General features: G+C 44.5%; 44 protein-coding genes and 1 riboswitch (1 of these 45 running past the window's edge). Of the genes, 11 read left to right on the top strand and 33 right to left on the bottom strand.

Going from position 1 to position 57,671, the window contains the following annotated elements; all coding sequences use genetic code 11:
- Window positions 1–283, bottom strand: partial view of an ATP-binding protein gene (locus RH88_RS02095; RefSeq protein WP_005593131.1) — the start only. 1,505 nt of this gene lie to the left of the window's left edge; only the first 283 of its 1,788 coding nucleotides appear in the window; the start codon lies at window positions 281–283; the stop codon falls past the left edge of the window.
- A gap of 168 nt (window positions 284–451) precedes the next feature.
- On the opposite strand from RH88_RS02095, the gene RH88_RS02090 reads away from it, so the two are divergent.
- The 5 genes from RH88_RS02090 to RH88_RS02070 are packed head-to-tail and all read left to right on the top strand — an operon-like array spanning window position 452 to window position 9,004.
- Window positions 452–2,155 carry a class I SAM-dependent DNA methyltransferase gene (locus RH88_RS02090; protein ID WP_005593130.1) on the top strand — a complete coding sequence of 568 codons (1,704 nt, stop codon included), beginning with the start codon at window positions 452–454 and terminating at the stop codon, window positions 2,153–2,155.
- Complete coding sequence (locus RH88_RS02085; RefSeq protein WP_005593129.1) at window positions 2,145–3,434, top strand: restriction endonuclease subunit S; 1,290 nt, start codon at window positions 2,145–2,147, stop codon at window positions 3,432–3,434. The genes RH88_RS02090 and RH88_RS02085 overlap by 11 nt, the downstream gene beginning before the upstream one ends.
- Entirely contained in the window at window positions 3,435–4,739 is a 1,305-nt protein-coding gene (locus tag RH88_RS02080) for an FRG domain-containing protein (protein WP_005593127.1), read from the top strand.
- A 57-nt stretch (window positions 4,740–4,796) separates the two neighbouring features.
- A complete protein-coding gene (locus tag RH88_RS02075) occupies window positions 4,797–5,732 on the top strand; it encodes a COG2958 family protein (RefSeq protein ID WP_005593126.1) in 936 nt (311 codons plus the stop codon).
- 17 nt (window positions 5,733–5,749) lie between these two features.
- Window positions 5,750–9,004, top strand: coding sequence for a type I restriction endonuclease subunit R (locus RH88_RS02070; protein WP_005593125.1), 3,255 nt, complete (start codon window positions 5,750–5,752; stop codon window positions 9,002–9,004).
- Between the two features lie 67 nt (window positions 9,005–9,071).
- Here RH88_RS02070 and RH88_RS02065 read toward each other — a convergent pair whose 3' ends face one another.
- From RH88_RS02065 to rraB, 5 genes are all read right to left on the bottom strand, one after another.
- A complete protein-coding gene (locus tag RH88_RS02065; RefSeq protein WP_005593124.1) occupies window positions 9,072–9,560 on the bottom strand; it encodes a hypothetical protein in 489 nt (162 codons plus the stop codon).
- A 15-nt stretch (window positions 9,561–9,575) separates the two neighbouring features.
- Window positions 9,576–11,585, bottom strand: coding sequence for a hypothetical protein (locus RH88_RS02060; protein ID WP_005593123.1), 2,010 nt, complete (start codon window positions 11,583–11,585; stop codon window positions 9,576–9,578).
- Entirely contained in the window at window positions 11,585–13,426 is a 1,842-nt protein-coding gene (locus RH88_RS02055) for a hypothetical protein (RefSeq protein ID WP_005593122.1), read from the bottom strand. Before RH88_RS02055 ends, RH88_RS02060 begins: the two co-directional genes overlap by 1 nt.
- Entirely contained in the window at window positions 13,423–15,063 is a 1,641-nt protein-coding gene (locus RH88_RS02050) for a site-specific integrase (RefSeq protein ID WP_005593121.1), read from the bottom strand. Before RH88_RS02050 ends, RH88_RS02055 begins: the two co-directional genes overlap by 4 nt.
- A gap of 137 nt (window positions 15,064–15,200) precedes the next feature.
- The gene (rraB, locus tag RH88_RS02045; protein ID WP_005593120.1) at window positions 15,201–15,623 is read right to left on the bottom strand and encodes a ribonuclease E inhibitor RraB; all 423 of its coding nucleotides are present in this window, start codon (window positions 15,621–15,623) and stop codon (window positions 15,201–15,203) included.
- A gap of 540 nt (window positions 15,624–16,163) precedes the next feature.
- Between rraB and arcA the strand changes: the two genes are divergently transcribed.
- Entirely contained in the window at window positions 16,164–17,384 is a 1,221-nt protein-coding gene (arcA, locus tag RH88_RS02040; protein WP_005593119.1) for an arginine deiminase, read from the top strand.
- Window positions 17,385–17,514: 130 nt separating this feature from the next.
- On the opposite strand, the gene tldD is transcribed toward arcA, so the two are convergent.
- The 26 genes from tldD to RH88_RS01910 form a co-directional block, all read right to left on the bottom strand.
- Complete coding sequence (tldD, locus tag RH88_RS02035) at window positions 17,515–18,960, bottom strand: metalloprotease TldD (protein ID WP_005593118.1); 1,446 nt, start codon at window positions 18,958–18,960, stop codon at window positions 17,515–17,517.
- A 9-nt stretch (window positions 18,961–18,969) separates the two neighbouring features.
- A complete protein-coding gene (locus RH88_RS02030) occupies window positions 18,970–19,788 on the bottom strand; it encodes a carbon-nitrogen hydrolase family protein (RefSeq protein WP_005593117.1) in 819 nt (272 codons plus the stop codon).
- Between the two features lie 28 nt (window positions 19,789–19,816).
- On the bottom strand, window positions 19,817–23,689 hold the full coding sequence (locus tag RH88_RS02025; RefSeq protein WP_081467353.1) for a YhdP family protein: 3,873 nt from the start codon (window positions 23,687–23,689) through the stop codon (window positions 19,817–19,819).
- A 10-nt stretch (window positions 23,690–23,699) separates the two neighbouring features.
- A complete protein-coding gene (gene rng / locus RH88_RS02020) occupies window positions 23,700–25,169 on the bottom strand; it encodes a ribonuclease G (RefSeq protein WP_005593115.1) in 1,470 nt (489 codons plus the stop codon).
- A gap of 19 nt (window positions 25,170–25,188) precedes the next feature.
- The gene (locus tag RH88_RS02015) at window positions 25,189–25,749 is read right to left on the bottom strand and encodes a Maf family protein (RefSeq protein ID WP_005593113.1); all 561 of its coding nucleotides are present in this window, start codon (window positions 25,747–25,749) and stop codon (window positions 25,189–25,191) included.
- Window positions 25,750–25,751: 2 nt separating this feature from the next.
- A complete protein-coding gene (gene mreD / locus RH88_RS02010; RefSeq protein WP_005593111.1) occupies window positions 25,752–26,240 on the bottom strand; it encodes a rod shape-determining protein MreD in 489 nt (162 codons plus the stop codon).
- Complete coding sequence (gene mreC, locus RH88_RS02005; protein WP_005593109.1) at window positions 26,230–27,117, bottom strand: rod shape-determining protein MreC; 888 nt, start codon at window positions 27,115–27,117, stop codon at window positions 26,230–26,232. Before mreC ends, mreD begins: the two co-directional genes overlap by 11 nt.
- A gap of 59 nt (window positions 27,118–27,176) precedes the next feature.
- Window positions 27,177–28,220: a rod shape-determining protein gene (locus RH88_RS02000; protein ID WP_005593107.1), complete on the bottom strand. Its 1,044-nt coding sequence runs from the start codon at window positions 28,218–28,220 to the stop codon at window positions 27,177–27,179.
- A gap of 152 nt (window positions 28,221–28,372) precedes the next feature.
- A complete protein-coding gene (locus RH88_RS01995) occupies window positions 28,373–31,828 on the bottom strand; it encodes a DUF6701 domain-containing protein (RefSeq protein ID WP_005593105.1) in 3,456 nt (1,151 codons plus the stop codon).
- Window positions 31,828–32,340, bottom strand: coding sequence for a hypothetical protein (locus RH88_RS01990; RefSeq protein ID WP_005593104.1), 513 nt, complete (start codon window positions 32,338–32,340; stop codon window positions 31,828–31,830). The genes RH88_RS01995 and RH88_RS01990 overlap by 1 nt, the downstream gene beginning before the upstream one ends.
- Window positions 32,330–33,082 (bottom strand): PilW family protein, encoded by a 753-nt coding sequence (locus RH88_RS01985; RefSeq protein WP_005593103.1) that lies wholly within the window; start codon window positions 33,080–33,082, stop codon window positions 32,330–32,332. The genes RH88_RS01990 and RH88_RS01985 overlap by 11 nt, the downstream gene beginning before the upstream one ends.
- On the bottom strand, window positions 33,082–33,642 hold the full coding sequence (locus RH88_RS01980) for a prepilin-type N-terminal cleavage/methylation domain-containing protein (RefSeq protein ID WP_005593102.1): 561 nt from the start codon (window positions 33,640–33,642) through the stop codon (window positions 33,082–33,084). The genes RH88_RS01985 and RH88_RS01980 overlap by 1 nt, the downstream gene beginning before the upstream one ends.
- Window positions 33,642–34,109, bottom strand: a complete 468-nt coding sequence (locus RH88_RS01975) for a prepilin-type N-terminal cleavage/methylation domain-containing protein (RefSeq protein WP_005593101.1) — start codon at window positions 34,107–34,109, stop codon at window positions 33,642–33,644. The genes RH88_RS01980 and RH88_RS01975 overlap by 1 nt, the downstream gene beginning before the upstream one ends.
- A gap of 121 nt (window positions 34,110–34,230) precedes the next feature.
- Window positions 34,231–34,719: a type II secretion system protein gene (locus tag RH88_RS01970; protein WP_005593100.1), complete on the bottom strand. Its 489-nt coding sequence runs from the start codon at window positions 34,717–34,719 to the stop codon at window positions 34,231–34,233.
- A 36-nt stretch (window positions 34,720–34,755) separates the two neighbouring features.
- A complete protein-coding gene (locus tag RH88_RS01965; protein WP_040757807.1) occupies window positions 34,756–35,331 on the bottom strand; it encodes a prepilin-type N-terminal cleavage/methylation domain-containing protein in 576 nt (191 codons plus the stop codon).
- An 80-nt stretch (window positions 35,332–35,411) separates the two neighbouring features.
- On the bottom strand, window positions 35,412–35,891 hold the full coding sequence (locus tag RH88_RS01960) for a hypothetical protein (protein WP_005593098.1): 480 nt from the start codon (window positions 35,889–35,891) through the stop codon (window positions 35,412–35,414).
- Window positions 35,875–37,095, bottom strand: a complete 1,221-nt coding sequence (locus tag RH88_RS01955) for a type II secretion system F family protein (RefSeq protein WP_005593096.1) — start codon at window positions 37,093–37,095, stop codon at window positions 35,875–35,877. Before RH88_RS01955 ends, RH88_RS01960 begins: the two co-directional genes overlap by 17 nt.
- Window positions 37,096–37,103: 8 nt before the next feature.
- The gene (locus RH88_RS01950) at window positions 37,104–38,828 is read right to left on the bottom strand and encodes an MSHA fimbrial ATPase MshE (RefSeq protein WP_005593095.1); all 1,725 of its coding nucleotides are present in this window, start codon (window positions 38,826–38,828) and stop codon (window positions 37,104–37,106) included.
- Window positions 38,818–40,077 carry a tetratricopeptide repeat protein gene (locus tag RH88_RS01945; RefSeq protein ID WP_005593094.1) on the bottom strand — a complete coding sequence of 420 codons (1,260 nt, stop codon included), beginning with the start codon at window positions 40,075–40,077 and terminating at the stop codon, window positions 38,818–38,820. The genes RH88_RS01950 and RH88_RS01945 overlap by 11 nt, the downstream gene beginning before the upstream one ends.
- 3 nt (window positions 40,078–40,080) lie before the next feature.
- Window positions 40,081–40,920: an ExeA family protein gene (locus tag RH88_RS01940; protein WP_005593093.1), complete on the bottom strand. Its 840-nt coding sequence runs from the start codon at window positions 40,918–40,920 to the stop codon at window positions 40,081–40,083.
- A 6-nt stretch (window positions 40,921–40,926) separates the two neighbouring features.
- Complete coding sequence (gene mshL, locus RH88_RS01935; RefSeq protein WP_005593092.1) at window positions 40,927–42,567, bottom strand: pilus (MSHA type) biogenesis protein MshL; 1,641 nt, start codon at window positions 42,565–42,567, stop codon at window positions 40,927–40,929.
- A gap of 15 nt (window positions 42,568–42,582) precedes the next feature.
- On the bottom strand, window positions 42,583–42,906 hold the full coding sequence (locus tag RH88_RS01930; RefSeq protein WP_040757806.1) for a hypothetical protein: 324 nt from the start codon (window positions 42,904–42,906) through the stop codon (window positions 42,583–42,585).
- A gap of 7 nt (window positions 42,907–42,913) precedes the next feature.
- A complete protein-coding gene (pilO, locus tag RH88_RS01925; RefSeq protein WP_005593090.1) occupies window positions 42,914–43,564 on the bottom strand; it encodes a type 4a pilus biogenesis protein PilO in 651 nt (216 codons plus the stop codon).
- Window positions 43,561–45,003: a hypothetical protein gene (locus RH88_RS01920; RefSeq protein WP_005593089.1), complete on the bottom strand. Its 1,443-nt coding sequence runs from the start codon at window positions 45,001–45,003 to the stop codon at window positions 43,561–43,563. The genes pilO and RH88_RS01920 overlap by 4 nt, the downstream gene beginning before the upstream one ends.
- 7 nt (window positions 45,004–45,010) lie before the next feature.
- Window positions 45,011–47,017: an RNase E specificity factor CsrD gene (gene csrD / locus RH88_RS01915; protein WP_005593088.1), complete on the bottom strand. Its 2,007-nt coding sequence runs from the start codon at window positions 47,015–47,017 to the stop codon at window positions 45,011–45,013.
- Between the two features lie 170 nt (window positions 47,018–47,187).
- Entirely contained in the window at window positions 47,188–47,727 is a 540-nt protein-coding gene (locus tag RH88_RS01910; protein WP_005593087.1) for a single-stranded DNA-binding protein, read from the bottom strand.
- Window positions 47,728–48,025: 298 nt separating this feature from the next.
- Between RH88_RS01910 and RH88_RS01905 the strand changes: the two genes are divergently transcribed.
- The 4 genes from RH88_RS01905 to RH88_RS01890 all read left to right on the top strand — a co-directional run bounded on the left by RH88_RS01905 (window position 48,026) and on the right by RH88_RS01890 (window position 54,619).
- Window positions 48,026–48,673: a LuxR C-terminal-related transcriptional regulator gene (locus RH88_RS01905; protein WP_005593085.1), complete on the top strand. Its 648-nt coding sequence runs from the start codon at window positions 48,026–48,028 to the stop codon at window positions 48,671–48,673.
- A gap of 118 nt (window positions 48,674–48,791) precedes the next feature.
- Complete coding sequence (gene galU, locus RH88_RS01900) at window positions 48,792–49,664, top strand: UTP--glucose-1-phosphate uridylyltransferase GalU (protein WP_005593083.1); 873 nt, start codon at window positions 48,792–48,794, stop codon at window positions 49,662–49,664.
- 183 nt (window positions 49,665–49,847) lie between these two features.
- A complete protein-coding gene (gene uvrA, locus RH88_RS01895; protein ID WP_005593082.1) occupies window positions 49,848–52,670 on the top strand; it encodes an excinuclease ABC subunit UvrA in 2,823 nt (940 codons plus the stop codon).
- A gap of 179 nt (window positions 52,671–52,849) precedes the next feature.
- On the top strand, window positions 52,850–54,619 hold the full coding sequence (locus RH88_RS01890) for a PglL family O-oligosaccharyltransferase (protein ID WP_005593080.1): 1,770 nt from the start codon (window positions 52,850–52,852) through the stop codon (window positions 54,617–54,619).
- 79 nt (window positions 54,620–54,698) lie between these two features.
- Here the strand turns inward: RH88_RS01890 and RH88_RS01885 are convergent, their stop codons facing one another.
- Window positions 54,699–55,820: a pyridoxal-phosphate-dependent aminotransferase family protein gene (locus RH88_RS01885; RefSeq protein WP_005593078.1), complete on the bottom strand. Its 1,122-nt coding sequence runs from the start codon at window positions 55,818–55,820 to the stop codon at window positions 54,699–54,701.
- A gap of 155 nt (window positions 55,821–55,975) precedes the next feature.
- A riboswitch (Lysine riboswitch) is annotated at window positions 55,976–56,155 on the top strand.
- 128 nt (window positions 56,156–56,283) lie between these two features.
- On the opposite strand from RH88_RS01885, the gene lysC reads away from it, so the two are divergent.
- Window positions 56,284–57,636: a lysine-sensitive aspartokinase 3 gene (lysC, locus tag RH88_RS01880; RefSeq protein ID WP_005593077.1), complete on the top strand. Its 1,353-nt coding sequence runs from the start codon at window positions 56,284–56,286 to the stop codon at window positions 57,634–57,636.
- Window positions 57,637–57,671 lie beyond the last annotated feature (35 nt).

The following is a 57,671-nucleotide window of genomic DNA, read 5'->3' as shown; positions in this document are numbered from 1 at the left end:
CATTCTGGAGAGTTGTATTAGCTCTTTCATCTAAAATTAACTGTTCAGGTAAGTTGCTAAACTCACAGCCGATTAGAACATCATCTTGCTCACCGGAGTAGACGCACTTATCCGTGGCATCAAACTTACAAAGCTTGTGATTGAAGAAAACTCCCAACGCATCAAGGAGGGTAGTTTTTCCTATATCATTTTTACCAATAAGAGCTGTCAGGTCGGAAACCTCAATAGTCGTTCTTTCTTGATATCCTCGATAATTTTCTAATGTAAGACTAATAAGTTTCATTCTTTATCCTTTGCGTTACGAACGAGTCTCTCGCTAAGCTAGCATTTAAAGGAGCGAAAATATGCTCCTTACTTCATAAAAATCACTATTAAGTAAGGCAGAAATCAGTGAAAACCCCATGGTTACTGGTAGAATGCACGCAACTTTTTCGAATCAAAGAAAACCGAAATGAACCAACAAGAACAACTATTCCTGAAAGAGCTTGAAAGCAAGCTTTGGACAGCGGCAGACAAGCTGCGCTCAACGTTAGATGCAGCACAATACAAACACGCTGTACTTGGCTTAATCTTCGTTAAATACGTATCTGATGCGTTTAAGCTGCGTCAGGAAGAGATCAAAGCAGACCTTGCTAACCCTGATCACGAATACTATCTAGACCCTGCTGACTTCTCTGAAGAGGAATTGGCAGCCGAGATCGCAGTTGAACTTGAGCAGCGCGACTTCTACACCGAGAAGAATGTATTCTGGCTACCAACCGAATCTCGTTGGCAGTTCCTACAAGGTAACGGCCCACGAATGATTGGTGGTGCTGATCTTGAGATTGACGGCAAGGTGAAGAAAATCACTTCTGTTGGTCACCTGATTGATAACGCACTTGAGGGCATCGAACGCGATAACCCGAAACTGAAAGGTGTGCTGAACAAGTCATATTCTGCTTTGAAAATTGATCAAGCGAAGCTGAATGAGCTAATCAACTTGATTGCCACAATTCCATTTGTTCACGCAGACCTAAACAGTAAAGATATCCTTGGTCACGTTTACGAATACATGCTTGGTCAGTTTGCACTGGCTGAGGGTAAAAAAGGCGGTCAATTCTATACGCCAGCGTCCATCGTATCGTTGATTGTTGAGATGATTGAACCGTTTGAAGGTCGCGTGTATGACCCTGCAATGGGTTCTGGCGGCTTCTTTGTGCAATCAGAGAAGTTCATTGAGCGCAGAGCAAACCAAAAAGAAATTGACCCGCTGACACAAAAGCAGAAGATTTCTATCTACGGTCAAGAATATAACCACACCACATGGCAGCTAGCGGCAATGAACATGGCTATCCGTGGTTTGGATTACGACTTCGGTAAAGAGCCTGCGAGTACCTACACCAACGTTCAGCACCCTGATTTACGTGCCGACTTCATCATGGCGAACCCACCATTCAACATGAAAGAGTGGAATACGGGCGTTGATGATAACGACCCTCGCTTTAAGTACGGTAAGCCGCCAGCAGGCAACGCCAACTTTGCTTGGATGCAACACATGCTTCATCACCTTGCTCCAGATGGCTCTCAAGCGCTGCTATTGGCAAACGGTTCGATGAGTTCAACCACCAACAACGAGGGTGAGATCCGTAAAGCGCTTATCGAGAACGATCTTATCGAGTGTATGGTGGCGCTACCGGGTCAACTATTTACCAACACCCAGATCCCAGCGTGTATTTGGTTCTTAACCAAAAACAAAACCGCTCGCACTGATAAAGCAGGTCGTAAACTGCGTGCTCGTAAAGGTGAAGTGCTGTTTATTGATGCGCGTAACCTTGGCTACATGAAAGACCGCGTACTGCGTGATTTCACCCGTGATGATATTCAGAAAGTCGCCGACCTTTACCATGCTTGGAAAACAGGCGCAGAAGTCAATGGCATCGCTTACCAAGACCAAGCTGGCTTCTGTAAATCAGCAACGCTTGAAGAAATCACCAAACACGATTTTGTACTGACTCCGGGACGCTACGTTGGTGCAACTGAAGAGCTAGATGACGGTATTCCATTTGGTGAGAAGATGGCGACGCTAACCGCTAAGTTGAGCGAGCAGTTTGCAGAATCCGCAACGCTAGAGGCTGAGATCAAGAATAACCTAGCGGGGTTGGGTTATGCGCTTTAAAACTGATGAGCTAACAAGTTATGTTTCGAGAGGTATTGCCCCTAAGTATACAGATATCATCGATGGGGCGGCTACTGTAGTTAATCAAAAGTGTATTCGAGATTATCAAGTTAATCTCGAACTCGCCCGTTTAAATGATCTATCTAAGAGAAAGGTGCCTACAGAAAAATTAGTGCAAAAATATGATGTACTTGTAAATTCGACAGGCGTTGGAACATTAGGGCGTGTTGGTCAATTTTTAGGTAATGAAGCTAATCTTACGGTAGATACTCATGTAACTATTGTAAGACCAGACAAGGACGTAATTGATCCATTATTTTTTGGTTATTTGATGAAGTCAAAGCAAAGTTTGATTGAAAGCTTTGCAACGGGAACAACTGGTCAAACGGAACTTTCTCGTGATTCAATCAAAGAAATGGAAGTCTCGTTTGTCGAGAACCGAGAACATCAACAAGCAATAGGTAATTTTTTACTCGCCATCGATCGTAAGTTGCAGCTAAATAAAGCTACCAACCAAACCCTAGAACAAATGGCACAAGCCATCTTCAAGTCATGGTTTGTCGATTTCGATCCAGTAAAAGCCAAGATGGCTGGTGAACAACCAGAGGGTATGGATGCGGCCACTGCCTCGCTATTCCCAGAAAAGCTAGTTGAGTCTGAATTGGGTTTGATTCCTGAGGGGTGGGAAGTAAGCACCTTATCAAGCTTGATTCAGCTTACTGGTGGCGGAACTCCAAAGCGTTCGGAAGAAACATATTGGAATGGTGATATCCCTTGGTTCTCAGTTAGAGACGTACCATCGGGAAGCAATGTATTTGTTGTTGATACCGATGAAAAGATTACCGAACTTGGTCTAAATAAATCCTCGACTAAGTTGCTTCCGAAAGGGACAACAATTATCACAGCTCGTGGTACGGTCGGTAAACTAGCCCTAGTCGGTACTGACATGTGTATGAACCAGTCTTGTTATGGCATTCGAGGTAAAGAGGTTGGTGATTTCTACAATTACTTTAATTTGAATGAGGCGGTAAGCACTCTTCAACGCAATACTCACGGGGCTGTCTTTGACACGATCACTACCAAGACATTTGATACCTACTCAATGGCATTTAGTGGAATTGAGCTTGCTAATAAATTTGACGCATTAGTTGCTCCTCTCCTCCAAAAGATTGAGGCAAATGTACGCCAAAATATAGAGCTTTCAACTCTACGTGACACACTGCTGCCTAAATTATTGTCAGGAGAATTAATCCCAAGCTCGATGGTGGAGGAAGTATAAGTGACCTCAGTTTCATCAATTGAAGAGCATTACGAAGAGCAAGAAGAAAAATATTATCTAAATCTCCCTGTTTGGCCTGAGTTTAAAGTACACAATAAAACCATTGATGGAATGATACCGTCATGCCGATTAGAGTCTTGGGAAGATTTTGATCAAGTGGTAAAACACTACTGTGATAACGATGCTGAAGGAAACTATGTATTTAGGGGGCAAAAACACTATACGTGGCAGTTGGAACCAACATTAGATCGATTAGTTAATGGGGCTGTAACTAAAGATATTGCAGAGAAGCAGCTACATAATTTTCGTCTTTCGACTAGAGGACGAATTAATGATAAAGCAATATTGAGCAGTGATAGTGAACTGTGGGCATTAGGTCAACATCATGGATTGGCGACCCCTCTGTTGGACTGGAGTCGTTCGCCTTATGTTGCTTTATTTTTTGCTTTTGAAGGTGCAGATGATCCTACATGGATAGAAAATAGCGGAGAGTCGTCAAACTACAGCAGAACGATATTTGTATTGAATAAGTCTTTTATACAAGCCCTTGCGGGTACTGGTAGGTCAGAAGATGGTTCTGTTCTCAAAATTGTTGAACCATCAATAGATGATCACGGGCGACTTGTTAATCAGGCGGGATTATTTACCTTTTCACCATATGGTGAAACATTAGAGTCTGAATTAGAGCGTCACTTAATAGAATTTGGCGTAGATACTAATAAGGATGAAGAACTTTCGGAATACATTTGCCGAATTCACATCCCTAATGATGCAAGCACTAGAAATAGTTGTTTAAAAAAATTACATAAGATGAATATTCATCACGCAAGTTTGTTCCCAGATTTGATAGGTGCCTCTGGTTATTGTAACGATCTGATCCGTGAAGCATTATTAGCGCGCCAGCCTAAGAAAGAAGAAAGTGAGAACAAGGTAATACCTCAACCTCCGTTAACATCAGTACCAACGTCGTCTTGGGAAAAACATAGGCTTGAACCCACTAATACAAAGGTAGCTTTGCTTGAGTCACTGGTCGTTGATGAGTCAATTCGTGGACAATTTTCAGCAGAGGACTTGGGGAAAGTTATTACTGACTTACTCTCATTCATAAACGAAAAAGCAGGCGTCGATTGGTATAAAAAAGATGCCACCTTAGCTCGTTTAAGAAACATGATTCGCAGAGATTTAAGAAAGCTGAATTTTCCTGACGATTTTATTTCACCAGCAGCAAATGCAGTGATCTCTTCTGCTGCTGAAATGAGTGAAGCAGCAGAAAAAGAAGGGGCAAGTAAAGATGGTACTTTCTAAATTGCTTTCGGGCGAAATCGAGTTAGGGTCAAGCGAAGAATTGGTTGAGGCTATCTAATGGCGACCCGAGTAGAAATGATTATAGAAACGCTTAAGGCGCATCCTGAGCAAAAATTTACTGCTCGGGATTTAGCTAAAGTGTTCATTGAACGCTATCCAGCCGAGATGGCAGAAAAGCAAACCAATCCAAGATATGACACCACTGAAAAGTTAATCGCACAACTTGCGGCAGAAATCGGTGGTGAACGCACAGTTGCGGCAAAAAAAGTTTGTCCGAATGTGGCAACACGGGATAAACCGAGACCTCGTATTTATTTTTGGAATGAGAATCCTGAGCAGGACACGGTCAGCTTATCAACAGATAGTGAAGATGCCGATGTTCCAGAAGTGAATACGCCTCTCGTTGTTCAAAGCTTCAGTGAACATGATTTATATCCATTGTTAATCGAATTTTTGAATAAAGACCTTGGGCTGTATTGCCAGCGTATTGATGAACGAAAGTCGAAAAACTCACATGGGAATGGCGGGAATCATTGGCTGCACCCTGATGTAGTGGCGCTTGAGCCTCTCGACCAAGGTTGGGATGAAATTGTGCGCAGTTGTGTACGTAGCGGCAATCATAGCTCGGTTCGTTTATGGTCATTTGAAGTTAAAAAGCACCTGACGAAAGGCAACGTGCGCAAATACTTCTTCCAAGCCGTTTCAAATTCTAGCTGGGCAAACTTTGGTTACTTGGTTGCAACAGGCTTAAACAGTGACGTTGAAGCAGAACTCCAAATGCTATCCAGCCTACATGGTATTGGCGTGCTTATTCTCGACACCGAGTCACTTTTTGATAGCCAAATACTCATACCAGCCCAAGAACGCAATAACGTAGATTGGCAGTCGGCTAATAGGATTGTCGCGGAGAATAGAGATTTTCATCACTACATCGAACAGGTTGGGATCTACAACCAAACTGGTCGTTTGATTCATAGTGCTTGGAATAAATAATAAGGAAGAGAGTGGTCATGATCACAGAAGACCAACTAGAACAGCTCTGCCTTGATTGGTTTACTGACCAAGGCTACCTATACAAAAATGGCTACGACATCGCCCCTGATGGCGATTCACCAGAGCGTGATGATTACCACCAAGTTGTGTTGAAACAGCGCTTACTGGATCGTTTAGAGGTGTTGAACCCTGAATTGCCACAAGAGAGCTTGGATGTGGTGGTGAATACGGTAAGTACGCCAGACACGCCAGTGCTGATTAAAAGCAACCGCGCTTTCCACAAGTACCTGATTGAAGGTGTGCCTGTTGAGTATACCGTGTATGAAGATGGGGAAACGAAAACCAAGCACACCCATGCACGCTTAATGGACTTTACCAATCCAGATAACAACGAATTTCTGGTGGTGAATCAGTTCACCATTACAGGTCAAAAAGGCAATCGTCGCCCAGATGTAGTGGTGTTCATTAATGGTTTGCCGATTGCGGTTATCGAGCTGAAAAACCCAGCCGACGAACACGCAGACATTTGGCATGCTTACAACCAGCTTCAAACCTATAAAGATGAAATCCCTGATCTGTTCGTTTTCAATGAATCTTTAGTTGTGAGTGATGGCTGGACGGCGCGTGTTGGCTCTCTCACTGCAAACAAAGAACGCTTTTTACCTTGGAAAACTGTGTCTGGTGAAGACGATAAACCGCTTTGGGATTACCAACTTGAAACCATGGTTAAGGGTTTCTTCAAGCCTGATTTGCTGCTTGATTACATTCGTTACTTTGTTTTGTTCGAAACTGACAACGACACCGTTATCAAGAAAATTGCTGGTTACCACCAATTCCACGCCGTGCGAGCGGCAGTCGAGGCCACAGTACGTGCAAAACAAGCCGATGGCGAACTTCCTTTAGTTGCTGAAAGCATGGGGCAGTACCAAGTTCAAGCGACAAAAGGCTTAGATAAAATCAAGCCCGGCAGTGGTAAAGCGGGTGTGGTTTGGCATACGCAAGGCAGTGGTAAAAGTATCTCTATGGTTTGCTACGCAAGCAAACTATTGCAACAGCCTGCGATGAACAACCCAACGATTGTGGTAGTGACAGACCGTAATGATCTTGATGGTCAGCTTTTTAATACCTTTGGTATGGCGCATGAAACGCTTAAGCAAGTGCCATCACAAGCAGACGGTCGCGATAAACTGCGTGAATTGCTGCTCTCTCGTCAATCTGGCGGCATCATCTTTACCACTATCCAGAAGTTTGCCCTACTTGCAGAAGAAACAGAGCACCCAGTGCTATCAACGCGTGCCAACATCGTAGTGGTATCGGATGAAGCGCACCGCAGTCAGTACGGCAACAAATCAAAGTTGGTGGACGTGAAAGACGCTAACGGCAATGTCATCTCTCAAAAGTTTGTTTACGGTTACTCCAAGTACATGCGTGATGCGCTGCCAAATGCATCGTTCATTGGCTTTACGGGAACACCCATTGCTATGGATGACAAAGACACCCGTGGCGTATTTGGTGAGTACGTTTCTATCTATGATATTCAAGATGCGGTCGATGATGGTGCTACGGTGCCAATCTACTATGAGTCTCGCTTAGCCAAGCTTGATATTAACCAAGCTGAAATCGAGCAGCTTAATGACCAAATCGAAGATGAGATCGGTGAGGATGAAGAGACTGCGAGCCGTGAGAAAATCAAATCTCAATGGGCAACGCTTGAAAAGCTCGTCGGTGCTGAGCCACGTATCCAACAAGTAGCTCAGGACTTAGTGAATCACTTTACCACGCGAACCGAAACGTTTCCCGGCAAAGCCATGATTGTGGCGATGAGTCGTGAAATCTGTGTCGACCTCTATAATGCGATTGTTGCCATCAAACCAGAGTGGCACAACGATGACCCTGCTAAAGGGGCTATCAAGATTGTCATGACGGGAAGCGCATCTGATAAACCTAAGATGCAGCCGCACATTCATGATAAGAAAACTAAGAAGCTCTTTGAGGCGCGATACAAAGATACTCAAGATGAGCTTCAATTGGTGATTGTACGTGATATGTGGCTAACAGGCTTTGATGCGCCGTGTTGCCATACCATGTATGTCGATAAGCCAATGAAAGGTCACAACCTGATGCAAGCTATCGCACGCGTAAACCGCGTTTTTAAAGATAAACCGGGCGGTCTGGTCGTTGACTATATCGGCATCGCCAATGAGCTGAAAAACGCACTCAAAACCTACACCAATAGCCAAGGTAAAGGGCAACCAACAGTCGATACTGCTGAAGCCTTTTCCGTGCTGATGGAAAAGGTTGATATCGTTCGCGGCATGTTTGCGACTCCAGTTGATGGTAAGGTATTTAACTACCGTCCTGACTTCGAAACCGAGGCATTACGCTTGCTGCCTGGTGCAGTAAACCACCTATCAGGTTTGTCACACACAGATAGCAAAGGCAAAGAAGTACGCGATGGCAAACGCCGTTTTCTTGATGTGATGGCTGCGTTAGGTAAAGCGTATTCGTTGTGTAATACCATGGATGAAACGCGTGGTTACAAGAACGAAATTGCCTTCTACTCTGCGATTAAAGCCGCGTTTATGAAGCACTCTACCGTTGATAAAAAGCGTACGGATGAAGAGCGAAATACGGCTTTGAAGCAAATCCTCGACAATGCTGTGATCGCTGATGGTGTCGATGACATTTTCTCAATGGTCGGTCTTGATAAGCCTAACATCGGTTTGCTTTCTGAAGAGTTCTTAGAGGACGTGAAGAACATGAAGGAGAAAAACCTTGCTGTTGAGCTGCTTGAGAAGCTTCTGCGTGATGAAGTTAAAGCACGGATGAAGAACGATGTGGTGCAAGAGAAAAAATACTCAGACCGCATTTTGACGACATTAAACAAGTACCACAACCGTAGCATCGAAACAGCTCAGGTCATTGAAGAGCTAATTCAATGGGCAAAAGAGATGCAAGAAGATGCAGAGATGGTCGATAAGCTTAACCTTTCTGTGGATGAGATGGCGTTCTACCGTGCTTTGGTTGAAAACGAGTCCTCAGTTCGGGAGCTGGGCGACGATGATTTACGTAACTTAGCGATTGAACTTACTCTGCAACTTCGCAAATCTGCAACGGTTGACTGGCAGAAGCGTGAAAGCGTTCGCGCTCGCATGCGTAACCTAGTACGCCGACTACTGCGCCGCTGGAAGTACCCGCCGGATGCCGCAGAGGAAGCAATCAAGCTTGTTCTTGAGCAAGCAGAAGTGCTAGCTGACGGTTGGTACATATAAGTAGATGATAAAGGCAAGGTAGATACCTTGCCTTTTTAATAACTATACCATGCTTCAAGCTTGGTATTCACTTCTGAGTATGGTGCTCATACTCCACCACATCATTCGCAAGTTCTTGCTGAAGCTCAAACACTCGAAACATAAGAGACTTGTTTAGCTTTTCTAACTCATCATTGGTGGCGATAAGCTCATCTTTTTCCCTTCGATAATCCTCTTTGAGAGCCACCTGTCGCACTAACTCTTCTCTGAGGCTGTCAATTTCACTCATACCTTCAGTTAAAGGAGCCTCCAAGTCCGTAGGTTGAGGGCTGTCTAGTGCTTTGTTATATGCTTCGATAGCGGGGTTGGCAACTTTATCGACAAACTCTTTAAATTTATGGATATAACTTCGCCCTAACCCAGCTTCATTGTTGATCTTGTTCAGCGTTAAGCGCCCCTTTACCTTGGTGCGCAACGGCTTGCCATTCAGAAGTCGCTCTAAAGCCTTTTGGAGCTTCTCTTCACCTGATAACGACTTTTCTTCTTGTGTTAATACCTTTAAGGCATCTTTATTCATCACAAACTCCTTAGTCTAGTTAGACTGATCTAGAATGGCATCATCAAACGGCGTGTAAGGGATTTGATGCTTTTTCAGAGTCAACTCTTCCACTTGTATTTTCTGCTTCAACGCAACCAGTATTGAGCTTTTGATAGGATCTCCAGTGTTAAGATTTGTAAATTTTGAAATCAAACGCTCTCGCTGCTTCGCGATATACTTGGCACCTTTATCTGTGACTACCTTATGCTCACACTCTTTTATTTCGGCTCTGAACGGTTGGGTGCCGCAGACTCGATCACAAGAGCCATTGGTGCAGTAAGCGCCGCTTGGCAATTGAATGATATGAAAGTTGCCACGACGAATATTCTCTTCGATTTCTCCACGGGTCATGATGATACTTTCACCCGCCTGAAGTTTATTCATACGCTCAGCCATGATCTCTTCACCTTTAGCACCACTTAAGGTAGAGCTTTGGTTGTAAATTTCATCAAAGATATCAATTCCTAAATCAATGCCTGCCTCTTTTAAGTCCTCTAATACGTCATCATCCATAAGGAGGTCATTCATCTGCGCAAGCACTGCATTGTTGGCATAATAGCCAGACATATTTATATTCTGGTGTTTAAACTGAAACTTGACACCAGAAGCGGTGCCGAAGCCATAACGCACAAAAAATACAGCAAAAGAACGTCGAAAATCATGTGAACTCAATCCTGTATAAGTGCCACCAACTTTCAACTCACCTTCACGAGTTGGGTTGAGGATGTTGAACTCTTCAACATCCTCAATCGTCGCTTTATAATTCAAGTTTTTAATGAATTTCTTCAAAGCTCCAAATGGAGCAAAAATATAATTATGACTTTTCTGTCTCGAAGCTTTGGGAACCAAGAATGCTGAAGTCAGTTGCTTTCTCATATGAGAGATCATCTCTGGCGCTTCACCTTGCATCTCTTTTTCCTCGACAGATTCAAGGTAAAATTGACGTGTAGATTCCAGCATGTCATGAGCTAACTCTAATGCTGTTTCCGCTACAAAATGTGACTGCCACGTAACAACTTCCGGTATTGCATTATTCCCTTTGGTTGTCTCTCCTGTTAGTAGAGTAACCATGTTCCCATTAACAATTGTCTGATCAACACTATGCTTACTGAAGCTACAAGCTTCCCCAATTCTGACTCCTGAGAAACCCTGAACGACTACCAAGCAACTAGTCAGAATGTCAGCCAAACTTGCCGCATGCAGATTTACCTTAAAATCAGGGACGCTGTGGGCAATTTTCCTTATATGCTTTCCAAACCTCTGTTCGATGGCTTTCGGTTCCATCGAAAGTGTTCGACCTGAACCTTTGCCTCTGGTTACAAACTTTTCTCCCGCCTTAGCTCGTCTCATAAGGTCATATGCCTCTCCCATCGCATTAGAGATCTCATGGCGGTACGGATGATACTTTTCCACAACACTTAAAGCATGATTCATTATGTGTTGGTGCAATCGATGAGGTATCGCAACATGCTGTTGAGCCTGTTTACTTGATGCACAACGCCGAAGAGCTTTAGCGTCAACATACGAAGAAATTAGACCTATAGCAGCCAGTTTATTTAAAGCATTAAGAATCTGACCAACATAAGCCTTACTAACATTCTTTGCTTTGAGTTTACGAAGAAATGTTTTCCATGCTCTATTTTGTTCCAATTGATGCCACTTCGTACTATCCAAAAGGTTTGCGATACATGACAATGCTTGTTTCAGAATATTCATCTGACTGACTGATAACGGTAAAGTATCCCTTTTAGAGTGGTGGTAGAATTTGTACAAAGCGTCCTGAATGCCTTCAACATACTCTGGAGCCATCCCCGTAAAACGGAGCGAGAGTGAATGCCTAATACCAACCACATGCGAGGCTGAGAAGTCCCATTCATCAACATGATATGGTTTTCTTTTAGCGTTGATGCTATCTAGTTCCTCAATCAAGAAAGCCCGTTTAGATGCAGAAGCAAGCACAATAGGCAAGTTGGCACCAAGCTCACTTCGATTCTCACCTTTCATTAAAACACCTCTAGTAAGTCAGTTAAGCTATATCCATCACTGTATAGCGGATGAGGGGCTTCACATTGCATCTCTTCCGCTTTGGCATAGTTGCTTGGTGAGACCTCTTTAAACCGCGTTAAAATAGCCTCAATTGTATTGCACAACTTGTAAAACTTATCTGTTGGTAAGCTATTTATCTCTGGATATTCCTTCATCTCTTGCAGCGTTTGGTTGAAGGACAACATTAGCCAAATATCCTCCACTTCTGATACCAATCGGTGATGCTGGCACTCAAAGCATCCTAAGAAATCCGTACAGATTGCTTCTTCTGGTTGAACGATACCTAGCTTTTCTAAATTCTTTTTTACTGTGTTGGCAACACCTTGGGTCGGGTCAGTACAACGAGTGCCAATAGGTGTTTGCTTGTCATTTTCTTTTTCTTCTTTACGTAGATTTTTGTAATCATAATCACTTAAGACATCAGAAAATTTAAACTTTGCATTGTTCGCTGCATCATGAATATCAGTACCATTTTTAACTGAATCATAAAGAGCTTCAGTTGATGCCGATAAACCATTTTTATGGTCACTCTCGTTACCATCTGAGTAACTAACCTTGATCGTTTCAATTGAGTTGTTCGCCGACATCGAAACCAACCAGAGGTTCTGTGTTACTTTCATAAGTACATCTATTTTGGTTTGGCGCAATTTAGACGGTGTGACATGAACTAAACCCAATTTTTTAGTCAAGTTATTGACCGCATGCTGAACACCCCTATTGCCTGCAACTCCGGCGGATTTAACTTCTCCTGATTCCATAAAATATGGGAACACCCAGTCGGTGCCAGAGTGTTTCTGAAGTTTCTGAGAGACTTCCATCCACTGGTGAAAGAAGTCTTGAGCCTTAACATGAAAGCCAAGAGATGTATCGATATCTAAATAGTTAGCCCGCGCTTTAGTCATATCAAAATACACTTTGCCACCAGATCGACTCGTGAACCTTACATCGCTAAAGCGCAAACTTAAAAGAGGCGTAGTATTTTGCCCTGTAAAACAGAACGCGAGCATGGCTGCCAGTCGAGAAAAATGATTACGTGTAGAATTTTCACTCCTCACTGCATGCTTAAAAGCCCTTTTATTTAAGTTCCTTGTTGTGGCAGACCATCCTTCTTGTTCCGCCACTTTGCTAAACAACTCTTCGTGCCATAATGGATGAATGTCGAGCCTCACCCCATCCCCAAAACTCTTCCTGAATTGACCAAACGCAGCAATAAAACGTCGAACCAAAGGCTTTAATTCACTATCAGCATCAATGCCTTTGTGTGAATCAGTGTTTTTCTTCACCCCAGCAACCGTTCCCAGTATCTTTGCGTCATTATGACGACGGTTGGATTTAAGCATAAAACTCAACATCGCTTTTGCTTTTGCCCATGTAGATAGCTTTTCTTCACCTCTATTACATTTTTTTTGGTGATACTTCATGTAAGCATGACACAAGTCCATATGAAAATAGTCACCATCAATTGGACTTATACAAGCATCATCAAGCCAACGAATGTAGATTTTCAAATGATCAAAGTGTGTTTTTCGTGTACTGTTAAACCCCGCTTTAAAAATACGGTACGCTTCGCGAGTAAATGCCTCCCTTTCAACCACAGGCACATAATCTACACCATTAATTTGGGTTCCTTTCTTCGAGTAATTTGGTACTCCCTTGTATAACAGTTGATCAATGTGAGATGTAACTCCATTAAGCTTCAACTTCAATTGTGATAAATGAAGGGGCACCACCGTTGCTGATGGTTGATCATAAAAATCATTCTCAAGGAATACAGATTTTGATTTGTTTTTGCGGATCATTCTGGCTCTACAATATTATTATTCTTCTGATATGTAATTTCCGCCTCAGGCAAGTTTTCAAGCTCATCTTCGCTATCAAATACACCAAGGTAGCTCAATACATCTTCCCAGATTTCATCACCTGTTGGCTTATCCTGAGCGATTTCTAAATAAAGTAGTGTGGTTGATAGATCTTCATGCCCAAGTAACGATGAAACCTTTGCTAAAGCTTCATCGGCATCAATTTTCTTGAGCAAGGCTCGAAACGTGGAGACCGCAAAAGTGGAGCGCAGGTTGTGGATGACGGCATCAACGTCATTTAGCAGCTTCATGCTCGCCGTTTTCCTAACCTCATTCCATCGAACATTAATTTCTTCGGGCTTCTTATAAAGTGGCACCCCTGAATTACTAACGAAAAGGTATTGTTTGTGTTCATCAACACCATCAATGCCATCAAAATAGGCATCGTTACCAGCTTCTCTTTCGGTTCTACATCGCTCCTTAAATTTAACTAATCGCTTTTTGTATCTAGGAGAGTGCGTGTAGTGGTAAAGCTCCTGCATCAGCGAGCTAGGTATGATGGTGCGTCGAGATTTATTGTTATAGCCACCTGTGGGGTCTTTCGTCAGAGAGCCATACTGGTCACCAACACCGAGTCTCAATATAGGGTTTGAAGAGTTTGGCTGCACAATCTGCCCCAAATGCAAACTTGCTCCTTCTTCTTTTCGTAAACCTGTATAGCGCAACAAGCGAAAGAACAGACAGTATTCCTCAGGTAAACTCACAAACTTGTCTTCACGCTTTACGTTCTTAATAACTCGTTTGGTGTGAGCAAGAATATTCTTTATCTCTTGCCACTCGCTATTTGTCAGCGGCTTTAAATCTCGACGGGAGTTCGGCAGTTTGCCGCCATCGTTTTTTTTAGATTTAGGAAAACTCAGTCGCATATCTGTGGATTGCACCACCTTACGCCTACGCACCTTCATGTGAGTGCCATTGTTCTCAATATCAACAACGTATGTCTCGTATTTAAATGGCGGATTGTTGAATCGCATCCCTTTTCGAAGGTGGTACGTATAGAATTCCACCACAGAGCGCACGTATGCCGAAGCTGTCGTTTTGGCTAGCCCAATCCCCTCGATAGTTGTCTTCTTAATAGCGTCTCGATACATGTATGTAGCGCGATGGTGCTCTCGGAGGCTAAATTTATCCCACGCGGGTCGAGGAGGATCGATTAAAGGGTCATAGTCTTTATTATCGTATCTGCTATCCCAGTTAGCTTGGGCATCCAGAATAAATCTAAAGTAATGCGTTAACGCTTTCGAGGCTTGCTGAGATTCTTCTTTGCCGTCCTGTATGTGCTTAGCAAGGATGAACTCATTGACACAATCTAATGGTTGATATGAAAGCAACTTGCCAAAAGTGTAAACCTGATTTCCATTATGATCTCTCACTGGCTTACCACTATCACTTAGCATTGGCTCTCTCTTGTAGCCAACAAGATTTAAAAAAATAACCTTCTTAATATGGGTATGGTTTTCCTTGTTACGAGAGTATTCATATTGATATTCACCATTGTCATCAATAAGCACCAGTGGAGTTCTATAAGTGAAGTCGTTTAGTGTTTTTGTTTTGATGTCGTAGATAATCTCAGTCATTAATGTGTCGCCAGCGCCCTATAAACTAACCACAATTATATCAGAAATTCACACCTTTCAAATATGTATGGTTAAATAAAACAAAATTAAGATAAAAAAAACCTCACCATGTGGCGAGGCTCTCATTTATTCTCACTTTATTCGTCATCAAAATCGTCTGGGTCTTCATAGTCTTCAGAATCGTATGGGTGCTCATAGTACGTACCCCAACCATCATAGATGATGTCATATTTTTCAGCTAGATGAACCAGTTTAGACACTTGCTCATCAATCGCTTCTGGATTCAATGCTGATTGCATTGTCGCATCGCAACAAAGTAGCTTTTTGCCATCTTCGTCTTCTGTTTCTTCAGCTTCTAAAACTTCAAAGCCCATCTTAAATGCTTCAACAACCGCTTTTTCTAGCGTGTCGAAATCTTCAGCAAATAGATGATGCTCGATTTCATATAGCGCATCTGGATCACTGCCATCTTCAAGCAATGCTTGGATAATATCGCGAGTCTCTTCCTTTTGAATCTCGATTAATTCTTCTACCGATAGATATTCATCTTCATGAGACATAATAGCGCTCCAGAGTGTGATAACAGGGATGATGATTTCTTGCGACGAAATATCGCATGGATCAAAAAAAAATTCCACCTAGAAACAGGACTAGCAACGATCTTTATCCGAATTTAAACCGCTTTATCGCGAAGATCCTCACCAAAAGGATCTAAATCCCCCCTCTTCGGCTGCTATTGGTCAATAATGATGAAATCAGCAGATCATATCGATCACTCAATCCGCCCTGAAGCATACATTTCGCCTGATTATGAGTATTGATTGCATAGTTCACAGTCAGCCTTTACGTCATATTCCCCTTCTTCCCCCGTGTAAGTAACGACTCCCCCATACAAGCTAAATGAACTCGATGAATATTAACGCATCACTAATTACATGGAGTTAAACCAATTTTTAAGACCAATTCACTAGCCAACTATAAAACCCCAGTCATATAACCAAGATAAAGGGCGATATAAAGTATTAGATATTAATTACAGACTTGCATCTTTCTCGTAACATTGTCATAAATAGAATAGGAATTAGATGTAAGGATACATAATGAGTAAGTTGTATGTAGGCTCAGAAGTTGGTCAATTAAAACGAGTGTTGCTCAATCGCCCCGAGCGTGCACTCTCTCACCTCACGCCATCGAACTGCCATGAATTGTTGTTTGATGATGTCTTAGCAGTAGAAGAAGCTGGGAAGGAACATGACGAGTTTGCCAATACATTGCGCAGACAAAATGTCGAAGTGTTGCTGCTGCATGATCTGTTAGTCGAGACTCTTACCGTACCAGAAGCCCGAGATTGGCTGTTAACCACGCAGATCTCCGATTTTCGTTATGGGCCAATGTTTGCCCGCGACTTTCGTTGCTATCTAAGTGAAATGGATAACGAGCATCTCGCTTCAGTCTTATTAGGTGGTCTCGCCTATTCAGAGCTGCCGTTTAAATCAGCCTCCATTTTACCCAAGTTGCACCGCTCGCTCGATTTTGCGATTGAACCGTTACCTAACCATCTCTTCACTCGCGACACCTCATGTTGGATTTATGGTGGCGTATCACTCAATCCAATGATGATGCCAGCTCGCCAACGTGAAACTAATCACTTGCGGGCCATTTATCACTGGCATCCTGTCTTCGCCGGACAGGATTTTATTAAATATTTTGGTGATGAAGATCTTCATTACGATAATGCCAACATTGAAGGCGGTGACGTGCTAGTGATTGGTAAAGGCGCGGTATTAATTGGTATGTCAGAACGGACGACAGCACAAGGGGTTGAAAACCTAGCGGCGCAATTATTTAAACATAACCAAGCAAAACAAGTCATTGTGGTTGAACTGCCAAAAAGTCGCTCGTGCATGCACTTGGATACAGTAATGACTCATATGGATATCGACACGTTTTCCATGTACCCCGAAGTGATGCGTAAAGATCTCAATACTTGGGTTTTGACCCCTGAAGGTGACGGACAAGTGCATGTCGAATCGGCCCCTAACCTCATGAGTGCGATTGAAGATGCGCTGGGGCTGAATGCACTGAACATTATTACCACGGGTGGGGATAGCTATGAAGCTGAACGAGAACAGTGGAATGATGCCAATAATGTACTGACCGTGAAACCCGGTGTGGTAATTGGATATGAACGTAACGTTTATACCAATGAAAAATATGATAAAGCGGGTATTACTGTATTACCGATACCGGGTAATGAGCTTGGCCGTGGTCGCGGTGGTGCACGTTGTATGAGCTGCCCAATCGAACGTGAAGGGATTTGAGAATAAAGAGCGAGAAGCGAGAAGCGAGAAAAGAATAGAGTGAAAAAAGGGCTAACGCAATGACGTTAGCCCTTTCAATTAATCAGTGTCAGAACCCAAGCGATCGCTTTTCAATTCTCGAAACGAAGCGTTATTCTGTACCGCCAACGGTGATTGAATCTAGCTTCAAGGTTGGCTGACCCACACCAACAGGGACACTTTGACCCGCTTTGCCACAGATACCAACACCGCGATCGATACTAAGATCATTACCCACCATTGAGACTTGCTGCATCGCTTCAAGACCAGAGCCAATTAAGGTTGCACCTTTCACTGGTCGAGTGATCTTACCATTTTCGATCAGGTAAGCTTCTGAGGTCGAGAAAACAAACTTACCTGATGTGATATCAACCTGACCACCACCAAAGTTTGGCGCGTATAGACCTTTCTTCACAGTTGAGATGATCTCTTCAGGCGTATGTTGACCCGGTAGCATATAAGTATTGGTCATACGTGGCATTGGTAAATGCGCGTAAGATTCGCGACGACCATTACCCGTAGGGGCAACACCCATCAAACGAGCATTCAACTTATCTTGCATGTAACCTTTCAGCACACCATTTTCAATTAAGGTGTTGTACTGACCTGCGACACCTTCATCATCGACATTCAATGAACCACGCAGATCTTTTAAGGTACCATCATCGACAATAGTGCACAGGTTTGACGTCACTTTCTCACCAATACGACCGCTAAAAACGGACGATTCTTTACGGTTAAAGTCACCTTCTAAACCATGACCAACCGCTTCGTGAAGTAGGACACCTGGCCAACCAGAACCCAATACTACCGGCATTGTACCAGCCGGTGCTGCATCCGCGTCGAGGTTAACCAATGCCATACGAATCGCTTCATCAGCGTATTGGTAGGCAACGTTTTGACCTTCGATACTCGTTAGGAAGTAGTCATAGTTGAATCGACCACCACCACCTGAACTACCACGTTCACGGCGATCACCTTTTTGCGCTAATACCGTTATCGACAAGCGCACCAATGGACGCACATCGCCAGCGTAAGTGCCATCGGTTGCCGCCACCAGCATTTGCTCATGCAAACCGCTTAGGCTAATTGACACTTCTTCAATCAAGGGCTCTTTAGTGCGGATATAAGCATCAAGCTCTTTCAGCAGTGCGGTTTTCTTCTCTTTTTCCCAGCAGTTCAATGGATTTACAGCTGCGTAATACGCCTGATTATCAAAACGCTTAAAAGCTTGAACCTTGCCGTTTTGACCTTGCTGAGCAATACCGCGAGCAGCAATTGCACTCTGCTTTAAACCATCCAACTGGATTTGGTCAGAGTAAGCGAAACCGGTTTTCTCACCCGTTACGGCGCGTACGCCCAAACCACAATCAATATTGAACGAACCATCTTTAATGATGCTATCTTCCAGCACCAAAGACTCATGCCAACTGGACTGAAAATAGATATCAGCGTAGTCAATTTGACGAGTGGCAATGCTCTCCAATGTATTAGCGATGTCTTGTTCGGTCAGACCGCCTGGTTTGAGTAGCGCATCTTCTACGTGATTAATTGTCATATTTCACTCTTAGTTTTTAATTTGATTAGTAAAGCGACTATGCGTCAACACCGGCATCGCCGCTCTAATCTCATGTACTGCTTGCAAATCCAGCTCAACCAATAAGTTACCTGGCATTTCGTCTAAGCTGGCAAAAATTTCGCCCCATGGCGAGATCACCATTGAATGTCCCCATGTTTGTCGTCCACCTTGATGGACTCCAGTCTGGTTAACCGCTACGACCCATGACTGGGTTTCAATTGCGCGTGCGGTGAGTAATGGTTGCCAATGGGTTCGTCCGGTTACAGCCGTAAAGGCCGCTGGTACCACGATGACATTAGCACCACGCTTAGCCAATTCGCTAAATAACGGCGGGAAGCGCACATCATAGCAAATCGTCAGACCAAGGTGGGCAAAAGGTGTTTCGATAGTGACGATTTCACTGCCCGCTGCGAAAGTTTCTGATTCCCGATAGCGCTGATGACTGTCTGCAACATCAACATCAAACATATGCAGCTTATCGTAATGGCTCACCAACTCTCCATCACTATTAAACACCAGTAAAGTGGTCGACACGCCATGTTCGCGTTGAATCGGCAAACTGCCCATCACAATCCAAAGCCGATGGCGACGAGCCATTTGAGCAATCTGAGCCTGAATTGGCCCCTGATTTAACGGCTCCGCAAAATAGTGATAGTCGCTACGTGAACCAAACACCACTGCGTTTTCAGGCGTAATAACCCAAGTCGCACCTTGCTCAGCTAAGGCAGCCACTTGTTGTTCAATGTAGGCCAGATTCGCTTGCGGATCTGGCCCTGAGGTCATTTGTATAAGTCCAACTCGATCCATGAGTTCTCCTTGCTATATCAGCGTCCTTTTACTTCACCGCATCGCGTAGTTTTTTCGGTAACTCAAACTCGCCTTTACTACGTGAAAGCTCTTTTACGACCGGAGCATCCAATGGCCCTTTAACTTCATAGTCCACCTGAGTAAACACCTCAACCACAGGGGCAATGACCGTCGTGATCGCTAACACATAGAGCGCCGTTTGTGGTGTGACAGCAAAAGCGGTCAGCACCGGAATGCCCGAGGTAATGTCAGGGACAAAATTCACTTCCGCATCAACAGTGCGATTATTTAGATTGGCGAGGCCTTTGATGGTCATCTCACCCGCAATCGCATCCATCTTGATGTTATTAGTGAGGAAAATACCGTTCTTAATCTCACCACTTCCAGTAATCGAGTTAAACGCCATCCCATCATCAAATACATCACTAAAATCGAGCTGCATTTTACGAATAATTGAATCTAAGCTAAACAAGCCCAATAATTTCGCCGCGCCACTGACATCGGAAATCATGCCCTTACCCAGCTTTGAGTTTACCTCGCCAGATAGGGAGCTGACCTTCATTGACCATGGTGCACCATTCCACTCTAACTTGGCCGTAATATCATAAGGGGCTTTTTGAATCCCAGACGAGATACCAAAACGCTCCATCACTTCACTGTTATTATCGCCAGCCACTGATAGTTCAAATTGAGTATGACTTTGTTCGCCGTCCAATAACCACGAACCATGCATATCAACTTTACTACTGCCACTTTCTAGTGACAGTTTTTTCCACTCCAAGCGATTACCTTGACGTTGCAGATCCAGATGAGCGGTACCCAACTTGTACCCTTGTACCCACAAATCATCGATCGCGAGCGTTATGTTAGGTACTTTCTGATGGAAGCTACGATCAAAAGCCGAAATCAATGGGGAGCTTTGGTCTTCCGCTTCAAATAAGCGCTTACCTTTAAAACTCTCTTCTTCAAGCATAGGAATAAACACGTGCAAACGCTCAAGTTTTACTGAGAGATCATACGGTTCAATATAGCTTGCTTCTCCTTTCGCCTCTTGACTAGAAAGGTTCATGTGCCAACCAAGATTTTTACGCTTAGCGTTAAACGCCACATCATTCCAATCAATTTCCGCCAGCTTGAGTTCATCAACATTCAGATCAATTCGCTCAGGGCTTGGAATGGTGGGTGTGTTTAATTGTGCCAATACAGACTGATTTCTCGGTGCTGGTTGACTCAATGCCGCCAGCCACGCATCAAGATCAAATTGCGGCGCTCGTATTTGCAGATCGTGGCCTACTATCGGGCTGATTTTAAAACTGCCTTTGCCCAACACCATATTGCTCGCCGTCAATACAGGAGTCTGTGGACGAATATCAATTTCGGTTTGATATTTAAAATCAGGTAACTGCAAGCGTGCAGTAATCGATTCCTGGTTACCTGACGCTTGCAAGTGAGCCTTTCCTTGCTGACCGACTTGTCGATTAAGTGGATAAGGGTAAGTACTCGCTAACATCTGTAAATCAGCGCTGGCATCGACTTGATAAGTAAAGCCGACATCGTTGAGCTGTATATCGACATTGGTTTGCCAAGGCAAATGCCCAGTGACAGGCGCTAGCCATTGCGCGCCAACGTATGGCGCTAATGGTTTCACATCCCAATCGCCCAATACATCAATGCCGACACGATAGCCGCTGCCTTCATTTTCACCATTAAAGTCAATCGAAACTGGTTGAGCTAATAACTGAGCCGATAAGCCCGCCGCTTTTACTACATCATTATCGAATTCAATTCGTCCCGATACCGTTTCTAATTGCATTGGCGGCGTATCAATCGTGACGTGATTGTTTTTCAGCTCAGCATAACCCCAAGCGCGAGTATCATAATCAGAAAAAGGGACGACCAATTTGAATTCAGAGCTCACTAACCCATCAACCTGAATAGTGGTCAGCGCAGCGCCAACAGAGTCCACCAGCGGAGAAGCCATCATGTAATCGCGTACCGCATTGCCCTGACCATTGGCCGATGCCTCAATTTCAATATGACCATTTTCAGCAAGATCAGGAATACGCCCCGTAATACGAGTCGCGTTAACGCCCATCAACTTGGCACTATGAGAATCAAGATGCATCGCTTCATTTTGAAACAACAAGTCGAGTTGTAAATCGGTCACCGCAGGCCAACCAGTATCAAAACTGAATTTACCTTGTTGCACCTCAACCCAGACCTGGAACATACCGTTGTTTTTTTGGTAAGGAAACTCTGCTAGTTCGCCATACCAAAGCACCTTGGCGGTCTTGGCTTTGCCACCTTGAATTGCGGTTGAGAGGTAATCGGTTAGCTCAGCACCTAACGCAGGTGCAGGCAGATATCGCCATGTTTCACCGGCATTAAATACATCTGCCTCAGCATACAATGATAGGAATGGACTTTTCCCAGTAGGGAAATCGAGTCTAAATGCGCCGAGTACTTGTAAATCAGGTGTGGCAGCCGTAATTTTATCCGCCCATAAACGCCAACCTTGTTGGCCAAGGTTTTGCCAAACCATATCAATTTCGGCTTGCTTGATTCTTAATGGTGCTTGGAATACATCGCCATAAGGGAGTTGGTCATCAATAACACTTAGCTTTGCGCGTGCCTGATGATAGTCACCACTCACATCTGCTTCGAGATGATTAATGCCAGGAACCAATTGCCATTGCTGCACCTTACCTTGCGCAAGTTTGGCTGAATACGTCAGTGACTCAAACTCTTTCCCCATCGCAACACGGATATCTTCAAGCTCTCCACCCAGTTTTAATTGCTCTAGAGTTTGCGTGAGAGAATCTGAATCCGGCGCCAACTTCACTAAAGGGGCGATCGCAGCAATATCCAGTTGGGAAATATTTAAACGCCACTTATCCTCTTGCCAATTAAAGGCAACATCCAATTCAGGCCAAGAGTTATCATCGGTTCGCAGTTTTAGTGAGTGAGCATTTACTTGCCAACCCTCATCGCTTGGTTCCAGAACAAAAACACCAGATTCGAACATCAATTCATGACGTCCACCTTCTTGCCAGACTAATTCTGATGGCAACACTTCCACATAAGCGCTCGTCGGCTTACTGCGATTAAGCGTTAGCCAACTATTTAAACTAACCTGACCTTTTTCAATCCCTGTTTCATGCTGTAGATACCCCGTTAACCATGGCGTGATCAGAACATTTTCGGCTGAAAGATAAAATTCACCCGTGACATCAACTAATGAGCCGTGATCAACGAAGTTACCTATCACATCCAGCGAGTTGAGCTGAGTCTCTGCAATCGTCACCTCACCTTCAACTGCGTGGTAACGACCTTCATTTTTCCATTTAAGGTTTTCAATATCCAGTTGGCGATCTTCACCATTCACCGACATAAACTGTACGGTCGAGTCTTCCAGTGCAAATTTATCTAACTGTCTCAGCAATAACTTATCGAGTTGTTCAATGACACTTTTCTGTTCGCCTTTGGGGGAAAATTGTCGGCTTTGCTCCGTATTTTCCCACTGAATAGCACGAACATCTAACTTGAGATCGTGGATATTAAGGTCAGCAATGACTGGCTCTAACTGGAACAGAGACTGGAATAGGTCGAATTCAACTTCAACCGTTTGCGCTGAAAAATCGATACCACTGCCTGCGGGGGTTTTAGCCCGAACATTCGACAGTGCAATAGAAGGGTGGGTATTGCGCCAAAAACCGCTGATTTCACCAATTTCGAAGTCCAGCCCGCTGCCTTGGTTTACCCAAGTCTGGATCTGTGTTTGAAAATGGTTTAACTGCGGTAGAGTAATTCGCAATGCAGTGACCGTAATGGCTAACATTGCCAATACGGTCACACACATCCAAAGTAACGCTCGTGCTATACGGTTTACGGTTTTGCTCACAATCGTCCCGCTACATCATCACAACGTCAAATTGCTCTTGGATATAGAGCGGTTCTGCTTGAATTTTCACTTGTTTACCAATAAAGACTTCTAGCTCAGCCAACGCGTGTGACTCTTCGCCCTGCAGCGTTTCGGCTACCTTTGGCGAAGCGTAAACAACAAACTTATCAGCATCGTAGGCACGGTTTACTCGCGTAATTTCACGCAGAATTTCGTAACAGACTGACTCGACTGTTTTAACGCTACCGCGACCTTCACAGGTTGGACAGGTTGAACACAATACATGTTCAATGCTTTCACGCGTTCTTTTACGCGTCATCTCAACCAAGCCTAAGTTGGTAAAGCCATTGATGTTGGTTTTAACGCGATCTTTATTTAATGCGTTCTCTAAAGAAACCACCACACGTTTGCGATGATCTTCCGACAACATATCAATAAAATCGATAATGATGATGCCACCCAGATTACGTAAACGCAGCTGACGAGCAATCGCCTGAGTCGCTTCTACGTTGGTATTAAAAATGGTCTCTTCAAGATTACGACGACCAACAAAAGCACCGGTATTAATATCAACCGTTGTCATCGCTTCCGTTTGATCAATGATCAAGTAACCACCCGATTTCAGCTCCACCTTGCGATCAAGTGAGCGCTGAATTTCATTCTCGGTATCGTACATATCAAAGATCGGCTTATCGCCTTCATACAGCTCTAACTTTTCCGTTAGCTCTGGCACATACTCTGAGGTGAATTCTTTTAGGTTTTCAAATTCCAGACGTGAATCGACAAGAATTTTCGTCAGTTCCGTACCAACGAAATCACGTAAAATGCGCTGTGACAGGCCAAGTTCACCATACAAAGTGGCTCGAGTTTTGTATTTACTACGACGCTCTTTGACCTTCGACCACAAACGCTTTAGAAAAGCGGCGTCTTGTCCGAGTTCTTGTTCATCGGCACCTTCTGCTGCGGTACGGATAATAAAACCACCGTCTTCATCACAGTAGTGCGCGACAACTTTCTTCAGGCGGTCACGCTCTTTCTCACTTTCAATGCGCTGGGATACGCCCACATGGCTTGCACCTGGCATAAAGACTAAGTAGCGTGAAGGCAGGGTAATGTCGGTGGTCAGGCGAGCGCCTTTGGTTCCGAGCGGATCTTTAACCACTTGCACCACGATATCTTGGCCTTGACGAACCAACTCTGAAATATCGCGAACTTGGAATTGTTTCTTTTCGTTTTCCGCCACACATTCGGTGTGAGGGACGATATCTGAGGCGTGCAAAAATGCCGCTTTATCTAAACCGATATCGACGAAAGCAGCTTGCATACCCGGCAAAACTCGACTGACTTTGCCTTTATAAATATTGCCGACAATGCCGCGTTTGGCTTCTCGTTCGACATGAACTTCTTGTAGTACTCCACCTTCGATCATCGCTACGCGAGTCTCGCTTGGAGTTACGTTGATCAACAACTCTGCACTCATGAGCGCACCTCAATGTAAATTATAAAAATTTGTGCAAGAGCTGGTCCGTTTCAAACAATGGCAGGCCAACTACGGCGTGATAACTGCCTTCGATTCGAGTAACAAATCGTCCTCCCAATCCTTGGATCGCATAACTGCCCGCTTTATCGCATGGTTCGCCACTTTGCCAATATTGTTCAATTTCTAGTTCGGACAAAGGCTTAAACCATACATCAGTGATCACGACGACCGTCTCTTGCTGCTGTTTGGTTGCTACCGTGACGGCTGTCATCACTTGATGTGCTCGTCCCGATAGCTGTAATAACATTTGTTTGGCATGCGCAAGATCAGACGGCTTCTCCAGCACATTCTGATCGCATACCACGATAGTATCTGACCCTATCACAACAGATTCAGCAGGAGCCCTTGCCACTCCTGCCATGGCTTTATCTAATGATAAGCGAGATACATACTGCTGCGCAGTTTCATTTGTTTGGCGCACCTCTTCTACATCGGTGCAAATCACTGAGAATGGATATCCCAACTGGGTGAGTAGCTCTTTACGACGCGGAGAACCTGACGCTAAAACTAAATGACTCATGCTTACCTCACATGCCAGCGGCGTCTAACACGACGCATTAATAGGAACATCCACGGCCACAAAATGCAGTTAATCAAACCCGCCCACAATGACATTGGATTGAAAGCGATATCTTGAATCAGGTATTCACCAAAAAAGATCATCACTTCTAGCGCGATTGACAATAAACCAATCACCATCGCTTGCTGCCACAATGCCATATTGCGTATCACGAGGAAATTCAATGCGACAATGTAGATCAGGATCGCCATCATCATGCCACGAATACCAAGGGTAGAACCTAGCAACAGATCCCAAAGCAAACCTAGAATTAATGCTGTACCCACGTTAACACGATGCGGTAGCGCCAGCACCCAATAACAAGTCACCAGCAATAACCAAGAAGGACGTAATACATCCAACACACCCGGCCAAGGAATGGTCTGTAAGGTCAGTGCGATAATGAAGGAGGCAATGATCACCATCTTGCCTCTAAATAAACTACTCGCCATTCGCGCTTACCTCAGCCATATTATTTGGATCCGCTTGTTGTACTTTTTCTTGGCGAGAATCACTTGGCCAAATCAGAAGCAAATAGCGCAGACGATCAAAATCAACCACCGGATCGGCTTCAATCAGGGCAAACTCTCGATGGCTATCACGTTCAACATTGGCGATATACGCCACTGGGTATCCTTCTGGGTAAACACCGCCAAGTCCTGACGTCACTAATAGATCACCTTGCTGAATATCAGTGCTGATTGGAATGTGATCGAGATGGATGGTATCGACCTTGCTGTTACCAGAGGCAATCACGCGAATATCGTTGCGGATCACTTGTACCGGAATAGCACTATTAGAATCGGTGAGCAGCAACACACGGCTGTTGTGCGCGGAAACGAAGGTCACTTGACCAACGATGCCTTTTTCATTAGCCACCGGCTGACCAACATAAACACCATCAATTAGGCCTTTATCAATCACCACTTGATGGCGATAAGGTGAGGTATCGACCGCCATTACTTCCGCAACCATCTTACGTTCATCACGGACGAATGATGAGCCAAGCAGCTTGCGCAGACGTTGGTTTTCTTCTCGGTATTGATCTAGCAGCAATACATCGTTTTTAAGACGCAGCACTTCACGTTTTAAAGTACGGTTACTTTCCATCACGTCTTGACGAGCATTAAAGCGCTCATAGAGGCCATCAAACATAGTACGTGGGACATCCGCCATATACTGGATCGGAGCCACTATACTATTCAATAGATAGCGTACTTGAGCGAAAGCGCCTAAACGACTATCAGCCAGCATAAGGCTGGCTGATAAAATCACGGCGAAAAATAAGCGTAATTGAAGTGAAGGTCCTCGGCCAAAAATAGGCTTCATTGATTCTGAGTTCCTTTAATCTTTCTTATTTTGCCCAAGCCACGCTTGGGCATCAGCGATTATTCTTCGCTAAAGAGATCGCCACCATGCATGTCGATCATTTCTAATGCTTTACCGCCACCACGAGCCACACACGTTAGTGGGTCTTCTGCGATAACCACTGGAATACCCGTTTCTTCAGTCAAAAGGCGATCGATATCTTTCAGTAGCGCACCGCCACCGGTCAATACCATACCGTTTTCTGAGATATCTGAAGCAAGCTCTGGGGGACATTGCTCTAGAGCAACCATCACCGCAGAAACGATACCAGTTAGCGGCTCTTGCAGCGCTTCTAGAATCTCGTTTGAGTTTAAGCTAAAGCTACGTGGTACACCTTCTGCAAGGTTACGGCCGCGAACTTCGATCTCTTCGACTTCATCACCAGGGTAAGCTGAACCGATTTCGTGTTTGATTTTTTCAGCAGTCGCTTCACCAATCAAGCTACCGTAGTTACGACGCACGTAGTTGATGATCGCTTCATCAAAGCGGTCACCACCGATGCGCACAGAAGATGAGTAAACCACACCGTTTAGTGAGATAACCGCAACTTCAGTCGTACCACCACCGATATCGACCACCATTGAACCTGTTGGCTCAGAAACACGTAGGCCAGCACCAATCGCTGCCGCCATTGGCTCATCAATGAGGTAAACTTCGCGAGCACCCGCGCCTAGCGCAGATTCACGAATCGCACGACGCTCAACTTGCGTTGAGCCACATGGCACACAAACCAGCACGCGAGGGCTTGGTTTTAATACGCTGTTATCATGCACTTGTTTGATAAAGTGCTGCAGCATTTTTTCAGTCACGTAGAAATCGGCAATCACACCGTCTTTCATTGGACGAATCGCTGAAATATTACCAGGCGTACGGCCTAGCATCTGTTTTGCAGCATGACCGACGGCAGCAACACTTTTGCCTACGCGGTTACGGTCTTGTCGAATAGCAACGACTGAAGGTTCGTCAAGAACAATACCTTGTCCTTTAACATAAATAAGGGTGTTAGCTGTGCCTAAATCGATTGAAAGGTCATTCGAAAAAATGCCACGAAGTTTTTTGAACATATTCTTCGCTCGTCCTGAAAGAATTAGAAGATAAAAAATTGGTTTAAATGTACCAATGCCTTGCCATCACAGCAAGGCATTGTCTAATAAAGATGGAGTGAAACCCGCAATTTCTAACAGTTTCCTTACTTAACGCAGATTTTTGACAATCACTAAAGTCCGATTAAGCCTGATTCACCACGGAAAATGATCTTATCGTTGCCGCGGAAGATCCCGAAAGTCACTACTGTTGATGGGTTGCTCTCATCGGAAGAAGTAGTGTCCCAATGATACTGGAACCATGGCAGTTTATTTATCGAATCATCCAGTTCCAACCAAGCTTGAGTTTGCTGTCGAACAAGGTGTACTTGTTTCGCGATGATAGAACGAGAAGCCCCCTCATTCACAACACCACCAAGTGAAAGATTTACTTCCGTATTTTTATTTACGTCGTTCTCATCCGTCCACAATATTTGGTTGTTAGAAACAAGATTAGAACCTTTAATGTCAGCCTGACTATCATCAGTATTGGTAATAAATCGGCTGCCATTCCAGAACTCAACACGCAATGGAATCGCAATGCCCTCATTATTTACCACTCCACCAACACTATTTAACACGACTCGACCAAAACGAATATCTGGTTGCACGGAAAGGCGTCTTGGATCAGGAACCAATGTCGACACACTCTGATATTCCACTGGATCGGGATTGGATATTGATGATTCAGTTATCGAAATATCTGTCGTTATACCACCACTTTTATTGAAAGGACCATCTTCATAACCCGTCGTCGTTGGCGCTTTTTCCCAGCACAACTCATCTTCACACACTGAGCTTGGGCTGGCATTGTTTACAGAAAAAGTGCCAATGCTACGTGAGGCATCAAGATACCAAGACTTAGTTAAAGGTAATGAATTAAAACGATCTAAAAAAGCGGGTTCAAACAAGTCAAAACCAGCCGTAACACTTGCTTCAAATGAGGCATAATTCTGTACTGCGTTACCCATTGCATTCAATGCTTCAACCTGAAAGCTAACCCCTTCAAAAGGCTGATTCATATAAATAAAGCTCTGCTCATCAAGAGAAGGAGTTCCTGGATAATTCCATTCAGGAGTACCGACTGTTCGGAAGTATTTAGGGTAAAAACGTCCAAGATCTTTCTCGCCGGATTGAATCGCCATACCTAAATATTGGTCACTCACTACGTTAAGTTTGATCTGCCCAACTTCACTCCACTTAAGATCATTAAATGGATAATAGCCATTCAAGGCTGAGGTATAGCTTGTGGTCGTCGTGCCAGCTAAGACTCCAGTTTCACCACCACTCGGTAAATTCAAACTATGCGTTAACGAGATTTGAATATTACCCGCGCCCCCTTTAGCAAAGTTTTTTGTAATCAATGATGAATTGCAGTAAGCGTCATTTGTCGCGATAGAACCAGATAAGGCTCCGCCACTTTGCCAACGAATTGGTAAAGCATTGATCGCAAAATTATCACCAGCCGCCACAAAGCCAGCACTACTTGGGTTGCTAATATCACCGTTAGGTAATGGGGCCATATCGGCACGGCAGAGTGCAAAGGTCCATGGGCGAGCCTTAAATTTCAGCTCACCTGTTATCGCTTGGGTTTGACCTGTTGGGCAATCTTTAACATCTTTTCCGAAATCATCACAACGTATCGTATCTGTCAATTGACCGACATACTGACCCGCTTCATCGAACTTTAAGTTAGCAAGCGTGATGCCATTGGTGAAATCAGCCTCGAGCGATAGATGTTTACTGTTATCCACCCATTGGTTAGGGATAAATGAAGAATTATTTAGATTATCTTCGGTCAGTTTTTTGCTGTAGTTGCCCGTAATCGTCTGATCATCTTCGCTACACGCTAATACTGACATCGTAATATTGGTCGATTTGCCCGCAATTAACTCTTTCTCTTTACCATCGTTTATATTGAATTTTACTGGGGCAAAAACAATATCACTATCATCATTAACGCTGCTATCACCGACCGCATGCGCTTTTACAGGAATAGGGCCGTAATCATTGCCCGCCTTACTACTGATTTGATATTCAAAGCGACCATTTACGGTATCAAAACCCGTCAGTGTAAAGCCCAAAGCATTGAGCTCCGCACTATAGAGAGAAACACGAGCACTCCCTATATCGGTAATTGGATTATCGTCCCTATCAAACACCTCAACATAAACAGACTTATCCCCTTGGCATTGAAGGTACATGTTATTAGGTACGATATTAATGCGGGCAATTTTAGGGGTAGATGGGGTATAGCAATCTAGATCACCTCGTCCAATCGTATTTAACTCACCAGCGAGATCGACTGTATTGGCGCTAACACCACCGAGTACAATATTGTTACGCCCGGTAAAAGCGAAGCCATTCGTTCTATTCACTGAACTAGGGTCTACATAAATATGAGCATGAATTATAGAATCACTGACATTGACTCTAGGACCGCTTGGTGGCACATACCGTAACCTAAATTCAGAATTCTCACCAATTCCGATAAACAGTAACTTACTGCTTCTATCGTCATAGCTATTATCATCTGGATCATGGTTTATATTGATACGATGGCCTGTAAATGCAATTTTTGCATACTTTATCTGGGTATCTGAACTTACGAGCAATTTTGCGTCTTCAGCCAGCTCTATATAACTGACCTCATAACTGCCCCCCGTAAGCGTGAGTGTTTGCCCATTAGCGACTTTGATCTCTTTATAACGTCCAGCATCAACATCACTACATGTATGATTATTTCTACAGTTAATCGCAGGGTATCGATCCATTGAATCGGGCATTGTACCAATATTCGGTGGGTAGTTATCAATGGGCAAAGTCGAAGTGATCGCACAGCTCACGAGATCCCCATCCGGTGCCTGGCAATATTTCACACCAATTGTTGTACTGGAAAAAAAGAATTTACTGTTTTTTGCTGGTAAAAGTACTTTATTTTCTAAGCCTTGAAAGGTTGGAGAAAATACAAGAGAACCATTTGGAGATCCAAAATGGACATTATTGGTTTGTACCACATTTGGTACGTAGGGACAGATATCAAGTTTAAATTCTGGTGGGTTGACCACTGGAGGCTCTCCAGAACTACAACGTAGACCATTCAGATCATCATCATCGTCATCGTCTATCTCACGTAAATGCAATGCACGAGCTCGATGAGCAGTGTATGACAACGTTAATGATTCGGTACGCTGTTTTTCCCATGCTCCTGTACGTTCAATATAGTAGGTCATATCACCGATATAATTATTACCAGAATGACCAGTCACAACAAAATCAAAACGCAACGCAACGCCGTCATCGTCATCAATCGAGGCGTCGTAGAATATCGCATCCTCCTCATCATTTGACCAAAGTTTAATCTCCGAACTATTAAACTTATCAGTAAGATAAAGCACATCATCATCAAAACGGTCGTCAGTACTAGGCTTTTTCCTTTGCATAACTCGCTGTGAATCCGAAACGTTACCGTAATTAACGTAGATTGAGAATGACTCTTTCACATTCACCTGGCAATATTCGATCACATCATCATCCGCCAAAACAGCGGTACTGAACAAGGACAAAACTAATAGAAAAACCATTTTCATTATTCTGACTCCCTTACCCAAATTTCTTCAGCTCGTTCCACTAAACTTTTTCCTGAGCCACAAGTGACTCGCGCTGTCAGTTTAAAATAATTCATTCCTGCCAATGAGCCGATACTTTCACAACGATTAGTCTTCATCTGACAACTTTTTTTGTCACTAAATATCCGATGACCACTACCATCAACTTCGACAAAACTCGGCGTCGGCATCGTCACAACACAGGCCGTTTCAATGTCCGTAACCGTATTGAGTGGATAAAGCACAGTCAAAGAGGCTTCATTTACGGACTGCGCCAACAACCACGCTTGGGTGCCTAATACATCTTTGGCATAACCATCCGCATTCGACCATTGAATTCGGCTTAATGTACTGGCAAGAAAACCCATCACGACCAGCACAAAAATAACCACGATATACAGACTGCCTCGTTGATAGCGCAGCCTTTGCCAACCACGCGGTTTAAAGCCTGTTTTTTTACCTGCCAATTTCCAAGTAGTATGATTATGGGACATTGAGCACCTGCACATCTTGTTGGAAATGCGTCGATTCGCCATTTTGCGTGAAAGCGAGATCAATATGCACCACGCCATTATGTTGAACCGTCGCAGGTGTATAACTGAAAGTGCCCGTTACTGCGACTGAGCTGCGATCGGTCAACGGCATTAACGTTGGCGAGACAGTTTCATCCCCTTCACCGCGCACCACTCGGCCATCAAGAATGCAATAAGAAATACGACGCTTAGAGTCGGTGATATAATGGCGATTCACCACGGAGCCCCCCACAAGTTCGGTACTAGTATCCGGCAGCACAAAAACCGCTTCGGTCGGAGATGGTTGTTTAACGTCGATTAAAGGAAAACTATTATCGAGATCGGCGAGTGTTTCGTCTGAATCTAATGTTCGAGTCGGATTGATCAATAAACGTTTAGTATCTAGGGCACTGGTATTGGCCGAGCTATCGCCAACAATAAAAGTAATATCGGCGCCAGAGACGGCATAGAAACCAGATGAAACAATCGGATAAAAAGAAACGCAGTTACTTTGGTCGACAAAAATATTCGGTACTGCATGACGCACTTCACGCGTCATTTTTTCTAAAATAAATTTGGCTTGAGTTTGTACCCGCTGTCTATCAATACTATCGGCGTAACCCTTCATACCAAGCTCAATAAAGCCCGCGATACCTAGTACCAATATGCTACTGACTACCATGGTCAATACCATTTCAACTAAAGTAAAACCTCGCTGTGTCATCAGTAGTTCCCCCGATACGCAATAAACTCAATCGGTGCTTGAGTGCCAGCAACAATCACTAGTGTAATTTTTTTTAAGGTGACACTTGAGCTGTTGGGAGAATATGCCACCGCTATTGTGACCTGAAAATTATGGTAGGCACTGTCATTTCCCGATGAAATCAGCTGATACAAATCGTTCTCGCAACTTGTATTCGGTTTCGCAGACCAACAGCCAATAAAGTCATCGACATCATTAAATTGGCTTGGTGTTTCAAGAGCCCCAGGGGAAACTTCATCCGGTCCAAAACCTGCTTCACTGGTGCAAATAAGTGAGCCCGTATCTATCGAAGCACTACAACGAATTGCACCACCGAGCTCCAAACTATTTTGATCAAAGTTGCGCGCTAAAATCTGCGTCATCAAACTTTGTCCTAGCGCTTTAGCCCGAGATTGATAATGAGGATCAGCCGATTGGCTTACTTGAGGTAACAGAAAGCTGGTAATAGTGACCATGGCGAGCGCCATCACGACCATCACAATAATGCTTTCTATTAGAGTAAAACCACGAGATGTCTTCATTAAAAACACCCCGAGGTAGAAATCAGGCCATTAGGGCAAACAGAAACAACAGCGCGGCTATTGCTGGCTTGAATTGCAATCGCGACCCCAGCACTAGCACTGCCTAGTGGGTTGCCGAGTAAATCAAACTCAATAGCATTAATGTTGGGTGTAGCAGAGAAGCTCACACTGTCATCACTGACCCAATCACTACGACTTTCGCTGGGACTCGTACAGGACTGTTTTGAGCCAATACAAGACGAGGATATTGATAGCACAAAACTATCATTTAAAGCACTGGTATTGGATTGCATGCGATTAAGCTGCACTTGACGGGCAACCGAGATGACGGAATCTTGAATGGCGAATGCAGAAAAACTGCCCACGCCGATATAACGGCTAGCAGCATACGCAGAAATGATGGCCAGTAGGATGATCACGACGATCAATTCGACCAAGGTAAACCCCAATCCTTTGCGAGTTTTCATTCAACCTTCGTCAGTGAGAAATAAACTTTAGCAGTATACCGTAAGGGATTAAAAATGCGGTGATTTTACAGAAATTTTGAGACAGGTATAAAAAAGGCCAGCAAGGCTGGCCTTTTTTACATTAGTTTGCACTATCACATTGATTATCTGTGTTATCGACCACTTGAGCAGATGCTGGTGTTGATGCATTTGCTGCCTCAGTATAACGAACACAAGATGTTGTATAGTTAGGTAAACCAAACGTTGCAGCTTTAGGCGAGGAGCCGGTCACAAGCTCAATAAATTCAAAATCAGAACCGATACCTTGAACAATTGCGGAAATTGATGCAGATGTAGCTTCTGGATATCCAAATACAGTATTGATATTGCCAGAACCAACACCAGAACTTACAGCTACAGGGCCAGCATTGCTTTCTTGACCTGCGATAGCTGCTTTACCATAAATCATTGATGATGCACCTTGTATCGCACCAGCTAGGCCTTCCAACGTCGCATCTCGCGCATCGTCTTGTAGGTTAAGGAAACGTGGTGCTGCAGTGACTGCTAGAATACCTAGAATAACAATCACCACCACTAGTTCGATAAGGGTGAAACCACCTTGTCTTTTCATAGTATCAATCTCTCTATTTTAAAATTATTAGCAGTACTACTGCAGGGTTACGGTCACACGACCGGTTTTGATTTCATACTCAAACTGATGCGCAGTGCCACCTTCTTGTTGGATATAAATACAAGAGCTAGCAGAGGTATCCGCTTGAGCGGAATATTTCACATTTTTGTCCGCTTTCGCGTTCTCTACAGTATCAACTTTCGGAGGATTCTGAAGCAAGTTCTCCATCAACAATATGCAGGTTGATTCTGATACATTGGTCGGAAAAACCGTATTTCCGTCCTTAACCGTGATTGGATAGCCATCACGAAAGCCGGTCTCTTTACCCTCAGCAGATTCCGAGCGAGTTAACCAAAAATCGACGCCATCGTAATTAACGAAGTTTTGCTTTTGACTGTTTTCAGTAATCGATGGACGCGCTTCGGCTTCCCACTGCGCACGAGCCGAAAGAACACCTGTAGCAAAACCGCCCGCGACGCCTTCAATGCTGGCTTTTTTCGCCTCATCGGTTACATCTAAAAAACGAGGTAATGCGGCAACCGCCAATAATCCGACTACAACAATCACTACGACAAGCTCAACTAATGAGAAACCAGTTTGTTTATTGTTCATAATCATCTCAACTCGCTTTTTGGTATGGCGTATTATACGCCTATTTTGTAACAAAGTAACTCAACAAGTGTCAAAAAAACTTATTCTGACGAAAAGCTGACGCTTACGCTAAACTTATTATTCTTTAGTTCGACATATATCGCATCTTCATTACTATATGAATAGTGACATGAAAAATCTAATGCGCTTGAATTATCGGTAATTTTATTAGGTAAAGATTCTAAAACCTTCCTTTCAGGGTAAAGTACCTCCAACCAATAGCGACAGTCGGTTTTATGTGGCATTTTCTGCGGAATAACCCAACCATTATGAGTAAAAGACAGTGAGGCCCCTTCAATACTTAACCACTTTGGCTGACCAGACAATAGCCACTGCTGCTTATAATAATTGGCTCTTTCCAATATGCGCTTACTCGCAACTACCAATGCCGTATCACTGGCCTCTCGCTCCACTTTGTTCCACGCCATCGTAAAAGCCAGCAAGATAACCAACAAAACCACCAACCAAATCACCCATCTGGAACGTTCAAGATTGGCGAGTAAATTACCCTTTGATGGCATCCAGCATTCCCCACATAGGCAAAAAGATACCCAGCGCCAAAATCAACACCATACCCGCTACAACAACCAACAATAGTGGTTCAATACGCGCGGTGAGTGTTTTTAAGTCGTAGTCGACTTCTCGATCGTAAAAATCGGCCACTTCAATCAATAGCTCATCAATACGACCGGTCTCTTCACCGACCGAGAGCATTTGAATCACCAGTGGCGTAAAGATTCCCGTCGCAATCGCAGTATTAGAGATGGAACCACCCGCTTCAATGGACGATTTCATTTCCATTAGACGCGCTTCTAAGTATTTATTCCCTAAAGCCTCAGCAGACAATGACAACGACTGGTTTAACGGCACACCTGCTTGTAACATCAAAGCAAAGGTACGTGAAAAACGCGCTAACTGCGCTCGGTTAACCACCCCACCCACGACGGGCATTCTCAGGCGGATCTTATCCCACTTCTCACGCCCTTCCTCGGTCTGTAGCCAAGTGCGAAAAGCGAATAAACCACCAAAGATCATCGCGACCATCAGTGCCCAGTAATTAACGAAAAAATCCGAGGTTGCAATCAAAATACGTGTCGGCAATGGTAGGTCTACGCCAAAACGACTAAACATGCTGGAAAACTGTGGGATCACCTTGACGTTCAAAATGAACATCGCCAATAAAATAAAGCTAATTACAAAAGTTGGATAACGCATCGCGGTTTTGATTCGCTTACGAGTTTCTAACTCTTGCTCATAATAATTGGCCAATTGCAGTAAAGCGTCATCCAAGCGACCGGTATTTTCACCCACGCTGAGCATGGAAACAAATAAGGGGCTAAAAACGGCTGGGTGCATTTGCATTGATGCCGAAAGGCTACGCCCATTGGTGAGCTCATTGGTGACCTCTTCCAACGCCTCTTTGAGCTGCTTATTGGAACAGTTTTGCGTTAACCCTTTCATCGCGCGCATCAGTGGCACGCCTGCTTTGGTCAAGCTGTACATCTGACGACAGAAGATCACCAAAATATCCAGTGGTACTGCTGGGGTAAACAGGGCTTTTAAATCGATATTAAACCCTGACGCTTTTTTGCCTTCACGCAGCTGTGTCGGGATGACCCCTTTTGCCATCAACGCTTCTGCAGCCAATTCCGCCGTACCCGCATCAATATTACCCGACACTTTATTGCCGTCGAGAGTACGTCCTTGATAATGAAACTGTGCCATAGCGTTCCCTACAAGTAGATAGCTTGAACGCTACCTGTTGAGTCACCTTCACCAAGGTTCATGACCTCGTCAAAGCTCACCACACCTTGCAGCGCCAATTCCATTGCCGAAGCAAGTAACGGTTTATAGTTTGCGGAACGACGGGCAATTTGCGCAAAACCTACTGCGTCGTTAGCGCGCAGGGCATCCATCATATCTTGCTCTAATTCTAGAATTTCAAACACACCAATCCGGCCACGATAGCCAGTTAAGTTACAGTTCTGACAACCTCGGCCACGAACAAACTTAGCCTCAACTTGATTGGGGAAACGTTGCATCAACCACTGACGCGCCCCATCATCAACATGATGATCAGTTTTACAATCAGGGCAGACCTTACGCACTAGACGTTGTGCGACGACGGCGCGAACCGCACTCGCGACTAGGTATCCTGGTGCGCCCATATCCATCATACGCAACGCGCTATCAACGGCATCGTTGGTGTGCAGTGTACTTAACACTAGGTGACCAGTCAGTGCCGCACGCAAGCCAATCTCTACCGTTTCTTGGTCACGCATCTCACCAATCAGGATAATATCGGGATCTTGACGCAAGAATGTACGCAGTATGGTGGAGAAGTTTAAATTAATCTTGCTGTTGACCTGCACTTGGTTAATGCGAGGCAGACGATATTCAACCGGATCTTCCGCGGTAATGATCTTCTTACCCGGCTCATTCAATTCACTCAAAGCACCATATAAGGTCGTGGTTTTACCTGAGCCAGTAGGGCCAGTAACCAAAATCATACCGTGTGGTCGACGCAGTTGGCGACGTAAGCGCTCAAGCAACGCCGGCGGCAAACCTGATTCATCGAGGTTACGCACCCCAGACGATTGATTAAGGAGACGCATCACCACCGACTCACCGTATTGCACCGGCATGGTCGACATACGAATATCAACTGACTGGCCTTTGGCTTTAATATTAAAGCGACCATCCTGTGGCAGACGTTTCTCGGAGATGTCTAAGTTCGCCATCAATTTAAGGCGCAATACCAATGCCGGCGCGACATTAACCTCATTCAGCAAGGTTTCATGCAACACACCATCAATACGTTGACGCAGGCGAAGTACATTGGAATCGGGTTCAATATGGATATCCGACGCTCCGACTTGGATCGCATCTTCAAACAATGAGTTGATCAGTTTTACCACTGTCACTTCATCGCTGTCTTCATCTTCAATACTGAAATCAAACGCATCGGTCACTTGATGCTCAGCTTGCAACTGCTCAGCAAATGATGCAATTTCTTTGGTACGGCGGTAGTAGCGATCAAAGCCATCAACCAGTTGATTCTCTGGTGCGATAACAAATTCAATCGCATATTGAGGTAATTGAGAAAGCAGCGACTCTTGAGCAAACAAGTCCGCAGGATCACTCATCGCAACTCGTAAGGTATCCAAGTTACGACCGATCACCAACGCCCTTAGTCGGCGAGCATGCACCTCTGGCAGCAGCTGTACCGCATCAACATCGACGTTCATACGGCTAAGATCAATCAAAGGCAAATCAAGCTGTTGCGAGAGGAATGTTAGCATCTGCTTCTCGCTCAAAAAGCCGAGATCAATCAGAGTTGCCCCCAATTTACGCCCAGTCGCCTTCTGTGCTGCCAGTGCTTGCTCTACTTGATGCTCACTAATAATGCCTTCTTCAACCAGCAAGTCACCGAGGCGTTTACGTAACTTAATCTGCACTTGGCTGCTCCTCTAATCGGTTTAACACACTCAAACGGTCACGAATGAACTGCTGAGATTGGCTAGAGACACCCACTTTAGTCAGTGCCTGCTGGTAAGCTTGCTTAGCACCTTGCAACTCGAACGCTCTCTCTTGCTGAATCGCATAGCCAAGCCACCAGCGGCCGTTTTCCGGCTCAATAGTGACTAATTGTTGATAGCTTTCCAATGCCAATTGGTCTTGATTATTCTTTTGTGCTAATGCTGCACGCAGTGATAAGTAATCACGGCTTGGATTGGCAGGCAAATAAACCAAGGGGGTTAATGCCGCCGCGTTTTGTTGCTCTTTAAGCAATAATTTCGACAGGGCCAAACGAACGTTCATATCATCGTTATCGATCGCAATGCCTTTTTGCAGCAGATCAACCGCCTTACGCGCATCCCCTTTGCCATAATACAAAGCCGCTAATGTTTGACGGACTTTACTGTCTCGTGGGGTATAACGCAGTGCATCATTATATTGTGCAATTGCCTCAGCCAAATTATTGGCATCAAGTGCTTTTTTAGCCCGCTCTTGAGCCTTAAATGAAAGTTGCGTTGGCGTTAATTCCACTTGCTCAACAACAATGGCACCTTCCTCAACAAAATGTTCAGCCGCCGAACGTTTCAATTGTTCTGGACTGTTGTTGGCCAACGATAGCGGCTGTTCATTCAGCGATGTTTCACTCATGACGTGATTATCGAGTGACTGCTCAGAGACATCCGCAAGTGGTGCGGTAATGGTATTGGACTGGACGATGGGTGATTCAACTTCAGGAGCTCGCACATTTTTTTCAGCGACCACTGCTGTTTGAGCCGTTTTTGACTTCACTTCCGCTCGCGGCGCATCATGGATAGCGGCCGACTTAGTCTCCGCTGGCTCACTCACTGCCGCGACATCTAGCTTCACCGGAGCGCTATAAATCGCCTCACTCGCTTGTGTTACTTTCGCGGTTGGCGAAGGCACATTAGTGATCACATCAAGCTCTGCAGCAGAAAGCGGAATTTGCTGAGTAATCGGTTCGGATGAGCTAGTCAGTGCGGTTTGCTCACCTGGAGCTTGTATGGAAATCGCCCAGCCACCAACCGCTAAACTCAAACTGAAACCACCTATCAACCACGGCAATCTTGGTTTTTGCTTAATCGTTTGAACCTGAACTCTCTCTATATCGTTAATCGACGTCGTTTGCGACTTTGATAACTCAGATAGCGCGTTATTAATCGCACTCATGCTCTAACTCCAACCCCAACACATTGGGTTTTTATACTTTGGCTTACAAGCATCGAACGTATCATGCGCTGCTGCATGTAAGTGTGAATGTTTAATCGTGCTCGCGCCTTGGCTACTCGCCAGCAGCAAGCTTTTATGACAAAGCTGGTTTATCAAGCGAGGAATCCCTCGACTGGCACGCCAGAGCGCCTTTTTTTGACTCAGAGAGAAAACCTCATAACAGCCACCCGCCTTTTCAATACGGGTCGTAATGTAGGTAACCGTCTCTTCAATCGAAAGCGGCCTGAGTTTAGCGCTAAACGTAATGCGTTGACGAAACTGCCTTAAATGATGCTGCTCAAGCCTTTCATCTAACTCAGGCTGACCAAATAAAACGATTTGTAATAGCTTTTGTCGTTCCGTTTCTAAATTTCCAAATAAGCGCAAGACTTCTAATGCATCATCACTGAGTGCTTGCGCCTCATCAACCAAAACGACCACTTGCTTGCCCGCTTTGGTTAACTCAATCAAGCGATGTTGGATATCATCCACGATCGAAGCTGCATTCTGGCTATGAACCAGTAATTCTGCCGCCACAGACTGGCGTAATTCATGACCTGACAATGCTGGATTAGGCAAATAGACCAATTGGATATGGGGCTCAAAATGATTGACCAACATGCGGCAAACCATGGTTTTTCCGGTCCCCACCTCACCCGTCACTTTAATCACCCCTTCGCCCATATTAAGCGCGGCATTGACCGTTTGAATCGCTTCATAATGAGGCGCCAACCCCAAAAACAACTCAGTATTTGGGGTCAAATGAAAAGGCAACTGGTTAAAACCAAAATGCTCTAAATACATAGCGAATTACTGCTGCTGGTCTGGGAACCACTCTTGTAACAAATCACGCGAGCGTTCCAGCTCTTTTTGCCACGTATTGACACCAACAACCGTCGGTTTAAGCAAAATAACCAGCTCTGTTTTTTGTTGCAGTTGTGATGTATTGCGGAACAAATACCCCAAGCCTGGGATGTCCCCTAGGAATGGGACTTTCGACGTTTGATCAATGCTGTTCGACTTCATCAAACCACCAATCACCACCACATCGCCATCTTGCGCGCGGATCACTGAATCTGATTCGCGAATTGAACTTTGAGCCAATGGCAGTGTTAAGCTATTGGCACCAAAACCAATCTCTTTGACTTGCTCTTTGACATCAATCACCGCAGGGTGAACATGCAGTAGTACATTACCTTGATCGTCAATTTGCGGTGTCACATCCAATGAGATACCAGAGAAGAAAGGTGTCAATTCCACTTCTGGTGACGGTTCTGAGTTATCCGCCGTCCCCACCACACTCGAAAAATCAGTCACATAGTACTCATCTGTACCAACTTTAATCACCGCTTTTTGGTTATTTGATGCCGTCACACGCGGGCTAGAAAGTACATTTAGGTCACCTTGAGTCGCCATAAAATTCAGCACTGCGTCAAAGCTACCACTGGAAATAACCAGATTCGTCTGTCCACCCAATAAAGTACCAATCGCATCTAAACCCGGTAGAATTTGTGGCAAAATATTACCATTAGGATCTTTAACAATCGTACCTTGTCCGATCGAATAATCGGTGCCATTAGAAGTAAAAGCTTTATTCCAATTGATCCCTTGCTGATAACCATCACTCAAGGTCACTTCCAAAATCTTTGCTTCTAAAATCACTTGGCGATGCATACGTTGCTGAGAAATGCCCAAAAACTCACGTACTTGGCGGATTTCATCAGGGAAAGCACGAACGGTAATCACACTTGCTTGCGGCGTGACGACTACCGACTGCCCTTTGCCGCTGCCAATCAATTGATCAACCGCTTGCTCTAATTGCGGCCAGAAATCACTTTCACTGGTAGTTTCAATTTCAGTACCACCTTTTGAGGTACTGGTACTAGAAGATGATGACGAAGATGAATCGGAATCACTCGAAGAACCACTATCGGTATTGGTAATCGTACCGGTAGTGATCGAAGTTAATGAACGGCCTGAGCGTTTAAATTGCAAGTAGTCGACCGGAATCGTCACCGTACGTAAACCTGCTGGGTAAACCTGAATAACTTTACCAGTTTTTTGAATGTCGTAACCATACATGTCGCTGACGACAGACAAAACCTCATCCAAAGTGACATCAGACAAATTCACCGTGATCTTGCCCGTCACATCAGGGTGAATCGCGACGCTAAACTCAGTGCCTTTCACCAAGCTAGTGAAAAATGCCCGAGCATCAACACCGCTGGCTTTAATTCGGAAACGCTTAACCGTCTCACTACTACTGAGGCTATCGTTATCTAGCTCCGGCATTAGGTCTGCTTCGACTGACGCAGGCAACTCTTGCAGCGCGCGACCATTAGACTCATTGATAGCTTCATTTAAAGCGTTCTTAGCCTCAATAGGGTCACGATGTCCCATAGAACAGCCAACTAACGAAGCAATGGTGATTGCTAAAACGAGTTTACGCATACGATCTCATTAACCTTATTGTTTTACTTCTAGAGGAAACAACTCCAGCTTCCACTGTTTACTGCCTCGGGCGACGGTGACGTAATCCGCTCTCACTTGTTTCACTTGGAAACCATTGATTCGTTCACCTTGCGCCAGTGCTTGGCCATTTAAAATCGCGATACACTCTTTTTCACCTTGGCAAACAATGCTCTGTAAGTTAGGTACGCGATATTGTGTGACTTTTTTTGCTTGTGTACTTTTTTCCGTTGGCTGCCAATTCAGCGGTGCCGTTGGATCTTGCGATGCAACGGCCCATGACGCCATGGCCAACGAAGATAAACTCAGCATAGCAATCAATAACTTACTAACCACCGATAAACTCCTGTCTTGTACCTAGCGTGTAGACTTCCAATATCAATTTCGCTTTAGGATAGGTGTCTACTTGGTAACTAAAATTACGCCAATAGTAATTCACCGGTAGCGACTCTAATGTTTCTAAATAGCTTAAAATCGCAAAGTAGCTTCCCGTCAACTCAAGGCGTACAGGATGAATGAAGTAACCATCATAGCTATCCGTTGCTTGGCTCTTAACAATCGGCTCAGCCTTTAATGACTCCAGCGACACTAAATGCAATCCCTTTGTGCCAGCTAATACATCTTCGAGCAGTTTGGCCATTTGACTCGGCGAAATCAGATCTTCAAAAACTTTCGCCAGTTGCTCTGAAAGCATTTGGCTTTCAGTGAATAATCTTTTGTACTCAATATTGATTGCTTGGTCAGGATCTTTTTTGAGTTTTGCGGTAATCGCGAGGATCTCCCCCTCCAATCGCAAGTTACTCTGCTCTGAAGTCATGATTTGCTGACGCAATGATTGATTTGATTTAAACGTTGGCTCAACCAACAACACATACCCACCCAAAACAATACCGACCCAACTGCACAAAGCGATCAGCCACTTTTCTCGCGCACTTAAGTTAGCAAACTTTTCAGTCATGTTTAGCCAATGCGCTTTCATTGCTCGGCTTCCTCTTTGGTATGCAGTTCAAACGTCAGGACATTCTGCTCATTACGACCGATTTTCAGTTTTTCAAACGAACGCCCCACCAGATTAAGCTCGCCTTTAAATTGATTAACCCAATTAGGAATAGCTTGAGGATCTCTAGCCAACCCTTTGATATCCAAAGTGTCGTCATCCATATGGATGTAGTTAATCGAAATGTCGTTACGTCCTAATTGCGCTAATGACGCCATAATGCCGGAATAACCCGCTTGTTGCGCGCCATCATACTTAGATACCGCATTCAGCGAATCACGTTTGGAAAGAATATCTTCCTTTAGACGCTCGACAGCATGAACCTTCTCTGGCGATGGACGGTGCTTAGCCAATCGCTGGTTTAAACTCGTCAATTGCTGATTAAATTCTTTCTCTTGGGATTTCACCACGCTTAAATCTTGCGTTAGTTGTGCGTGCTGCCATGCGTTGTAGCCGAAAGCAGCACACATCATCACCATCAACAAGGCACTCGCCAACACGACGTTATTAAGCGTAAAGTGGTCAACTTTAGGTTGCAGATGCGCTGGATATAGATTGATCCCTGCATCGTAGTTTTTTGAGATAAACTGAGCCAGTAGCGCACCAGATTCTAAATCGGTGTCTGTCAACGGTGCCACACTGACGCTGAGTCGTTCATCCAGCGCTTTCGCTAGCTCGCCATTGTCCTCATCATCACAGCAAACCTTCATACGGTGCAATGTTGCGCCACGCATCTGGGATGAGAGGTAATCAATCGAACGCTGTAGTTCTAGTGCGACACTATCAAGCTGGAAACTGGCACTCGCCACACCAGTTAATGGCGCGCTAACACCACGAATGGTGCGCTGAAAAACACAGCGGTTATCAACAAAAGCACTGACTTTGTATGCGCCATTTTGGCTGCGTTGAAGTAAGACAAAGCGTTCCGTATCAGTTGCGACACGGCCCCAAACATCATCCTCAACCAGAATATGCCCTAGCTTTAAGTTTGCTTGAGCGAGAGATTCGGCCAATCCCAACACCATCGATTTCGGCACTACGTACACTTGTAGCTTATTGCTACTTGGTAACGGCATCGCATCGGCAATGATATCGGTAATTTTTTCGCTGATTAGATCTTTGAGTAAAAACGGTAACGTTAAGCTCAGTTCTTCTTGAGGAACATTGGGTTTTTCTATTTGGTAGTTTTGATAAAGGCTTGAGTTAAGTACTACGTCGATAGTGGTATCAGCGACCTGTCCTTTAACTAAAGTATTAACCAATACTTTTTGCCAATCGGCACCTTCTGTAGAGACTCGCTTCGGTAATATCGCGGCATCAAATTCAGAAAAATAGATCGCGCTCGGTTGGACAACTACCCTCAGACAGTTTCCTGAACGCGTACCAGAGCTAAACTTATCAATTAAAGATTGAATATTCATCTACAACTTAACTTCTTCGCCAACGGTTACGTCGTCCAACTTGTACATTGGATTTGGACTGTATGATGTGCTCAGTTTGCTGTTCAGGAAGCATCTGCTGTTCCGCGGCAAAATAACGGCCTTGGACACCTTGAACACCAAGCTCTAAAATTGTTTTATATTCTTGCTTTTGGTCGACACCGACTGCAATGACTTGAGTTTTTAATCCTTTACAGGCCCCCAAGAGACTACGTACAAATAACTGATTTTCATGTCGTTGATCGATTTGTTTAATCAAGCTGCGATGCAACTTCAAATAATCAATCGATAAATCTTTTAAATAATGAGTACTTACGATGGATCGACCTGCTTGCCCGACAACCACTTTACAACCTAAACCGGTTAACATCTTGATCACAGGTCGCATATAGTCAATATGTTTCACTAAACGCGCTTCGGCGAACTCAAAATAGAGCTGATGTCTCGATTCTGTTGGTAATTGCAGCAGCTCATCCCTAAACCAACGAAAGTATTTGCGATCAGAAAAGGGACTCACATGAAGGTTTACAGAATAACATAAACTATTTTTTGACGCCTTCAAAAATCTGGCGATCGATAAAAAAACTGAGCGATCTAAAAGACTTTCGTAACCAACCGACTCAATTGCAGAGTTAAAACGTGACGCCTTAATCAATCCTTTTTCAGGGTCATTAATACGCACAAACAGTTCATAATGGTTCAACTCCGGCTCTTGTTGCGCATTCAACAAATAACAAGGTTGAGAAAACAGATATACTTTTTCTGGGGTTAACACTTTATCAAACAAAGTACGCCAACGAACGCTACCACGTTCCTCTTGTTGGTCAGAAAGTTTATTAAAACGACTCCAGGTATTAATTTGCTGAATGTGTGCGCTTTTTAGCGCAGTTTCCGCTTCATCCATGATCTTCCCCTGACGTTCCCCTTCTTGAAACATACTGACGCCAATATGGCACCAATTGTCTTCATCAAGAGGCATGGGCAAATCCAGTTTATTCAATTGCTTTAAACAATTGATGGCAATACTAGAGACTTCTTTACTACTTAAGTTAGGAGCAAAAATGGCAAAATCAGCATTATAGTAACGCGATAAAATCACATCCGGGTAACGCAGAATAATATTATTGATTGCTTCACCGACCGCAACAATAAAGTCGTTAGCCTGCTGTTTACCACTCTCTTCTTCAATTTGTTCCCATTCATCAATACGCAAAAGCAATACACCACCACGGGCGCCACTTTCAGACAGTGCTGATTCCAACTTACTATCAAATAGCACCCGATTAGCCGTACCGGTTAATTGATCAAGAAAGGTTTGCGTACGTATGAAGGTGTCAAAACGACTGCGTTCTTGCCGAGCGTCTTGTAACTCTTCAATTAATCGATCTAACGCTTCACTGGCAGTATAAGGCCATTCATTACTATCACCTTTGGCAAACTCTTCGACTCGTCCGGCCAAGATCATCCGCCCCCGCTCTTCAAGTAATTCTGAACCGAGCAACTGTAACTTGAGCCATTTAACCCCTTGCATTAGACCGAAAATAATCAGTAATACCGCGACAGTAATCGACCATAACGCCTGCATTGAATAGCCGTAACCAAGATAGGGAGGGATTGCCACAAAGCGAATGGTATAACCATTATTGCGTTCGAGTTGATAAGCCACTCGATAAAGCAATGAAGGATCAAACGTATTGGATGTGTCTTTATAGCGGTAGATTACGCCCGATTGCGATGAAAGTTCCATTTCAACGATATTGGACGCTTGCAGCATTTTCGGCATCCAGCGCTGCATAGAATAAGCCGCATCAGGGTTTTCCATTTCTTTATCCACCACTTCAACGATCCCATTGAGGGAGTGGTCTAGATATTCATGGCCTAAACTGCGAAAAGATAAGGTTCCCCCAAGAAAGAGGATAAACATCGCGCAAATTACGATCATGGTGACAAAAGCCACCAAGCGAGTGCTCAATTTTAAGGTAGGCGTATACCTCATAAATAATGGATTCCCTTCACCTTGAGAGTGTCATCTATACAGAATGAGAGCCCACATAATACGTTAAAAGCTATCACCTAGCACGAGAACTCCCGATCCTTAGGAGCTAAAGTAAAACTCACTATATAAAAAAGCCGCGATAATCGCGGCTTTTTTTCAGTTTGGATAGATTAAAACGGGATGTCGTCGTCAAAATCCATTGGTGGCTCATTATATTGAGGCTGTTGTTGCTGAGGTTGCTGCTGTTGTGGCTGATGCGATTGCTGCTGCATTGCAGGTTGTTGTGGCTGACCCCAACCTTGCTGCGGTTGCTGTTGCTGTTGAGGTTGACCACCCATTGGTGCACCTTGACCGCCTTGACGACCGCCTAGCATTTGCATCACACCATTAAAGCCTTGTACCACAACTTCCGTTGTGTACTGATCTTGGCCTTGTTGGTTTTGCCATTTACGTGTTTGCAGTTGACCTTCAATGTAAACTTGAGAGCCTTTGCGTAGGTACTCACCAGCCACTTCTGCTAATTTTCCAAACAGAGCAACACGGTGCCACTCTGTTTTTTCACGCTGTTCACCGGTAGCTTTATCACGCCATGACTCAGAAGTAGCCACAGTAATATTTGCTACTGCACCGCCACTAGGCATGTAACGGACTTCAGGATCTGCGCCCAAGTTACCGACCAAGATTACTTTGTTTACTCCACGGCTAGCCATGTTTCGCTCCGTCTAGATAGAATTTCTTAAATTTGATAGCGCATAAGAATAACACCCTAGTTACGCCACAAACAACTCTTGATGTCCTACCACTAAACAACTTTTCGGTTACTCGTCCCAGAATTCAATACTTACTCATCTTCTCCTCGCCCATTTTCAATGAGATAAAGATAAATCACTTATCAAATATGAAACATGATGCAATTGGTATTGACCACCAATCGCTCTTTCAGATCAAATGAGACAGGATAGATTAAAAATAACTAATAAATACAAACCTTAACAACGAGAAAATCCTATGGCTAAGAACATCTACACTAGAACCATCTATTTCCTATGTGAAAATAAACACGCTCACTATCCAATTGTAGATCGTATTGAAGCAACCCTCGGCTTACCGATACCCCGAATGGAACCGCAAGACTGTATGCTCGCCATGCAGCAACACAAACATAAAATTCTGCTGATCGACCATAACAACTACCAGACATTAAATAGCACCATTCGCAACCTGCCGTTATCGAATAAAATATTTGAAACGATTATTTTTAATGTCGAGAGACGTCTCACTACTGACGAGCTACTCAGCTTTGGTAATTTAAAAGCGCTTTTTTATCGCAACGATGACCTCAATGACGTTGCATTTGGCTGTGGTGAAGTGATCAATAGCCATAATTGGCTGCCAAGAAAAGTCGCCGCACAACTATTACATTACTATCGCCATATCTTTGATAGCCAAACCTCACCAGCCACTGTTGACCTAACCACCCGTGAGATCCAGATTTTACGCAGCTTAAAAACTGGCGCATCGAATAATCAAATTGCAGAAGACCTCTTTATTAGTGAATTTACCGTCAAGTCCCATCTATACCAAATCTTCAAAAAACTCTCGGTAAAGAATCGCGTGCAGGCAACCTCTTGGGCAAAACAGCACTTAATGTCTTAAAAATAAAGCAAGTGCTAAAAAATCAACTTTTGCACCACAGGAGTGATTATCTGATGGTAAAAGCGTGCTATCTTGTCGCCAACTTACTAAATACATCAGTTAGATAAAGGGTTTTATCATGATTAAAAAATGCCTATTTCCAGCGGCTGGTTATGGCACGCGTTTTCTTCCAGCTACCAAATCAATGCCAAAAGAGATGATGCCAGTGGTGAATAAACCATTGATTGAATACGGTGTAGAAGAAGCGATCCAAGCAGGTATGGACGGCATGTGTATTGTTACTGGCCGTGGCAAACATTCAATCATGGATCACTTTGATAAAAACTATGAGCTAGAACATCAGATTAGCGGCACCAATAAAGAAGAACTTTTGGTGGATATCCGTGACATCATTGATTCAGCAACCTTCACTTACACTCGTCAACGCGAAATGAAAGGCTTAGGCCATGCGATTTTGACTGGTCGCGAGCTGATTGGTGATGAACCTTTTGCTGTTGTACTAGCCGATGACCTTTGCGTTAATGAACAAGAAGGTGTGCTAGCACAAATGGTGACACTGTTTAAACAGTTCCGCTGTTCAATCGTGGCAGTACAAGAAGTTCCTGAAGATGAAACGCACAAATACGGCGTGATCTCGGGTGAGATGATCAAAGATGACATCTACCGTGTGGATGACATGGTGGAAAAACCAGAAGCAGGTACGGCGCCAAGCAATCTTGCGATTATCGGCCGCTACATCTTAACGCCTGATATTTTTGAGCTGATTGAAAAAACGGAACCAGGCAAAGGTGGCGAGATTCAAATTACTGATGCGCTGCTAAAACAAGCGAAATCAGGTTGCGTTTTAGCGTACAAATTTAAAGGTCAACGTTTTGACTGTGGTAGCGTTGAAGGCTACATCGAAGCGACCAACTACTGCTTTGAGAACATGTATCTCAAAGACAGTAAGAAAACTGAACTTGGTAAGAAAGCGACCGCTAAGCAAGCTTAAGTTACTCGCATTCAACCTACATTTATTCAAGGCAGCCTTCATGGCTGCCTTTTTGTTACTGTTTTTTTATCCAGTATCTTCTTTGAACATTTCTTCCGCTGTGCAATACTAAGGCAAACTGCGTATAACAATACGCCATCAGTTTAGCCATTCTTAGTATTCTTCCCATATAGAGCGATAACAATGGATAAGATAGAAGTTCGCGGAGCCCGCACTCACAATCTCAAAAATATCAATCTCACTATCCCGCGCGATAAACTTACGGTGATTACGGGTTTATCTGGCTCTGGGAAGTCCTCGCTAGCCTTTGATACTCTCTATGCAGAAGGCCAACGTCGCTATGTTGAATCCCTCTCAGCCTATGCGCGTCAATTTCTCTCATTGATGGAAAAGCCAGATGTCGACCATATTGAAGGACTCTCGCCGGCGATTTCTATCGAACAAAAGTCCACTTCACACAACCCACGTTCGACGGTCGGCACCATTACCGAAGTGTACGATTATCTGCGCTTGCTTTACGCCCGCGTTGGTGAACCTCGCTGCCCGACGCACAAGGAGCCTTTAACAGCGCAAACCATTTCTCAAATGGTTGATAAGGTACTTGAGCTACCGCAAGGCTCTAAGATGATGTTGCTTGCACCAATCGTAAAAGAGCGCAAAGGTGAGCATGTTAAGACATTAGAAAATTTAGCCGCGCAAGGTTTTATTCGTGCACGTATTGATGGTGATACCTGCGATTTAAGCGATCCTCCTCCGCTAGAACTACATAAAAAACACACCATTGAAGTGGTGGTTGACCGCTTTAAAGTGCGTGACGACTTACAACAGCGCCTCGCAGAATCTTTTGAAACCACGCTAGAACTTTCAGGTGGTATTGCGATTGTCGCACCAATGGAAGGTGATGGTGAAGAAACCGTATTCTCTGCCAACTTTGCCTGCCCACATTGTGGCTATAGCATGCAAGAGCTTGAACCACGTCTGTTCTCGTTTAACAACCCCGCAGGTGCTTGTGGAACGTGTGATGGCCTAGGCGTACAACAATACTTTGATCCAGCACGAGTGATTCAAGATGAATCGTTAAGCCTTGCACAAGGTGCGATTCGTGGTTGGGATCAAAAGAACTATTACTACTTTCAAATGCTCAGCTCACTGGCTAAGCATTATGATTTTGATCTTCACCAGCCATTTAATCAGCTGCCAAAGAAAATCCAATCGGTGATTTTAACCGGTTCTGGCCGCACTGACGTGGAATTTAACTACATCAATGATCGCGGTGATATTCGCGTAAAACGCCACCCATTTGAAGGTATTCTCAATACCTTAGAGCGTCGCTATCGTGATACCGAATCAAACTCGGTTCGTGAAGATCTGGCTAAATATATTGCCACCAAATGCTGCGCTAGCTGTGATGGCAGTCGCTTGCGTCTTGAAGCACGCAATGTATTTATTGGTGATACTGCCTTACCTGAGATTGTCGAACTGAGCATTGCTGATGCGTTAACGTTCTTTGCCCAACTAAAATTGGAAGGGCAACGCGCTAAAATTGCGGAAAAGGTAATGAAAGAGATCAACGACCGACTGGAATTTCTCGTCAACGTTGGTCTTAACTATCTTAACCTATCACGCAGCGCAGAAACCCTCTCTGGCGGAGAAGCGCAACGTATTCGTCTGGCCAGTCAAATTGGTGCAGGCTTGGTTGGTGTGATGTATGTACTTGATGAACCTTCCATCGGTTTGCATCAACGTGACAATGAAAGACTACTCAAAACATTGGTACATCTGCGTGATCTGGGCAATACCGTTTTGGTGGTTGAGCACGACGAAGATGCAATCCGCAGAGCTGATCACGTGATCGATATCGGTCCTGGCGCTGGGGTTCATGGTGGCCAAGTGGTTGCTCAAGGCACCATGGCTGACATTATTGCCGAACCAGAATCACTAACCGGCCAATACTTATCGGGGGCGAAACAAATCGCTATCCCTCAAGTTCGAACACCATTTGATAAGAAAAAGGTCGTCGAACTGATTGGCGCATCAGGCAACAACTTAAAAGACGTTAATCTAACGATTCCGGTTGGCTTATTCAGCTGTATCACTGGCGTTTCTGGCTCAGGGAAGTCGACCTTAATCAATGATACCTTCTTTAAGATCGCTCACACCCAGTTAAACGGCGCAACCACCGCAGTCCCTGCGCCATTTAAGAAAATTAAAGGCTTAGAGCATTTCGATAAAGTAATCGATATCGACCAAAGCCCAATTGGTCGTACGCCACGCTCAAACCCAGCAACTTACACGGGTATTTTTACGCCAATCCGTGAACTATTTTCCGGCACTCAAGAAGCACGTACCCGAGGTTATAAACCGGGTCGATTTAGCTTTAACGTACGTGGTGGTCGATGTGAAGCGTGTCAAGGCGACGGGGTTATCAAGGTAGAAATGCATTTCTTACCCGATGTCTATGTGCCATGTGATGCCTGTAAAGGTAAACGCTACAATCGTGAAACGCTTGATGTGCGTTATAAAGGGAAAAGTATTGATGAAGTGTTGGAACTTACCGTTGAAGACGCACGTCAGTTTTTCGATCCCGTGCCGGTAATTGCACGCAAACTGCAAACGCTGATTGATGTGGGGCTTTCTTATATCCGCCTTGGCCAAGCGGCAACAACGCTATCTGGTGGTGAAGCGCAACGCGTCAAACTGGCACGTGAATTGTCCAAGCGCGATACCGGTAAAACCTTGTACATCTTGGATGAGCCGACCACAGGCTTGCACTTCCACGATATTCAGCAATTGCTGACCGTACTCCATCGCTTGCGTGATCACGGTAATACCGTCGTGGTCATCGAGCATAATTTAGATGTGGTAAAAACCGCGGACTGGATTGTCGATTTAGGCCCAGAAGGTGGCCAAGGTGGTGGTGAAATTATTGCTCAAGGCACGCCGGAAGATGTGGTCAAGGTCAAAGGCTCGCATACTGCGCACTTCCTCAAAGAGATGTTAAAGTAATCTCGGTTAATGCTATTTGTGGCGGCATAAGTGATTTACCAGGCAGAGCGCTTATATTTCAAAGCCTTTGACTTGAATAAATAACCAACAACCGCTGCAAAAATTAGCTCAAAAGGTCAACAGCCCTTCGAAACCAGCGTATCATACGCTGGTTTTATTTTTGTAAAAGTGACCCCTATATGGCAACCCTACATGTAACCGGAACGCAACTTGAGCCTCAAGTACCAAGATTGCCACTCATCCGCCCGTTTTTAGCCTCAATTGGGCTTATTTTCATTGTTGCCATGCACTTTTTTATGCCGAACCCTGGCGGATCCGGATTGGCTTTATCATTTAATGCCACTACTTGGATTGCTTTAGCATTAACCATTGCCATTGGCCTGTATCAAATTGGCACTGCGGGTGTGATTCGTTACAACAAGCTGACCATAGTGTTGTTTATTAGCTGCCTAATGCTAACAGCACCCGCACTCTACCCTAATGCCGAGTTTCTACTCACGATTAATCGCTTAACTGGTCTTTGGTTTGGCTTTTTACTATTTGTAACCTTGCAGCAGTTTCGTTTTAGCAATCGTCAGAAACAACGTCTGTTGTGGTTCATCGTGATTGCCGTTGCCATTCAAGCATTATTAGGCTGGGTGCAATATTGGTTACTCGAACCAGGCAACTGGCTTGGTTACAACACAGTGCAAAATCGCCCTTATGGCATTTTTCAACAACCGAATGTAATGGCCAGCTTTCTTGCGACCGGCTTAGCTATTTCTGGCTACTTACTGGCTCGCCAACCGACCAAGTATCAACGTAAACTGAGTGATGTCAGCCTACTCTACATCATGCCAGCCTTAACGATTCCGCTATTGATTGTGTTAGCGTCGCGAACAGGCTGGTTAGGCGCCATTATCGCGGTTGCACTGGTGCTGCCATACCTTTATCGCTTTGCGACTCATAAACGTGTGATTGGTTGGTGCCTCTCGGCTGTGATCGGTGTAATGGCCGGTCTGATTGGCCCTATGATGCAAACATCAGGCAGCGCAGATCTCATGGCGGCAAAAGCCAATTTAGAAAGCCCGCGCAGCTATATGTTCCCTCAAGCGCTAGACATGTTCATTGAAAAGCCATTTACCGGTTATGGTTATGGTAATTTTGAAGCGGACTACATGCTCTACACCGCTCGCCAGCATCAGCTCAACCCTGACTACCATATTGGTTTACCAGCGCTAGATCATCCACATAACGAACTGTTGTATTGGGCGGTCGAGGGTGGGCTATTACCGATTTTGGCCATTTTCTTAGCGGCACTCTTTGTCTTGATTCGTATCTACCAATGTAAAAAAGGCACTCGACTGGCGATGTTTGGCTTACTGGTACCGATCGTACTGCACAGCCAACTGGAATACCCGTTTTACCACTCGATGGTACACTGGCTAACGTTCATTATTTTATTATATTGGATCGATCAACGAGCAAATTCATATCGAGCCGCTGGTTTTAGTCGCATCACTCAAACCTTACTGAGATTGATGAGCCTAGTGGTACCGATTACGGTAAGCCTGTATATGCTCAGCTCATTACACACTAACTATGTGTTAACCCAGTTTGAGAAATCGAGCCCTAAAAATCCAGATATCCTTAATAGTGTCAGTAACCCCATTGTCTGGAAAGATCGCTATGATTGGGATGTCTATAACACCTATCTTAATATTGGTTTGATGAGTCAAAATCCAGATTACATTCAACCTTATATTGATTGGTCTTTGCAGATCATTAAACACAAGCCGCGTCCGGCTTTCTATAACAACCTAATCTTGGCCTATCAAGGCATTGAAGATACACAGAAAGCAGAGCAGATTCGCAGTGAAGCAAAATTCCTGTTCCCAAATCGAGACTTTGACAAAGTGCAATATATCGCTCCCGATATCGACGCACTAAAACCCTCTGCGGCTCAATAAAAAAGAGCGGCCTCAGAGCCGCCCTTACTCGTTCCTACCACTTTGCTATCTAGCGCTTTGCCTAACGCACTGAACAAGATTATTGCGTGATGGATTCTTCTAAGGCTCGCAGACACAACGCAATATTCTCTTCTCTTGCGCCATATCCCATCAAACCTATGCGCCACGCTTTACCCGCCAAAGCGCCAAGCCCAGCACCGACTTCAAGATTGTAAGTCTGTAACAAATGGCTACGCACCTTCGCTTCATCAATACCTTGTGGAACAAAAACCGCATTCAATTGTGGTAAGCGATACGCTTGTTCGACCACAAATTCAAAACCTAACTTTTCCAAACCCAATTTGAGCTTTTCATGCATCAATTGGTGACGATGCCAAGCATTCTCTAACCCTTCTCGTTGCAGGATCAATAATGCTTCATGCAGCGCATATAAACTGTTTACGGGCGCCGTGTGGTGGTAACTCCGCTTACCTTCACCACTCCAATAGCCCAATACTAAGCTCTGATCGAGAAACCAACTCTGCACTGGCGTGGTACGACCCTGTATTTTTTCAACCGCTTTGGCGGAAAAGGTCAATGGTGATAAGCCTGGCGTACAAGAAAGACATTTCTGGCTGCCTGAATAAACAGCATCTAACTGCCATTCATCCACTTTTAATGGCACACCACCGAGTGAGGTTACGGCATCCACAATCGTCAGAGCACCATATTGCTTAGCTAGCGCTCCTAACGCTTGCGCATCGGAGAGCGCTCCTGTGGACGTTTCGGCATGCACAAAGGCAACGATCTTAGTATCAGGATGATCGACTAATGCTTGACGTACCTTGTCGATAGAGACTGGGCATCCCCACTCATCATCCACCACCACAACCTCGCCTCCAGCGCGGATCACATTTTCTCGCATCCGTTCGCCAAATACCCCATTGCGGCACACAATCACTTTATCGCCCGACTCAATTAAATTAACAAAACAGGCTTCCATACCCGCACTTCCTGGGGCTGAAAGCGCAATGGTAAACTCATTTTCAGTTTGAAAAGCGTATTTTAAGAGTTGCTTTAACTCATCCATCATGGCGATAAAAAGCGGGTCTAAATGACCAACGGTTGGGCGGCTCAACGCTTGCAATACTTGCGGTGAAATATCTGATGGGCCGGGGCCCATTAAGGTTCGATGCGGTGGAATAAAGCTGGTAATCGTCATTGTCACTCCTTGCTGCATATCAGGATTAATTCAAACTAATTCACCATAGAACAATACCTTGCTAACAACAATTGGCCGTAAGTCTAGTTAGCATCGATTTTGTTATATTTGTAAATTTTTAATTGACTTTGATCACATAAAAACGTTCAATATTTAGTCACAGAAGAGGAGCGCTGCCTAGGTAGATGCATCGTGGAGCCACAACTCCGATACGATGCGTTGAAGGGAGAGCAGTGCCGAGATTGCGCTAAGTTGTCGGATTAGAGCAGTCGGTTGACTTGAGTTGACTCTCATCAATTGTCATCAGCGCCGCCTGATGAAGCGCTTCTGAGGTGAACTATTAGCAACAATAACTTACCTCTTTATACCGCTCAAAAAACTCTCTTCTCGTTTGAATTATCAAACAAAAAACATCGGACGTTGGGATACCAACAACAATTTAGGAAGTCGTGGGAGAAATACTGTGAGCTCTTTTAATGTCGCCAAATTTGGCGGTACAAGTGTCGCAAACTTTGAAGCTATGAGTCGCTGTGCGGCCATTATTGAAAATAATCCAAATACAAAATTAGTCGTCAGCAGTGCTTGCTCGGGTGTGACCAACTTATTGGTTGAACTGGCTAACGGCGTTCCAGATCAACAGCAACGCAATCAAGTATTAAGTCAAATCGCGGATATTCATGAAGCTGTTCTTGGTAAGCTAGAAGACGCCACCAACACCGCCGCTGAAATTTACAAAATACTTGATACCGTCACCAGCCTTGCTGAAGCCGCCTCCATTCAAGCAACAGACAAACTCACCGATCACTTAGTCGCTTGTGGCGAACTAATGTCAACACATCTACTGGCGCAGTTAATGCGCGAGCGTGGCATCAATGCTCAGCGTTTTGATATTCGCCAAGTGTTGCGTACTGACAATAACTTTGGCCAAGCAGAGCCAAATGTAGAGCAAACTGCACAACTTGCTCAACAAAACCTGCTCCCTCTCTGTCAAGATTTCGTTGTGGTGACACAAGGCTTCATCGGTTCTGATGAGCATGGCAATACAACTACGCTCGGTCGCGGTGGCAGTGATTACAGTGCAGCATTGATTGCAGAAGCCGTTAAAGCAGAAGGTTTAGAGATCTGGACTGATGTTCCGGGTATTTACACCACCGATCCTCGTATTGCAGAAAAAGCGTCTCCAATCCCAGAGATTAGCTTTAGTGAAGCATCTGAAATGGCGAACTTTGGCGCCAAGATCTTGCACCCTTCGACGTTAGTACCAGCGCTACGCCATGATATTCCGGTATTTGTCGGATCATCAAAAGAGCCAGAAAAAGGCGGCACATGGATCCGTCATCAGGTGCAAAGCTCACCTCTTTTCCGTGCACTAGCCCTGCGCTGTAATCAAACCATGGTGACACTGCACAGTGCTAACATGTTCCATGCTTATGGCTTCCTCGCGAAAGTATTTGAGATTCTGGCCAAGCATAAAGTCTCAGTGGACTTGATCACCACCTCAGAGATCAGTGTGTCACTCACTCTCGATCAAACGGGTACTTCTGGCGGCGCACCACAATTGCCAAGCGCAGCACGTGAAGAGCTCGAAGCGCTATGCACCGTCGAGGTAGAACACAATCTATGTTTAGTGGCGCTGATCGGTAACAACATGAGCGAAAGCCGCGGCTACGCAAAACAAGTGTTTGGCACCCTAGAAGATTTCAACTTACGTATGATTTGCTACGGCGCAAGCCCTCACAACTTATGCTTCTTACTGCATGAATCGGTGTCACGCCAAGCGATTCAAAAACTGCATCAAGAGCTATTTGAAAAATAGTCTTGAAACCAAAAATAAAAAACCGAGCTGTGCGC

Source organism: Vibrio scophthalmi LMG 19158 (assembly GCF_000222585.1).
Taxonomy (GTDB): Bacteria; Pseudomonadota; Gammaproteobacteria; order Enterobacterales; family Vibrionaceae; genus Vibrio; species Vibrio scophthalmi.
Note: the sequence above shows the minus strand (reverse complement) of the source record. Positions and strands in the feature narration are given on the sequence as shown.

Coding starts and splice junctions, on each gene's coding strand:
- RH88_RS01945 (WP_005593094.1), bottom strand. CDS start 40,077: ATGAGTGCGATTAATAACGCGCTATCTGAGTTATCAAAGTCGCAAACG.
- RH88_RS01990 (WP_005593104.1), bottom strand. CDS start 32,340: ATGTCCCATAATCATACTACTTGGAAATTGGCAGGTAAAAAAACAGGC.
- RH88_RS01985 (WP_005593103.1), bottom strand. CDS start 33,082: ATGACACAGCGAGGTTTTACTTTAGTTGAAATGGTATTGACCATGGTA.
- RH88_RS01905 (WP_005593085.1), top strand. CDS start 48,026: ATGGCTAAGAACATCTACACTAGAACCATCTATTTCCTATGTGAAAAT.
- RH88_RS01920 (WP_005593089.1), bottom strand. CDS start 45,003: ATGAATATTCAATCTTTAATTGATAAGTTTAGCTCTGGTACGCGTTCA.
- mreD (WP_005593111.1), bottom strand. CDS start 26,240: ATGGCGAGTAGTTTATTTAGAGGCAAGATGGTGATCATTGCCTCCTTC.
- galU (WP_005593083.1), top strand. CDS start 48,792: ATGATTAAAAAATGCCTATTTCCAGCGGCTGGTTATGGCACGCGTTTT.
- RH88_RS02070 (WP_005593125.1), top strand. CDS start 5,750: ATGATCACAGAAGACCAACTAGAACAGCTCTGCCTTGATTGGTTTACT.
- uvrA (WP_005593082.1), top strand. CDS start 49,848: ATGGATAAGATAGAAGTTCGCGGAGCCCGCACTCACAATCTCAAAAAT.
- RH88_RS01955 (WP_005593096.1), bottom strand. CDS start 37,095: ATGGCACAGTTTCATTATCAAGGACGTACTCTCGACGGCAATAAAGTG.
- RH88_RS01940 (WP_005593093.1), bottom strand. CDS start 40,920: ATGTATTTAGAGCATTTTGGTTTTAACCAGTTGCCTTTTCATTTGACC.
- mreC (WP_005593109.1), bottom strand. CDS start 27,117: ATGAAGCCTATTTTTGGCCGAGGACCTTCACTTCAATTACGCTTATTT.
- RH88_RS02030 (WP_005593117.1), bottom strand. CDS start 19,788: ATGGATCGAGTTGGACTTATACAAATGACCTCAGGGCCAGATCCGCAA.
- RH88_RS02075 (WP_005593126.1), top strand. CDS start 4,797: ATGGCGACCCGAGTAGAAATGATTATAGAAACGCTTAAGGCGCATCCT.
- tldD (WP_005593118.1), bottom strand. CDS start 18,960: ATGACAATTAATCACGTAGAAGATGCGCTACTCAAACCAGGCGGTCTG.
- RH88_RS01970 (WP_005593100.1), bottom strand. CDS start 34,719: ATGAAAAGACAAGGTGGTTTCACCCTTATCGAACTAGTGGTGGTGATT.
- arcA (WP_005593119.1), top strand. CDS start 16,164: ATGAGTAAGTTGTATGTAGGCTCAGAAGTTGGTCAATTAAAACGAGTG.
- RH88_RS01995 (WP_005593105.1), bottom strand. CDS start 31,828: ATGAAAATGGTTTTTCTATTAGTTTTGTCCTTGTTCAGTACCGCTGTT.
- RH88_RS01910 (WP_005593087.1), bottom strand. CDS start 47,727: ATGGCTAGCCGTGGAGTAAACAAAGTAATCTTGGTCGGTAACTTGGGC.
- RH88_RS02065 (WP_005593124.1), bottom strand. CDS start 9,560: ATGAATAAAGATGCCTTAAAGGTATTAACACAAGAAGAAAAGTCGTTA.
- RH88_RS02085 (WP_005593129.1), top strand. CDS start 2,145: ATGCGCTTTAAAACTGATGAGCTAACAAGTTATGTTTCGAGAGGTATT.
- RH88_RS02055 (WP_005593122.1), bottom strand. CDS start 13,426: ATGATCCGCAAAAACAAATCAAAATCTGTATTCCTTGAGAATGATTTT.
- rraB (WP_005593120.1), bottom strand. CDS start 15,623: ATGTCTCATGAAGATGAATATCTATCGGTAGAAGAATTAATCGAGATT.
- RH88_RS01975 (WP_005593101.1), bottom strand. CDS start 34,109: ATGAAAACTCGCAAAGGATTGGGGTTTACCTTGGTCGAATTGATCGTC.
- RH88_RS02060 (WP_005593123.1), bottom strand. CDS start 11,585: ATGAAAGGTGAGAATCGAAGTGAGCTTGGTGCCAACTTGCCTATTGTG.
- RH88_RS02015 (WP_005593113.1), bottom strand. CDS start 25,749: ATGAGTCATTTAGTTTTAGCGTCAGGTTCTCCGCGTCGTAAAGAGCTA.
- pilO (WP_005593090.1), bottom strand. CDS start 43,564: ATGAAAGCGCATTGGCTAAACATGACTGAAAAGTTTGCTAACTTAAGT.
- RH88_RS02090 (WP_005593130.1), top strand. CDS start 452: ATGAACCAACAAGAACAACTATTCCTGAAAGAGCTTGAAAGCAAGCTT.
- RH88_RS01885 (WP_005593078.1), bottom strand. CDS start 55,820: ATGACGATTACCAGCTTTATTCCACCGCATCGAACCTTAATGGGCCCC.
- csrD (WP_005593088.1), bottom strand. CDS start 47,017: ATGAGGTATACGCCTACCTTAAAATTGAGCACTCGCTTGGTGGCTTTT.
- RH88_RS01890 (WP_005593080.1), top strand. CDS start 52,850: ATGGCAACCCTACATGTAACCGGAACGCAACTTGAGCCTCAAGTACCA.
- RH88_RS02000 (WP_005593107.1), bottom strand. CDS start 28,220: ATGTTCAAAAAACTTCGTGGCATTTTTTCGAATGACCTTTCAATCGAT.
- RH88_RS02050 (WP_005593121.1), bottom strand. CDS start 15,063: ATGACTGAGATTATCTACGACATCAAAACAAAAACACTAAACGACTTC.
- rng (WP_005593115.1), bottom strand. CDS start 25,169: ATGAGTGCAGAGTTGTTGATCAACGTAACTCCAAGCGAGACTCGCGTA.
- RH88_RS01960 (WP_005593098.1), bottom strand. CDS start 35,891: ATGCCATCAAAGGGTAATTTACTCGCCAATCTTGAACGTTCCAGATGG.
- mshL (WP_005593092.1), bottom strand. CDS start 42,567: ATGCGTAAACTCGTTTTAGCAATCACCATTGCTTCGTTAGTTGGCTGT.
- RH88_RS01980 (WP_005593102.1), bottom strand. CDS start 33,642: ATGAAGACATCTCGTGGTTTTACTCTAATAGAAAGCATTATTGTGATG.
- RH88_RS01965 (WP_040757807.1), bottom strand. CDS start 35,331: ATGAACAATAAACAAACTGGTTTCTCATTAGTTGAGCTTGTCGTAGTG.